We start from the raw sequence: 57,671 nt of genomic DNA on the forward strand, positions 1-57,671 counted from the left end.
CATATTGTTGTGGACTAGGCTCTCGAAGCATGATGATAAACTTGGTTATTATCTGTACTTCTATTAGATCAAAGCCCTAGACGAATGTCTAGGGCTTTGTCAGCAGTCTGAGGCTTCCTAAGGAAGCCTTTTTTAAATGCGTTAAATCGTTTTCCTGATATTAACCTGTGCCAAAACTTTATCGGTACACTATTCAACTTCTGCAGCATTTTCTGCGGCGGCATTGGCTGAAATTTGTTTTCTATCAAAATTATCATTCAGTAAAATCAAATCAGCAATTGCGGCTCTTAACTTCACCGAGGCAGGCGCTTTTTTGGTCGTTCTTTGGCTCAGAGATTCTCGTAATAATACGACTTCTAATAATTTCTCGAGTGATTCACTATCTTTGATGTCTAAAGGCGGGAGTTTTTTATCTGCGGCTTGACTGTATTTATCATATTCGGCGATAAGTGATTCAATCGCTTCATCAACTCTTGCGGTCTTTTCCATATTAGCACCCTGCTCCGTTATATATTTTGCATCCTATAACTGAACCTATAACACAGTCGTCTGAGATACAAGTTTTCTTCAAGCTTGCTAATAAGTAAGTATTGAAATTAAGACAGATTTTTCAGCGATAACTAATGATATTAGATGATCAAAAGCAATAAAAAAGCGCCTTAATTATAATATATAGTAATTAGGCGCTTTATTCTTTTCTCACTGCTGGTGCTGGTGCTGGTGCTAGTAACCGACTTCAGCAAATTAAAGGAAATCTACACTTTAGATAAAGTACGCTCTTTAGCGCTCCAATCTAAATGGTACTTTTCACCGGCAGGCTTATCGGTACGTTCAAATGTATGTGCGCCGAAAAAATCACGCTGACCTTGAAGTAAGTTGGCCGGTAACGTTTCACTACGGTAACTATCGTAATACGCCACAGCAGAGCTAATACACGGTGCTGGAATGCCTTGCATTACTGACGCTGCTACCGTCTTGCGCCAATTCATATGCTTAGCTGATAAACTGTCACTGAAGGTTTGCGCCATCAGTAAGTTAGGAAGCGCTGCATCATCTTGATAAGCTTTGGTAATTGACTGTAAGAAAGTCGCACGTATGATACAACCTGCACGCCAAATCTTAGCAATTTCAGCAAAATCTAACGACCAATTTTGCTCTTTTGCAGCCATAGCCATTAATTGGAAACCTTGTGCGTAGCAACACACTTTGGCGCAATACAATGCATCTTCAAGGTTGGCAATAAACTCCGCTTTTTCAGCATCGTTAAGTGCAACTTTAGCTGGACCTGCAAGCTTTGAGCTTAAGTTAACTCGTAAATCTTTTTGTGTGCTCACAGCACGTGCATAGACAGCTTCTGCAATCGTTGGCGCTGGGCAACCAATTTGTAAACTGCTCACAGCAGTCCACAATCCAGTGCCTTTCTGGCCTGCTTTATCTAATATCATTTCAACCAGAGGTTGACCCGTTAACGGATCATCTTGTTGTAAAACCTCTGCACTGATTTCCATCAAGTAGCTGTTTAGGCTACCTTGATTCCAACCATGGAAAATATCACCAATTTCATGAGCAGTTAAACCTAAACCATCATGAAGTAACTGATAAGCTTCGCAAATCAATTGCATATCGGCATATTCAATACCGTTATGTACCATTTTTACATAATGACCAGAACCAGCTGGACCAATATATGTGGTACATGGCTCGCCTTCAGTGACTGGGTTGCCAGGCTCGAAGCGTTCAATGGGTAAACCTGTTTCAGGGTCGACTTTAGCCGCCATGGCTTTCCATACAGGCGCAACATATTGCCATGCATCTTTGTCGCCACTCGGCATGAGCGATGGGCCAAAGCGCGCACCAACTTCACCACCAGAAACAGCTGAACTAAAGAACACAAACTTGCCTTTAAAGCGCGCTTCACGTTCAACGGTATCAGTCCATAAACTGTTACCTGTATCAACAATAATATCGTCAGATTCGATACCAGCATCAATTAAAGCATTACACACACCATCAACTGGCCCACCAGCAGGAACAGATAGAACGATGACGCGGGGTTTAGCCAGAGAGTCGAGCATTTCGGTAAGATTATTACAACCAAGCATTCGGGGGGCTTTGTCGGCTTTTCTTTCCGCTTGTTCTTGATTAATAGCAGCATTTACTTTTTCACTGTCAAGATCAAAAGCGGCCACCAGGTAGCCATTATCAGCTATGTTTAACGCGAGATTTTTGCCCATTACACCGAGGCCGATAACACCGATGTCAGAACGAAATGGTAGGGTATTCATTATTATTTTCCAAAGGTCACAGAGATTAATCGCGCGTAGCGAATCCATTTGAAGGGGGATTATACGGATTTATGTAACAAAATTACAGTCGCAATATGTGTACACACTATTGCTGAAATAGGAAAACAAGCATTAAACAAGTTATATCTAATAAACACAGTAAGTTATTAAACAGTAAGTTAGTAAAGAAGGCTCATTAGTTCTAATAAGAAAATATAACAAAGGCATTATGGGTATTTTGTAAAACTTTAATCTGATATTCCCTAATACTATTCGTGAGTTAACATTTCAACCGTATAAGTCATACAAAAGCGTGATTGAAGTACAAATTTTATCATTTCGCACTCCTAAAGTACCTCTAAATTGGTACATTAACTGCAACGTTAATCCATAATAAGCGTGAATAATGATCCCTACAACGACACAAGAAAGGCTGCTTAACCTCGACTATATGACCTTGTTAGTGTTCTTAAGGTTGTACGAATTTCAAAGCGGAAAACTAACTGCTGAATCATTTAACGTTCCTCAATCAAAAATAAGTCGCTGTTTATCACGACTCAGAGATGCCTTCGATGACCCACTGTTTGTAAAAAAAGTCTCGGGTCTTGAGATAACGGATAAATCTCAGCGCTTATACCCTATTCTAAAAAGAATCGAAATTAACCATATCGATCTTGCCCAAGAAATTGATAAAAGTATCGATAGTCTTGATAACGACATCACCATTCACGCACCATCTGGTTTCACCAATGGAATTTTAAGAAAACTCTATAATTGCCAATGTAATAATGCATGCGGTCAAACATGTGTGAAATCTGCTGTACTTCAAGATAATGGTCCAAATGATGAAGAAATGCTGCTGAATAATCAGTGTGATGTTGTCATTACTTGTAACCCATCTATTCATGTCGGCATCCAAAGCACAAAGATCTGTGAAGTCACAGACACCTTTGTTGTTGCCAGACAAGACCATCCGATTTGGGACGAAATTTATAAGCCCATTCTCGATAGAGTGCTAAATTATCCCGTGATCCTTACAGAGGTTTTACACTTTAATAGTGAACTTGCAGCGACGCCGTTAAAACAATTTGCTGATGGTAGAACACGCGATTTAAAAGTGGCAGCCAAAACCAATAATCTCAATGAGATTTCTGACTTTTTGACTGGCACCGATGCCATTACGTTAGTGGTATCTCAAGGCGCTGTTGATTACCTAACGCATGATGACTCAATTCGAGCACAAATAGTGCCAAGAGCCGAACGCGCTGAACTGATGCGTAATAAGCCAAATATGACCTTGTATATGCAAACTCGCAAAACTGAGCGAAAGCTAACGGACTGCGTTAAAAGCAAACTCGCTGAACTCATTACAACAGGTGCAAATGGTTGTATTAAAGCCTGTCAGTACGAACGCTAATAACTAACCAAGCCAAAACAAAACAATACCAGCCATATTAAGTTGGTTGGTATCTCTTCTTTCAGTTCATTAAACTCACTTCCTACAGCACAAATACTCTATTAAATAATTCACTTATTTGACTCCATTCTCAATTGCCCGCAAGATAATTTAAGTTATTGCTCTGATTTTTCATAAGTAACACTTTGAATTGTGTAATGACATTCGGCTACAACTACAACTATTAAGTACAGCTACAGCCAAAATAAAAAACGACTCATACTCAATTGTTAAGAATGGAATCAAGATGCACAGACAAAATATCATCATTACTGGCGCAAGCTCGGGCTTAGGGCAAGGGATGGCACTTGAATACGCTAAGCAAGGTTCAAACTTAGGCTTGTGTGCGAGACGCACCGATCGTTTAGAAGAACTTAAAACTCAAATAAACCAAGCTTACCCTAATGTGACGGTGTTGATATTGGCGTTAGATGTTAATGACCACCAGCAGGTTTTCGAGGTCTTTGAGCAGTTCAATACGAAAATGGGCAGTGTTGATAGAGTGATCGTTAATGCGGGTATGGGTAAAGGTGGCTCAATTGGTACAGGATTATTTGAAGCCAATAAACAAACTGCACAAACTAACTTTGTCGCGGCATTAGCCCAATGTGAAGCGGCGATGCAGATTTTCAGACAACAGAACTATGGTCATCTGGTCACGGTTTCATCTATCAGTGCCTTACGCGGGTTTAGACGCGCAATGACCGTCTACGCAGCCACCAAAGCAGGATTGTCATCGTTAACGGAAGGGATTCGATTAGATGTAATGAATACCCCTATAAACGTCACTTGCGTTCACCCAGGCTATATTAAAACAGAAATAAACGATCACGCGGATGGCGCACCATTTATGGTGGATGCTGAAACAGGTTGTCGGGCTATGGCAAATGCTATCAATAAAGAGCGAGCTAACTGCTATGTGCCAAGTTATCCATGGGCGTTTATCCAGCTAATACTGCGAGTTTTACCTGATAAACTTTTGCGAAAAATGAGTTAAATAAGCAACAACTCGCTGCTTTAACAAACTAAAACCAACCTATATCGTTCAATAAATAATTTGATACCGGTTCATCTAAAATAATAAAAAACACATAAAAAAAGAGAAGCTAATAGCTTCTCCTTTTAGTAATTGATTTCAAAAACTCACTTAAGCTCGGTAATATTGATTGAACCTTTACCGTAAGTTGGGTGACCTTTTTGCTGCTCTTCAGGCAATTGATTAATACAATAATTGATATAAAAGATATTCAGCACCACAGTGAAAAATTTGTTCATTTTGAAATCAATACCGAAATTCACGTGGGCATAATCTTGCAACGCTGCCCGCGCTCTGAATGACCAAAATACGTATAAGAAAAAAGCTGCGGTTAATAACAAGGTCCCTATCGCCCCGATAAAGCCGAATTCGCTATGGGATAACACCCCACCAAAACCAAAACATACAGCAATAGAAAGTACAAACGAATCATCTGCGGTACGAATTGAGGTGATCTCATCCATTTTAGGATATTTAGCAAACAGCCAAATGATCGGATATATCCCACCAGTAAATACCGTTAACCAAAAGAGTCGGCTAGTTTTTGTATTAATCTTTTCAGGTAATTCTTTAATGTTGTTCATAAACGTAGATCAAGCCTTTGTCTTTTTACTGATTAAAAATAACGGGTCAACTATTTTGGTTAACAGTATCGATTATAAGATAAAAATCGCAGAAGTTTGATTAAATAACACTATAAATCAGCACTTAACTCCCATTTTAGACCAAATACACACCATATCCAGCTCATTAACCACAATCTTTAACAGTAAACCCTAATAAACAAAAAACGAGCCTTCTGGCTCGTTTTAGGTAATTAAATATTTAACTAGGTTGCTGATAAAGATTTGCTAAACCGTAAGCTCCTTAGTGAGCGAGTCAGCGTATCCCATTTTCGTTAACGCACTGCGGACAATATCCAATGTCATTGGATCTTCAATTGTCGCAGGTACAGTGTACTCATTGTTATCAGCAATCTTACGCATGGTGGCACGTAATATTTTACCTGAGCGGGTTTTAGGTAATTTTTGTACCGCGCTGACCAATCTAAATGAAGCTACGGGGCCAATTTCATGGCGTACTAATGCCAGCAGCTCTTTATATAGTTGTTCATCCGATAAGTTAACCCCATTTTTGAGCACCACTAACCCAAGTGGCACTTGGCCTTTAAGCTTATCCTGTACCCCAATCACAGCTGCTTCAGCAACCGCATCATGCTGACATAACACCTCTTCAAAGCGCCCAGTGGATAATCGATGACCCGCGACATTAATGATGTCATCAATACGACTCATAATATAAAGGTAACCATCCTCATCGATATAGCCCGCATCACCCGTTAAGTAATATCCGTCATACATAGATAAATAGCTGTCCACATAACGAGCGTCATTATTCCAAAGCGTGGTGAGATTACCCGGTGGTAATGGCAGTTTAATCACCACATTACCACTTTCATTGGCAGGCACTTGATCGCCCATGGCATCGAGTACTTCGACCTGATAACCAGGAACAGGTCTTGCGGGCGATCCCGCTTTAACTTCAATCGGATCAACGCCCATTAAGTTAGCAGCGACTGGCCAGCCAGTTTCTGTTTGCCACCAATGATCGATAACAGGCTTGTTAAGTTTATCTTGCGCCCAATAAAGGGTATCTGGATCGCAACGCTCTCCCGCCAAAAAGACTTGTCCTAAACAAGATAAATTAACGCCTTTAAGGAGTTCGCCATTGGGATCTTCACGTTTAATGGCTCTGATAGCCGTCGGGGCAGTAAAAAAGCTTTTCACATTATAGTTTTCAATAATACGCCAAAATGCACCCGCATCTGGCGTGCCTACAGGCTTACCTTCATACATTAATGTGGTAGCGCCAGCCATTAATGGCCCATAAACAATGTAAGAATGACCAACGACCCAGCCCACATCCGATGCTGCCCAAAATACATCCCCAGCTTCGATATTATAAATATGCTTCATTGACCACGTCATGGCGACAGCGTGACCACCATTGTCTCGCACCACGCCTTTTGGTTGCCCTGTGGTGCCTGAGGTATACAGCACGTACAAAGGATGAGTTGACTCCACAGGCACACAATCAACAAAGGGTGCATCTGCAATTGAAGCCTGCCAGTCAGCATCTCTCACTGGTTGCATCTCAGCAGTGTATTGAGGACGATTTAAAATAACGCAGTGATTCACTTTGTGGCTTGCCTGTTCTAGCGCTTCATCTAACAAAGGTTTGTATTTCACGACCCCCGAAGGCTCGATACCACATGACGCTGACAAAACTAATTTAGGTTTAGCATCGTTAATTCGTGTGGCTAACTCATTGGCCGCAAAGCCACCAAATACCACAGAATGAATAGCACCAATACGAGCACACGCTAACATGGCATAAGCAGTTTCTGGCACCATAGGCATATAAATCACCACCCTATCGCCCTTTTCAATGCCAATAGATTGCATGTAACCCGCTAAACGACTGACCTGAGAAAGTAACTCTTGATAGCTAATACTGTATTGATTTTGAGTGACTGGACTCACATATTCGATGGCGATTCGATCGCCATGTCCCGCCTCAACATGCCTGTCTACAGCATTGAAACAGGTGTTCATTTTACCGCCTGCAAACCACTGATAAAACGGCGCATTCGATTCATCCAACACTTGTTCAAACGGTGTATACCATGTCACAGCTTGTGCGGCTTGCTGCCAAAACCCTTGCTTATCTTGCAAAGATTGCTGATGCATTTGCTTTCCTAATCCAGCCATCTTCAACTCCCCTGTATCATGCTTGTAAGTTAATCTTTAATCACAACGATTATTTTTATTTCATTATGGCGTGGTTAAAAAATAAACCCCATTAGACCAAGGGATATAGCTTTTAGCTCACCCAAAACCAGCTACTTTGACATAAACTCAACAGCTAACGCATTGAAATTAAAACACTCGTATAAATTTTCATAACCAACAATCAGTGATAGCTGATATACTATGACAGCTTAATCACAGGCACTTTTGTAGAATTATCACCTCAATTGGCAAGCTCGATTTACAATAATCTCAGTCAAAAAACCAATTCCAAACTGGCATCAAACTTTACCTTTACGTAAACTTCATATATCTTGCATCAAAAGACGTACTTTTGGTGAAACGATGAGCGCAAACTTGAACCCACAATCCACATATTCAATCAGTGATTTATCAAAAGAATTTGATATCACCACACGAAGTATTCGTTTCTACGAAGACCAAGGGCTTATTAAGCCTAAACGCCGTGGGCAAACCCGTATTTACAGTCTAAAAGACCGTGTACGTTTAAAGCTAATTTTGCGCGGTAAACGCTTAGGGTTTTCATTAGCTGAAACCCGTCGTTTGTTTGAACTGTACGATGCTGATAAAAGCAGTACATCACAACTTCATACCATGCTTGATTTAGTTGAAGAAAAGAAAGCATCACTGCAACAGCAAATGGACGATATTAAAGTGGTACTAATGGAGCTCAATTCTGCAGAGCAGCAATGTCGCGCGGCACTTGAGCAAGAAAAGTAATCACTGAACGTGTTAGACCCATTGGAAAGTACAAAGTAGAAAATAAAACTACAACAATAAAAAAGCAGTAAGTTCAAATAGCTAAACTCATCGACGCTTTTGGCCTTACGCAGTAAAAATAAGCATTTAGTCAAAAATAAGCACTAAAGCTTAATAGTAGAAAACCGTCACATCATAAAAGGTAAGCATTGGGTCACTAAGAATCCAAGCTTACCAATGTTAGCAATAACAGTTAGACCATAAAAATTATAAGCCAAAGAAACAACATAGTTTCACGGCAGCAGTAACCTATATTCAACAGGACACAAGACAATGACATCACTCTACACAAGCCTTAATTTTGGCCTGGGCGAAGACGTGGACATGCTTCGCGACGCCATCAATGATTTTGCAACTAACGAAATTGCCCCTATCGCAGCACAAGTTGATCAAGACAATGCATTCCCTAATCACATGTGGCCAGTTCTAGGCGAAATGGGGTTACTCGGAGTCACCGTTCCTGAAGAATTTGGCGGCGCAAACATGGGCTACCTTGCCCATGTAGTAGCAATGGAAGAAATCTCCCGCGCATCTGCCTCTATTGGCCTGAGTTACGGCGCACATTCAAATTTATGTGTTAACCAAATTAACCGTAACGGCAATGATGCCCAACGTGCAAAGTACCTGCCTAAATTAGTTAGCGGTGAGCACATTGGTGCTTTGGCTATGAGTGAACCGAATGCGGGTTCTGATGTTGTTTCAATGAAGCTTAATGCCCGTAAAGAAGGCGATCGCTACATTCTTAACGGTAACAAAATGTGGATCACCAACGGTCCAGACGCTGACACCTTAGTGATTTATGCTAAAACCGATATCGATAAAGGCCCCCACGGCATTACCGCTTTCATCATTGAAAAAACCTTTAAAGGCTTCAGCACAGCGCAAAAGCTAGACAAACTCGGCATGCGTGGTTCAAACACCTGTGAGTTAGTTTTTGAAGACTGTGAAGTCCCAGAAGAAAACATTCTTGGCGGTCTAAACAATGGCGTCAAAGTCCTAATGAGCGGCCTAGATTATGAACGTGTTGTGCTATCAGGTGGCCCATTAGGCATCATGAATGCCTGTATGGATATTGTGGTGCCATACATTCACGAGCGTGAGCAGTTTGGTAAATCAATCGGTGAATTCCAGTTAATTCAGGGCAAAATCGCTGATATGTACACTGGCATGAATGCCGCAAAATCTTATGTCTATAACGTGGCTAAATCATGTGATCGCGGTGAAACGACCCGTAAAGATGCTGCAGGCGCAATCCTATACAGTGCTGAATTGGCAACAAAAATGGCATTAGATGCGATTCAGTTACTGGGCGGAAATGGTTATATCAATGAATATGCTACAGGCCGCTTACTGCGTGATGCCAAGCTATATGAAATCGGCGCAGGCACCTCAGAGATCCGTCGTATGCTGATTGGTCGTGAGCTTTTCAACGAAACAAAATAGTTGGCCCCAAAAGCTAACGTTAGAAGAACATAACTTAAACCAAATTATGGGCTAACAGCCTGTACCAAGGTAAATAGAAAGTGTTTTGCGTAACATGGTTGGGAGTTCCCCCATTGTCTCAGCCATGTTATCGCTCCCCTTTATCAAATAAGGATATGCATTGTGACGCAATTGAGCAGCCGTATTAACTCCCGTAGCGATGATTTTAAAGCCAAGCATAATGACATGGCCGCCATCGTTGACGACTTAAAAATCAAACTCGCAAAGATTGAACAAGGTGGCGGCCCTGCTGCCCTTGAGCGTCATTTATCGAGAGGTAAATTGCTTCCCCGTCAACGTGTTGAAAAACTACTCGACCCAGGCTCGCCATTTTTAGAAATTTCCCAATTCGCAGCCTACGAAGTTTATGACGAAGCCGTTCCTGCAGCAGGTGTGATTGCTGGCATTGGCCGAGTGAGCGGCGTTGAGTGCATGATTATCGCAAATGACGCCACAGTAAAAGGTGGCACTTACTACCCCATTACCGTTAAAAAGCATTTACGTGCGCAAGATATCGCTAGCCGTTGTCACCTGCCTTGTATTTACCTTGTCGATTCAGGCGGGGCTAACTTGCCTCGCCAAGATGAAGTGTTCCCAGATCGTGACCATTTCGGACGTATCTTTTACAACCAAGCACAAATGTCAGCCAAAGGCATTCCGCAAGTGGCAGTAGTGATGGGCTTATGTACCGCGGGCGGCGCTTATGTGCCAGCCATGGCCGATGAATCAATTATTGTAAAAGAGCAAGGCACCATCTTTTTAGCGGGGCCGCCACTGGTTAAAGCAGCAACAGGCGAAGAAGTCTCAGCAGAAGAACTGGGCGGCGCTGAAGTGCACACCAAAATTTCAGGTGTGGCAGATCACTTAGCCCAAAATGATGACCATGCACTAGAACTTGCTCGCAAATCGATTGCCCGCCTAAATCATCATAAACAAATTGAAGCTCAGTTAAGTCCAGTTAAACCGCCAAAGTTTGATATTAATGAGCTTTACGGCATTGTCGGTACCGATCTTAAAAAACCATTTGATGTAAAAGAAGTCATTGCCCGCGTGGTCGATGACTCTGACTTTGACGAGTTCAAAGCGAATTACGGTAATACCTTAGTGTGTGGTTTTGCCCGTATTCATGGCTACCCTGTCGGTATTGTGGCCAATAACGGCATTTTGTTTTCAGAGTCAGCCCAAAAAGGCGCGCACTTTATTGAATTATGTTGCCAGCGCAAAATCCCATTATTGTTCCTGCAAAACATCACTGGCTTCATGGTGGGTAAAAAATACGAACATGAAGGCATCGCCAAGCACGGCGCTAAAATGGTTACCGCTGTTTCTTGTGCCAGCGTACCGAAATTCACCGTCATTATTGGCGGCAGTTATGGCGCTGGTAACTATGGTATGTGTGGCCGCGCATTCGAGCCAACCATGATGTGGATGTGGCCAAATGCCCGCATCTCAGTCATGGGCGGCGAGCAAGCTGCGGGCGTGTTAGCCACAGTGCGCCGTGACGGTTTAGCCCGTAAAGGCCAAGAATGGTCTGATGAAGACGAGCAAGCGTTTAGAAAACCTATTGTTGAGCAGTACGATAAAGAGGGTCATCCGTACCATGCCAGTGCACGTTTATGGGATGACGGCATTATCGATCCAGCGCAAACCCGAGATGTTGTCGGTTTAGCGTTATCCGCGGCGTTAAATGCGCCTATTGAAGATACCAAGTTTGGTGTGTTCCGCATGTAATTGCGGTTATTCATTCAATATCAATAGGAGCATCAAACATGGTAATAGCCAACCAATATCAGTACATTCAATGCCAGCTTAACCAAGGCGTTGGAGAATTAATTCTAAACCGCGCAGAAAAGCACAATGCGTTTGATGAAGTGATGATCAATGAAATGATCACCGCCATTGAAGCATTTGCAAATGACGATGAGTGCCAGCAATTAATCTTGCGCGCAAACGGTAAAAACTTCAGCGCTGGCGCCGACCTTAATTGGATGCGCAAACAAGCAAAAATGGACTTTGAGCAAAACCTAAGCGATGCCAACGAGCTGGCTAAATTAATGCACGTACTGGATAAGTTTCCTAAGCCCACCATTGCTTTAGTCAATGGGGCGGCTTTTGGCGGCGCATTAGGATTAATTTGTTGCTGCGATATCGCCATCGCAAATAGCCACGCAAGTTTTTGCTTAAGTGAAGTCAAACTCGGCCTTATCCCTGCTGTCATCAGCCCTTATGTGGTTCGCGCCATGGGCAACCGCCAAGTTCGCCGCTACATGTTAACGGCAGAGCGCTTTAGCGCAGAAGTCGCTGTAACCCATCAAGTGATCCATGAGATTAATGATGATTTAGATGCCGCAGCGCAGCCATTCATTGATGCATTTAATGGCAATAGCCCACAGGGTATGGCTTGGGTTAAAACCTTAGTATCTCGCCTTGAAGATGGCGTCATTGACGACAAAACCCTTGCCTATACCAGTGAGCAAATTGCTCGCATTCGTGTGTCAGATGAAGGCCAAGAAGGCCTCAATGCATTTTTTGAAAAACGCTCGCCAGCTTGGACCAATAAGCAACAAAACGCCAAGCCTGATGCACAAGGAGCTCAATAATGTTTACCAAATTATTAATTGCTAACCGCGGTGAAATTGCTTGTCGCATCATCAATACAGCTCGCGCCATGGGCGTGCGCACGGTAGCGCTTTATTCTGATGCTGATGCCAATGCCCGTCATGTGGCCATGGCTGATGAATCATTTCATATAGGCGGCAGCGCCCCAGCAGACTCTTATTTAAAAGGCGATTTGATAATCGATATCGCCAAAAAATCTGGTGCTGAAGCCATTCACCCAGGTTACGGCTTCTTGTCAGAAAACGCTGACTTTGCCCGCAGCTGTGAACAAAACGGCATTGCTTTTGTTGGACCTGGTAGCGACGCTATCGACTCAATGGGCAGCAAGAGCGCGGCAAAAATCATTATGGGCGCAGCCAATGTGCCGTTAGTGCCGGGTTACCATGGTGATGACCAAACCGATGAAACATTGCTTACTGAAGCTGAAAACGTCGGCTACCCTATGCTAATTAAAGCCGCTTACGGCGGCGGTGGTAAAGGCATGCGTATCGTTGAAAGCCAAGCAGAAGTGCAGGATGCGATAAACTCAGCCCGCCGTGAAGCTGCCTCATCATTTGGTAACGACAAACTCTTAATGGAGCGCTACTTACGTCAGCCGCGCCATGTTGAAGTACAAGTATTTGCTGATACCTTTGGCAACACCATTTACTTATCAGACCGTGATTGTTCAATTCAGCGCCGTCACCAAAAAGTGGTTGAAGAAGCGCCAGCACCTGGGCTTTCAGATGCACTGCGTCAACAAATGGGCGAAGCCGCTGTAGCCGCAGCAAAAGCCATTGATTATGTGGGCGCAGGTACCGTTGAATTCTTACTCGATACTGACGATAGCTTCTACTTCATGGAAATGAACACTCGCTTACAAGTGGAGCATCCTGTTACCGAAATGGTCACTGGCCAAGACTTAGTTAAGTGGCAGTTAATGGTAGCTAGTGGCAGTGAATTACCGCTTAAACAAGATGAAGTCAGTGTTCACGGACACTCATTTGAAGTTCGTATTTACGCTGAAGATCCACGCAATGAATTTTTGCCAGCAGCAGGTAAATTAAACTTCCTGCGTGAGCCAGACCAAAACCGCCATGTGCGTATTGACTCAGGTATTCGTGAAAACGATGTCATCAGTAACTTTTACGACCCAATGATTTCAAAATTAATTGTCTGGGACGAGTCTCGCTCACGTGCGCTGCAACGATTAACCCATGCATTAAGCTCATACCAAATCAGTGGCCTTAAACATAATATCGAATTCTTGGCCAACATTGCTGAGCACAAAGCCTTTGCTGAAGCGGACTTTTGCACCGACTTTATCGAGCGCTACTCAAGCAGCTTGATTGGTGATGTAACCAATGATTTCGATAACGCTATTGCGTTAGCTGGTCTGTATCAAGTTCTTGCTCGTCAAGAAGCAGCAAAGGTTAACGCCACCAATAGCGATGACCCATACTCGCCTTGGGGACAAGTAAGCGGCTTTAGACTCAATAGCGCCAGCATTCATCATGTATCACTGCTGACTGAACATGCCAATACTCATGCAGGTAACAATAACAGTGCCAGTGACAGTGATGAGTCGGCACTGCAAAACCTCGTCATTACCGACTTGGGCGATGCACTGCATCTTGGTCTAAACGGTCAAGCCCTCAAGCTTGCTGGCTCAATTCAGGATGACGTATTACTGGCTGAAATTAACGGCCATAAAAGCAAAGTCCCTGTAAGCCATGAAGGTGATGATTTCACCCTATTCCTTCCATCTGGCAGTTATCACTTTAAAGCGGTATTAGATCAAGAAGCTGAAGATACATCCGATAGCGCAGATAAATTAAATGCGCCGATGAACGGCACTGTGGTGACACATTTAGTTGAAGTGGGCGATACCGTCACTGAAGGCCAAGGTTTATTGGTAATGGAAGCAATGAAAATGGAATACACCATTGAAGCGCCATTTGACGGAGTCGTCAGCGAGTTTTACTTCCAAAGCGGCGAGCTGGTTACCGATGGTGCCCAGCTCCTAAATGTAGAAGCACTCAATGTCGAAGCTGCAGACAAGGAAGACTAATGATGAATGTATCTGGTCTTCCTAAAAAGGTGAGCATCTTTGAAGTTGGCGCTCGTGACGGCCTGCAAAATGAAAAGGCTGTGACGACCCAAGACAAGCTTACTTTGATTGAGCAATTGGCTGAGGCAGGCATAACCCGTATTGAAGCAGGCAGTTTTGTGTCACCTAAATGGGTGCCACAAATGGCCGACTCAGGTGAGGTTTTTACTCAGCTAAATCAACATAACCAACGTAAAGCTGGAGTAGTCTATTCCGCACTGACACCGAATTTAAAAGGGCTGGAACTCGCGCTTGACGCTGGCGCCGATGAAGTTGCCATCTTTGGCGCAGCATCAGAAACCTTTAGTCAGCGCAATATTAACTGCTCAATTGCAGAGTCCATTGCCCGCTTTGAGCCAGTCATGGCGCTAGCTAAAGCAAAAAACATCCCTGTTCGCGGCTATGTCTCTTGCGTGCTTGGCTGTCCTTACGAAGGTGACATTGATATTAACGAAGTCGCCCGCGTGTCTGAAATACTTTACAAAATGGGCTGTTACGAGATTTCTCTTGGCGACACCATAGGTGTTGGCACGCCCATTAAAGCCCGTAAGATGGTTGAAGCTGTCGCTAAATTAGTGCCTGTTGAAAAACTCGCACTACACTTTCATGACACCTACGGCCAAGCACTCGCCAATATTCAGGCCTGTTTAGATACTGGCGTGAGTGTCATTGACTCATCGGTTGCAGGACTGGGTGGCTGCCCTTACGCCAAAGGCGCATCAGGCAACCTTGCCACCGAAGATGTTGTTTACATGCTGCACGGCATGGGCATAGAAACTGGTGTTGATTTAACGAAACTTGCTAAAGCTGGCAATCAAATAAGCCAAGCCTTAGGCCGAGACAACGGTTCAAAAGTGGCTAAAGCCATTAGCGCGGATTAGTTTTTAGTTACAGCAGAGCTATTAGCTCAAGTTAACGAGCTAATAGACAAACACAGAATAAGTACACACTTTGCACCTTAGCAAACTGAAAAGGACAAGATGATGGCAGGACTCAACAAAGTCGTTCAAAGCTACGAAGAAGCCTTACAAGGTTTAACAAATGACATGACCATCATGGTCGGTGGTTTTGGCCTATGCGGTATTCCAGAAGGCTTAATTAACCACATGGTAAAAATGGGCGTATCTGGTTTAACTGCCATTTCAAATAATGCGGGTGTGGACGATTTCGGTTTAGGCTTACTGCTTAAACAACGTCAAATCGCCACCATGATCGCCTCATACGTCGGTGAAAATGCCACTTTTGAGCAGCAAATGCTCTCAGGTGAACTTAATGTCATCTTAACGCCACAAGGCACATTAGCTGAGAAAATCCGAGCTGGCGGCGCGGGTATCCCTGCCTTTTTCACAGCTACAGGTTATGGCACCCCAATTGCTGACGGTAAAGAAACCCGTGAAATCAAAGGCCGTCATTACGTGCTTGAAGACTCACTTACCTCAGACTTTGCCCTTGTTCGCGCTTGGAAAGCTGACACCATGGGTAACTTAATCTTCCGTAAAACTGCAGCTAACTTCAATCCTATGATGGCGACTGCTGGCAAGATTACCGTTGTAGAAGCAGAAGAAATTGTCCAGCCAGGTGAATTAGATCCAAACCACATTCATACCCCAGGTATATACGTTGACCGCGTGATCCAAGCCAGCTTTGAAAAACGCATCGAGCAACGTACAGTCAAACCAACTGACGCGGTAGCAAAATAAGGAGCAAGACATGGCATTATCAAGAGAACAACTTGCTCAACGTGTAGCACAAGAAATGCAAGACGGCTTTTACGTTAACCTTGGCATCGGTATCCCAACGCTAGTGGCCAACTACATTCCACAAGGCATGAGCGTCATGCTGCAATCTGAAAATGGCTTATTAGGTATGGGCGAGTTCCCAACTGAAGAAACCATTGATGCAGACCTTATCAATGCAGGTAAGCAAACCGTCACCGCTGTTGATGGCGCATCATTTTTCTCATCAGCAGAAAGCTTTGCCATGATCCGCGGCGGCCACGTCGACTTAACCGTACTAGGTGCTTTTGAAGTGGATGTTAATGGTTCAATTGCATCATGGATGATCCCAGGCAAGTTAATTAAAGGCATGGGCGGTGCAATGGACTTAGTGGCTGGCGCTGACAATATTATCGTCACCATGATGCACGCTGATAAAAAAGGTAACTCAAAGCTACTGCCTTTATGTGAGCTGCCATTAACAGGTTATGGCTGTATTAAACGCGTAATGACTGATCTTGCCTTTATGGAGATCAAAGACGGCGCATTCCACTTGTTAGAGCGCGCACCAGGGGTGTCGGTTGAAGAGATCCAATCTAAGACTGCAGGTAAGTTGGTCGTGCCAGAGCATGTACCAGAAATGGTGTTTTAACTTTTAGCCAAAAGTTAAATGGTTGGTCTTTTAAAATCAAAAGCGAGCTTTATTGGAGGCTCGCTTTTTTGTTGGTTTAATTTGAGTTTTTTGGGATTGTATTTAGCAACCAAGATAACAGCAAGATCAAGGTCGTGGCGCTTCGCCCACACCAGACCAAAAGGGAGTGAACGGCAACTCCCTCTTGGAACACCCACCCGCTCCAACGAAGTGTTTTTCCTCTGACTACTAAGCCAATTCACTACCGCCTCAGAATCGCCATCCCTGGCTCAACTGAGGCTATGTCGGCGTCCTGCCTCCATCACGTGAATTGACTTAACGTCATCGGACACTTCGAATGGAGGTTGTTGAGTAGGCAGGTTTGTTTGATGACTAATTCATAATGTTCATCAAAAACACCTACGTACTACTTTGAATTCATAGCTTTTAAAGCTTCAATGATAATATTATTCTTATCTACTTCAGGTTCACTTTTAGAAAAAACCTGCATAATTAGTTTTATTTTAGTATCACGTTTAAACTCAAGCTTTTGATCATCAGTCATGTCTTTACAATCAAGTGAGTTAGTAATTTGTTCAGCAAGAATACCTGCTTTTAACATTGTCATTTTTTCGGTATTCAGAGAGATAATATGTTTTATTAAGAAAAAGAACACACTAGATAGCCCCCCAATAATCAATGTTGTAGCTGTTATTAATGGTAATCTACTCAACAAGATATCCCATGCACTTACATGAACTAAGTACGGTAAAGTTTTAGTAAAATCTTGACCATTTGCATATATATAAATAGCCATAAAAACTAGGCCTAAAAACGTAAGACCTGCAAACCAATAATATGGTGTTAATTGTTTAGCGGTTTCTTTAGAATGACCTATTGTGTCAAACGTTGTTAGGTTCTTTTCTCTCTGCGCATCAGCTAATTCTTCCTTTATCGCATTTAAAGTGGCCCCCTCTACAATGATATTATTTTTAATATCATTCAATCGAGTTTCTTCGTTCTTTAAAAAGCTAGACTTTGATTTAATTTCAGATTGAAGGCTATCTATCTCAAGTGATTTTTGGTTTACATCAGCAACTGTATTATCAAAATCTTTAGATATAGTTTTTAATTCATTTTGAACTTTTTTTAATGAATTTTGACTAGTCTTTAAGCTTCCCTCTACATTAGCCTTTTCTTGCTCCAAAACATCAATATCACCCTTTAATGCTTTAAAATTATCTTTCTCAATTCTAATTAATCTATTTATTTCATCAGTTTTTCTTGAGGCTTTCTGAATCAAAACTTGAGGTAAATCGCTTGCCTTTTTTAATAACTTTTGTATATTTTTTAATTTCTTCTGGTCTGAATGAAGATAAGTGGCCCTTGCTAATTTTACTGATTCCAATTTACTTCTTTTAGGTAGAATGACACCAATGACTATTTGATGTACTTGATATACTGTTACTTCTTTAGAAATTAATCCCAAACCCTCATATTGAGTAGTTCTTTGTGTTGTTATTTTTTTATCAGTTCCCAAATAAGATATAAGCCTAATAGCACTATCATTCTCTTCATAAGGTGTATTTATACAAGATAACTCTGCTAGGATTATGGGTTCAGAAAATAAAAGAACATTCTCGCCACGCAATGCTGCTTCATCATAGTTAGCAACTAATAACGCACCACGTACGAACTCTTTTTCTTTATCATCAAAGTTTTTAGGGTCAAAATCACTAAAATATCTAATCAATGAGGTGTTTTCATCTGACTTAAAGTTTGAGTAAAATGAATCTAAACCTTCAAGATATTCTTCAAAAGGTGCTGTAATACTGATTTCATCAATTCCACTAAAAACTTCATTCAAGTCAATTTGTGCTAAGTTTTCTCTTTGATTACTCATCTTGCATTCTCTATTCTGACACTATGCCTTTGATACATATAGTGTATCAGTTTTAATATGGAATTAAGTGGAATAAGTGAATAAGTCGTGTCAGATCAAACTTTCTCTATCTACCAACAAATGAACATGCGGGTTCGATGATCTCCGTTGGAAGTGTCTGAATGCGTTAAGCTAATTTGCGTGATGGAGGCAGGACGCCGACATAGCCTCAGTTAAGCCATGGATGGCGAGTCTGAGGCGGTAGCAAATTCGCTTATTTAGCATGAAGAACAACACTTCGCCGGAGCGGCAAGGGATGTCGAGAAGAGAAATGCTGTTGTTTCCCTTTCGTCTGGTGTGGGCGAAGCACCACGACTTTATATCTTAGTGACCGACAGGTCATAAGCAAGACCCCATGTCATCGTGACATTCATATATCCATATACAGCAGATACGAATCAAATAAGGTGGGTCAGATCAAACTTTCTCAGTCCAACACCAAATGAACCTGCCGGCTCGATGTTATCCGTTGGAAGTGTCTGAATGCGTTAAGCTAATTTGCGTGATGGAGGCAGGACGCCGACATAGCCTCAGTTGAGCCATGGATGGCGATTCTGAGGCGGTAACAAATTCGCTTATTTAGCATGAAGAACAACACTTCTCCGGAGCGGCAAGGGATGTCGAGAAGGGAAATGCTGTTGTTTCCCTTTCGTCTGGTGTGGGCGAAGCACCACGACTTTATATCTTAGTGACCGACAGGTCATAAGCAAGACCCCATGTCATAGTGACATTCATATACAGCAGATACGAATCTGAGGCGGTAGTAAATCCGCTTATTTAGCATGAAGCTTATCTACTACAAAAAGTCACTTCGTCAGAGCGGTAAAATTCTTATAAAAATCAGAAAAAAGGGAAATGCTGTTGTTTCCCTTTCGTCATTTTTAATAAAGATTAAGAGCGAAGCACCACGACTTTAAATCTTAGTGACCGACAGGTCATAAGCAAGCATCCATGTCATCGTGACCGATAATAGATCATTGGTACATACATAGCACCAGCTAACAAATAACCAACTCTAATTCAGAAATAAAACACCAATCAAAAATGTTACCCAAAGTGATAAACGAATAGCGACAACTTTTTTAGGCTTTTTAACACCTTCACCAAACTCATTATTACCAAACCCTTCAAAGTCTTTTTTAAATCCCATTGACCACATTATAAACGCACAGAAGTAAATACCTGCTGCATAACTAATATCAAACATATAACTAAAGGCTGATCCCACAATCGCGCATGACAACATCGACATAAAAACAGGTAATACAATATTTTTCATTCAAACTCGCTCTGTAAACTCGAATTTCCCAACCACTGAACAAGCTAAGTGCTCATTCAATATGCCTTTAAACCTAGAGGCTGACGGTAAAAGAAGATTCATTGAAATTTGGGTACTAATCACAATAAGAAAGTCCAATAATAAAAATAGTGACCACTTAGCACAAGCTCAAATATGCCAATGAGTGATGATGGTAACAAGTTTGATTTAATTACCTATTCTGTTAATTTTTAATAAAAAAATGAAATAAATACTGAGTATATGCTGCCTATTTTCAACTGGTAAATTGCAAAGCTGTAAACCTTCTCTATCAGACACTAAATAAGCCTATTGGTATTGTTGCCTCCATTGGAGGTGCATGAATTAGTTAAGTTATTATGCGTGATAAAAGCAGCTCATTCTCCAGTAACCATGCGCTACATCGCGTTTTGATATCACTATCCTAATAAATACAAGACACCTGATTATTATCAAATAACAAAAGTTAGTTTCTTCACAATAAAACCTGTCTTAACGATTATACCAAAGTGCCATATCGACATTGTGTTAATTACACTAAGCTAAAGTAAACGCCTCAAATAAAACAAGTTATATGACTACCGAAAAAAAAGTAGTAGATGGAGTTTACGAAACTAAAAAAATGTACCTCACCATTGGTACTAACTCAGTAAATAAACGCTTTAAGCCATCACGTAAATACATTAGCCGCTATAACATCGAAAAAGAGTCATTAATCCGCCTTAAAGGCATTAATGGTGTGCCGAATTTAATTAGTTTTGATGACCAACAAAAGATACTTGTGATGTCTAAGCTGCCAGGACAAAGCCCTAGCCATTTAAATAAGCAAAATTTACATGATTTAACCGTCATTATTAATAAAATGCTTGATTCTGGTGTTGCTCGTCATGCATTACCTATTCGAGATCTCATCGTTGATAGCAGTAATAAACTGGGGGTCGTTGATTTTGAACGCTCTACTCTAAAGGGCTCCATATTTCGCTTTGATTGGTATGTTGCTAAAAAAGTGACTCACTACCATTTATATCGCTTAATCGCGCAATTTCAGCCTAATTTGTTGACTCGTAAACAAGCCTTAAAACTGAATTTTGTCACTACACTAAGGCAAGCATTTAAGCGCTAGCAAAATAGATGCAACAATAATCTCAAATCTAAGCGAAAACCCATTGATAATATTGCCCCTTTAGCGACAACAAGTTAGGCTCAATCCCTACCTTACTACCTTGGCTGATTGAATGACTTTTGATGTCGTATTGCTATTACTTGCCGGCTTTTTTGGCGGAGTGTTAAATTCACTCGCTGGTGGTGGCAGCTTTATTACTTTCCCTGCGCTTATTTTTGTTGGTGTACCACCGATTATGGCCAATGCCACCAACACCTTTTCATCATTTGCGGGTTACCTTAGTGGCGCTTTTGCCTTTAGACGCGAACTAAGCTCACATAAGAAAGAGTTAGTGGTTATCGTGTTAACTAGCTTACTAGGCGGTGGGTTGGGCGCATGGCTATTGCTTTTAGCCCCTGAAGCAGTATTTCAGCAAGCCATCCCTTGGCTGTTACTCTTTGCTACTGTGCTGTTTATTTTTGGTTCAAGAATAAATCAATTCGTCAGTCGACTCTCAGGTAAACATAAATACGCCTCCCAATTTGGCGCTGTTCTTTTATTCTTAGTTCTTTTATCAATTTGTATCTATGGCGGCTTTTTTAATGCGGGGCTCGGGATTATCGCATTAAGCTACTTAGCCTTGGCTGGTCACTCAGATATTAATGCGATGAATGGCCTTAAACTGATGATTTCATCTTCAGTGTCATTCATTGCTATCATCTTGTTTATTTATAATGATGCCATTGCTTGGTTTGAAGGTGGCGTTGTGCTGATTGGTACGTTAATTGGCGGCTATATGTCTGCTCACATATCAAAACGGATTTCTCAGCGACATATAAGAATATTTGTCATCGTAATGAGTTGCGCTATAACGCTATACTTTTTTGTGGCGACATAATTGAATTTAAGGGAGGGTTTCCCTCAAATTCAAGTTCAGTTTGTCGAGTTTTATCTTTTTGTTGCTTGCTGAAATTAAACGTCAGATAACAATGACTAAAAATGATATCTCACGCCGCCAATAGCTTCTAGTTCGACATTGACATCATCAATCAAGTACAAGGTAGGCTGTGCTTCAATAAAAAACGTAAAGCGCTCTACTTTAGTATGAGCGCCAAATACTGCTCTTGCGCCCAACTTAACATTATCTTTGTTGCTATCAGCAATTTTACCGCCCACGCCCCAATAAAAATGAGGGTGATCGTTAAAATTAAACATTTTATCCAGCGTAAATGAAAAATCATCGAAGCCAACGCCAAACTTGTAATTATCCATTTTAACGTTAATGCCGGAATCACTTCCGACCATGAGGCCAACTTCTGGTGCTGCTGATACTGACGGAGTGATAATTGAGGTGATAAATAGCATTAATGATGTATATAAACGAGCAGACTTCATGGTTAACCCTGATACTTTAAAAAGCCACATCCTAAGGAGTTTGTATATCAGAGTAAATTTTTCAGGTGTTTTACATTCTTTTTAAAACAAATATCTTTAATTAACATCAATACTGATAGCGAGTTTATAACCATTTCATATCAATTTTAATGGTCAAATAAACCTTTGCATTTGAAGTTCAAATACAAGGTAAAGCTGTGATACAACTTAACTGGTAGTTACGGAACCTATTCGATTTCGTCGGTCAGGCCTGAACAAGTTCCGCTTATCTTATTTCAAGATAATTTCTCGCATTCTATATTCACCGGTTAGGGTTCTTACTTCTGGGTACTTGGCTGAAATTTCATTCGACATTTTCTCATCTGACTCACTCCATTTCTCCATGAACTTTTGATATTTAGCCTTGTTAGGTTCCAAATCCTCTGCATTCTCAAAGCTCACCACCAGCAGCATGTTAAAATCACCACTGGTAGGTAAATCACTACCATAAATTTTCCAATCTTTAATAAATCCAAGCTCTTTTTGAATTTTGACAGCTTTTACCCAACTACTTTGTAAGCCTGCTAAATAGATATCGCCCATGTTAGGGTCAACCTTGACGGTCGTCATCATCATTAATTCAGTGCCTATATCATAATCTTCGTATACCTCTAATCTATCCTTTGAAAAAACAGAACTACTCACTAATACACATAATGCCATTATTAAGGTCTTGTTCATTTCGTTCACTCCTAATAGTTAACTAAATTAACCTGCTCATTTTTTAACCAAATAAGCTTAAAGAGTATAGTCGAAAGGGTTATAAACACATGACAAAATATAAACGTGTGGCTTATCAGTTTATTAGAAATAATTAGCAGCATTTATCTTTTCTAAAAGTAAAACTAAAGTGATACAAACATCTGATGAATAAGGATATAAAATATGGACAATGCAAAATTACATTTATCCTTTAACAAAGGATATACAGTCATAACACAATTAAAAACGCCGCTAAAAAGCGGCGTTTTTATGGTTACTTAACTATCACTTTAGACTTACTTAAAAAGCAATCAATATTAAAGCTCTTTGGCAGTATTAGTCGTAAATAACCCTTGGATTTTAGGTGTTATTGTAATCAGCTGAGCGGTTAATACACTCATGCTATAACCGAGCGTGGCACCTATCAGTAATGGCGGTAGTATTGCGACTAAATCAGCGCCTAATGCAAAGGTAATGCAGCAACCGATAAAGGCACCAGGAATAAAGGCTAGCTTTTGATAACTGGCTTGTAAGCACATCGCTGCGGTAGCAATACCAGTAATCGCATATCCAACCATAGGCGAAACAAAGAAGCCACTACCTGAAATAATCAACCAGCCCCAAAATACGCCTGATAAATTGGTGCTCATAGCCATAAACATGCCTTTGACGCCTGTTTCTGTCTGTGCGAAGAAAGTACTACAACTTAGAAAACCGACCCAAGTGACTAATTGAAATACATCTGCAACCCCTGCCCATAATGCGGCTAGTAATCCAGCTGAAATAGCGATTTGCCAACGATGTTCCATAGTTAACCTCTTGATTATAGTTCCCATTAAAAAACTTAGCGTTCTTTAATTTGTACAATACCAAGTAATTTACGCTATTTTGCTGATAAACAAAAGCGATCTAGCACCAACTTTGATGAATAAATCGGCAATTAACTATTCCAGCACCTCTTTGTATTCAATATTACTAATTCAAGATACTTTTTAATTATATGCTCAATATTGTTTTTTAAATTAATTAAAAACTTAAATGAGAATAATTAGTTAGATAAAGAATTGAATTTGTCGCCAAACAAGTGATAGGCATCAAATTTTAGCCATTCAGTTGTTCATTTTTTGTAGATATTTGTATTTTCATGCTTTGAGCAACAGTTTGGAATGATTAGCTAATTTAGGCTGATATCAATCTACTGAATTAGCACAAAGCCAATGACTGTTGTTTTCTATATGAATACACCCGTTGGTAAAATTGAAGTCTAAAGGCAACTCATGAAAAAATATTTATCTACCTCAAGGTTGAACCTAGCCGCTAGCAGTCTTGACTGGGTAATGGGCATGACCATTAAGCAGTCTTTAAGCTTAAAAGATGCTGTGGCGTTAAATGATGTAACTAAATTGGCTATCCCAGATAAACCCATTGAGACCCTGTATATCCATATTCCTTTTTGTCACACCCTTTGTCGTTTTTGCTCATTTCATAAAATTAAATTCAATGAAGGGGTCGCTAAGGCATATTTCAAAGCCTTAAGACAAGAGATCCGTACCGTCATCGCCCAAGGATATCGTTTTAATCGAGTTTATATTGGCGGCGGCACCACGACGATTTTAGAAGACGAATTGATTGAAACAATCGAGATGATCAAATCAATCACGACAGTTCGTGAAGTGTCCTGCGAGAGTGACCCAATCTATTTTAAAGAAGGTAACCCGCATTTACTTAAAGGCTTAGTCGATCGTATGTCGATTGGTGTGCAAAGCTTTGACGATAAAATCTTAAAAGCCAGTGGCCGATTTGAAAAGTTTGGTAGCGGACTACAACAAGCTGAATATGTTAGCCGCGCTATTGAAGTTATCCCAACCGTCAATCTAGATATGATGTACGGTTTTAAAATGCAAACGCCTGAAACCGTTGCTAATGATTTAGCCCAAACCATACGACTCAGCCCAGATCAAATTACCACTTATCCGCTTACTGTTGGTATTGGTCAAAACCGTAAAAAAGCCGGTTGTTTAGCGGGTAATCCTGAAGATTTATGGCCACAGTTTTTAGCTGTGAAAGAAGCCATGGGTGAACGTTACATTATGGAGTTTCCGTGGACATTCAGCCGTAACTTCGGCCAACCGGTTGCAAATAAATATGTGTTAGATGGTGAAGATTGCTTTGGTGTGGGTTCTGGTGCTTTTGGACGCTTTGGTGAGCAGTTTAGGATTTCAAGCTTTGATATTCCTGATTATATTAGTCGAATCAATGCTGGGCTCTCTGGCACTTGCTATACTAAACCGTTAGAAAATAAAGCTTTATTGCAGCATCATTTAATGATGATGATGGGTCATGGCTTGTTAGATAATCAACAATTTAAAGCCCACACGGGTAAATCTCTTTGGCAAGCCTTCCCGCTAGAGATGAGTTATTTAATTTCAGCAGGCGCACTGACTAAACAAGGCAATAATTACCAAACGACAACCGAAGGCCAATTTATTGCACTTAAGATGTTTTCTGGTTTCTTGGCTGGTATGGATTACTTGCGCGAACAAGCAAGAGAATTACCACTCACCATGTCAGTGGCTGAAACTGAAGACGATAGCCAAGCTTCTTCGATTATCACTTCATAACAGGCATTTGCTGACATACTAGCTCATGCCTAAAGTCATGTCTCATGCCTTATCAACTCGCAATCACTATTATTGCGAGTTGATACTCTATATAGCAATCTTATACCCAAACAACTTGAAGATACGTGTTTCAGAGCTTCACCGTGTTTTCAATACTAGGCGCGTTAATGCGGTAATGTAGGTACCTTATAAATTAGCGCAACAACGTAGTGGGAACACGGTGAAACTCCCTGAGGGCAAGTTTTACACGCGTTTATGCTGCGTTATTGATTTTGAAAAGGGAATAACCATTACCCGCAATCAATGTCTTGCCTAAACGCGTGTAAATTCTTGCTGAAATCGAGCATCTTCAAGTTGTTTGGGTATAAAGCCTTATCATTACTCAGATAATAAAAATTCAATCGCTTGGTCCAACTTAGGTGAATCAGGATCTGAAATCCGTGTAAGCCATACTAATTGCCCTGCACGGTTAATAAATACTGTTGTTGGTGTACCTGTTACGCCGTAAAGCTGTGCAACACTGTCACCTTCTACCAGAGTATTCATGCCAATACCTCGCGCTTTTAATACTTGTGCAGGCTTAGCACCTTTATCCTCATTAAAGCTTATGGCAATCATTTCAAGGTCGCTATCAAGATTAGCTAATCGTAATCGCTCAAGGCCAGGTTGCAGTTTTTTACAATAAGGGCACCACGTCGCCCAAAAATGAATCACAATCGGTTTGCCTGCATGTTCAGCCAGTGACCACTCATTACCTTGTGCATCATTAAGAACAAAAGATTTCGCCTGTGGAAATTGATGCTCAGGCGTCGATTGTGAGTCGTCGGCAATAACCCCAGCAGAGAACAAAATAACTAAGGTAAATACACTGAAAATCATTATCACCCTCAACAGCTCCCGATGCAGTGAGTTAACATTTGAGAATCCATGGTGCGTCGATGAGTTAACAGAGCATTTTAAAGCGCTCGCTGATGTTTGACTGAGTTCACTGTCTTTAATCCATTTCATAAGTATTCAATCCTAATAAAGTTGCAAACGGGAAGCGTTATTGCACTCTCAAATATCAAGACCGCTTGGCGTTAGATTTCTATTCAAATCCATTTAATTTAAGCACTCATATTTTGTAGCACTTTTTATTGACCTCTAGATCCATAAGTGGTTTTACAAACTGGTCTAATCGGGTTAGATTTACATAAAAAAAATAATGGTTTATATATGCAGACGTTAACTAAGTGGTTGAATGAAGGATATTTTCATAAACACTCATTTGCTAAAAACTTTGAAAATAATGTCTTTGTAAAACAAGCTGGAGATAAGACTAAACCCACTTTACTGCTGATCCATGGTTTTCCCACCAGCAGCTATGACTGGCAGCCAATTTGGGATGAGTTAACGCATCATTTTCATTTAGTGACCCTAGACATGATGGGCTTTGGTTACTCAGATAAACCTACCGACTTCCCTTACTCTTTTGATGCTCAAGCTAATCTCATTGAAGATGTCCTCACATCAATCGAGATTCAACAAGTCCATATTTTATCCCATGACTACGGTAACACTGTCACTCAAGAATTATTAGCAAGACAAGTTGATGCAAAACAAAACAACAGCTCGCGTCCGTTTGAAGTGTTGAGCAGTTTATTACTGAACGGTGGCATTTTCCCTGAGGTGATCCACCCAATTCTGATCCAAAAGTTATTACTCAGCCCAATAGGGTTTATCGTGGCGAAAGCGATGAGTTATCGCGCCTTCAAACGTAACTTCGACGATATCTGTCATATTCGTATTGATGAACTAGAGCTGCGTAAATACTGGCAATTGATCCAACACAATCAAGGGAATCGTATCTTTCATAAACTGATTCAATATATGAAAGAAAGAGTAAAACACCGTGACCGCTGGGTGGGCGCTTTAATTAATAACCAACAACCGATGCGATTTATTAATGGCTTAGAAGACCCTATTTCAGGCAGAGACATGTTAAAACGCTACCAAGAACTGATTAACCAAGCTGATGCCGTTAGCCTTGAAAGAGTGGGACATTACCCTCAAGTTGAAGCGCCAGAACTTGTGCTCGAACATGCTTTCTCTTTTTGGAAATCTCATAAAATCATCAACGGCTTAGCTTCAGAATAAATAAAGCTGAGTTTTTACTCGAAATTGGTTAAGGTAGTTTTATTGCTTAATAATTAAGCTAAAAATCACTAAAAAATCTTTTGTAATCAAGGTTAGACGTTCAATCACTAGTACTATAAATAAATCAATAACTAGTACTAGAAGTCAATAACTAGCAATTTAGTAGAAAGAACAGTAATGGATTCTGTTAACCCTGCTTAAGTGGTATCGGCAGTTTGACAGAGAGTAAACAACAAAGGACCGTATTATGCCGATTTATCAAGCTCCCCTTCGTGACTATCAGTTCATCTTATCTGAGTTACTCAATATTTATCAGCAAACAGATCTTAAAGGTTTTGATGAAATAGACCCCGAACTGACTGATGCAATTTTACAAGGCGTTGCAGACTTCACCACTGATATCATGTTGCCATTAAATGCCTCTGGCGATCTTGAAGGCTGTCAGCTAGAAAAAGGTAAAGTGATCACCCCAAAAGGATTTAAAGCTGCTTACCAGCAATATATTGATGACGGCTGGGCAACGCTAACCTGTGATCCTGAATACGGCGGCCAAGGTTTACCTGAAGTCATTGGTACCTTTGCCACCGAAATGAAAACAGCCACAAACATGGCCTTTGCCATGTACCCAGGGTTAACCCATGGCGCTTATTCGGCAATTCATGTTCATGGCAGCGATAAGCTTAAGCAAAAATACTTAGAAAAATTAGTCAGTGGCGAATGGACAGGTACCATGAATCTCACTGAATCTCATGCAGGTACTGATTTAGCCCTGCTGCGCACTAAAGCAAAACCATTAGGTGATGATAAATTTGCCATAAGCGGCGAGAAGATATTTATCTCATCTGGCGATCACGATTTAGCAGAAAATATCATTCATCTGGTGCTTGCAAAACTGCCAGACGCACCTGATGGCGTGAAAGGTATTTCATTATTTGCAGTGCCTAAATTCATGGTCAATGATGATGGCTCCCTTGGTGAAGCCAACACCTTAAGTGCCACTGCGCTTGAACATAAAATGGGCATTCACGGTAACTCAACTTGTGTAATGTTATTTGATGGCGCGGTGGGCGAATTAGTCGGTGCGCCGCATCAAGGCTTAAAAGCTATGTTCACTATGATGAACCAAGCTAGACTCGGTGTCGGAATACAAGGATTGGGTGTATCAGATATTGCCTATCAAAATGCACTGGTATACGCCAAAGAGCGTATTCAAGGCCGAGCACTATCAGGCGTCAAACAAGCTGACCAAGCAGCAGATCCGATTTTAGTCCATGGCGATGTACGCCGTATGTTGTTGTCGCAAAAATCATTCAATGAAGGTACCCGCGCATTAATGGGTCAACAGGCATTATGGCTAGATCAAGCTGAGCGTCATACCGATCCAGTTAAAGCAAAGCAGGCCTCTGCCCTCGCCGCACTATTTACCCCTATCGTTAAAGGTTTCGTCACCGACCAAGGCTTTAAAGCCTGTGTTGATGCGCAGCAAATCTATGGCGGTCATGGCTACATCAATGAATGGGGCATGGAGCAATTTGTACGTGATATTCGTATTGCAATGATTTATGAAGGCACTAACGGCGTTCAAGCATTAGATTTAGTGGGTCGTAAATTGTTATCTGATAAAGGGGCAACATTAAGCCTATGGTCTGACATGGTGAAGCAGTTTATTGGTGAGCACAGCACTAATGATGCTATGAAGCCATATATTGCAGGACTCATGGATGCTGCCGGAGATTTAGAAAAAGCCACTGGTTTTATCGCGAAATCCGCTGCCACTAACCCAGATATGATTGGCGCAGCTTCAATGCCTTATATGCAGTTATTTGGTATTAGCGCACTTGCTTGGATGTGGGCACGCATTGCTGCCACTTCACTTAAAGCCATAGAGGCTGGCACTGATGAACAGGCTTTTTATCAAGCTAAGTTAAACACAGCTAGCTTTTACATGAACTATTGGGGTTGTAAAACCCGTAGCTTACGAAAGCAAGTAGAAATGAGTAGCGCTGAAATTGCAGCCTTTGACGAAGCAGAGTTTTAAATTGCTGGTATTTTTAATGCCGCGATATCTTTAATGCCGCGATATCTTTAAACTCTTGGCATTATGTAAATGACATCTGGGTAATTTGCAAACAAAAACAGCGCCATTAGACGCTGTTTTTTTATATTCTAAACCAAGTTTAAACTCGTATTTAAACTAGGTTTTAAACTAGGTTTTAAACTAGGCTTTAAACTAGGTTTTAACTTTGGTTTTAACTTTGGTTTTAACTTTGGTTTTAACTTTGGTTTTAACTTTGGTTTTAACTTTGGTTTTAAACTGTGCGTCAAACTAGTTAATCCCAAAGAAACTCACGGAAATGCTTACGGCAAACTGACTCGTAGCTTTCATTACCACCAATAGCCACCTGCTCACCTTCGCGCATAGGCTTGCCATTACCATCAAGACGCACCACCATATTAGCTTTACGGCCACAATGGCAAATGGTTTTTAGCTCAACCAATTTATCAGCCCAAGCAAGTAAGTACTGACTGCCACTAAATAGCTCACCTTGGAAATCGGTTTTAAGGCCGTAACACAATACAGGAATATCGAGGTTGTCGACCACATGAGTCAATTGCTTCACTTGCTCTTTACTCAAAAACTGCGACTCATCGATTAAAATACAATGTAGCTTTTGGGTTTCAAGTTCGGTTTCAATCATTTTCGATAAGTTATCTTCAGCGCCAAACACTTGCGCCTCGGTTTCAATCCCTATTCTTGAAGCAACCTTCCCCACACCGTATCGATCATCGATTGATGCAGTCATTACCAGCGTATTCATGCCGCGTTCACGGTAGTTATAAGATGACTGAAGCAGTGATGTTGATTTGCCGGCATTCATTGCCGAATAATAGAAATAGAGTTGTGCCAAAACAGAAGATCCTTATTGTTATAATCGCGCTTAGTTTATCATTGAATCGTTTTATAGATAAGCCATCAAGGGATGAAATACCGTGAAGCAGCTAGCACTCTTTCTTAACCTCTGACAGCAATAAGCAATAGGCTGTTATAACGCAATAAGCTTTTTATAAAGCGCTAGCTTGACTCCCTCGCTGTGAAGTTGATAACAAACATATCATCGCTAGCGCAATACCATCTTGCTATTGCGCTCTGCTTTTATTAACAAAACTTACATTTTGAAATAAATTAGATCACAGTTTTTAAGTCTTCCTTGCTCACAATTCCTACAGGCATCACGAAACAGTAAAATCTTCATATACGATTAAGAAACAATTGATAAATTGCACAAACAATTATAATTAAGGAAGTAGAAAGTCGATGCATAAATCTATTGTCGCTGTAGCTATTGCTACTACCCTTGCATTAAGCGGATGCAGTCACACCCAAACTGAAGCGGAACAACAAGGTGCCCAAGTGCAACTACAAAATCCATTGCTGCAAGCCAGTTCACTGCAATATCAAGCGCCTGACTTTAGTCAGTTAAAAGATGAACATTACTTACCAGCATTAGAGCTTGGCATGGAGCAGCACTATCAACAAATTCTTGATATTGCAGCGAACCCAGCAGAGCCGACTTTTGAAAATACCATCGTCGCAATGGAAAAAAGTGGTGCCTTGCTTACCCGTACTTCAAGCATTTTTTATAACTTAACGGGTTCGAATAGCAATCCAGAACTTCGCAAAGTACAAGGTATTATGGCGCCGAAAATGGCAGCCCATTCAGATAACATCAATCTGAACCCTGAGTTATTTAGCCGCATTCAAGCAATTTACGATACGCGTACAACAAGCGCTTTAACCGATGAAGAAGTACGCTTGGTGGAAGTTTATCACCAGCGTTTTGTACTTGCTGGCGCTCAGTTAACAGAAGCTGAAAAACAACAAATTCGTGAGCTCAATGAAGAGCAATCAACAATCACTAACGAATTTGCGCAAAGATTACTTAGGTTAAGTAAAGAGATTGCCGTTAAAGTGGATGATGAAGCGCAACTTGCCGGCTTATCACAATCAGCTATTGCGGCGGCTAAAGCTGATGCAAAAGCTGCAGGTCTTGAAGGTCAGTTCCTACTCAATATCACTAACACCACTCGTCAACCGGTATTATCTCAACTTGATAATCGTGAATTACGCCAGCAAGTTTGGGAAGCCTCAGCTAATCGTGGCTTAACGGGTGATAACGAAACAGCATCATTGGTTGCGCGTTTAGCTCAGCTTCGCGCTAAAAAAGCCAAACTCTTAGGCTTTGATACTTGGTCTGATTACCGTTTAGCGCCGCAAATGGCAAAAACACCTGAAGCGGTATACGACATGTTTGGCTCTATGGTGCCTGCGGTCGTTAAAAATACCCAACAAGAAGCGGCTGATATTCAAGCCATGATTGATAAAACTGGCGGCGACTTTACCTTAGCACCTTGGGACTGGGCTTATTATGCTGAGCTAGTACGTAAAGAAAAATTTGACTTAGATTCTGCTTCGATTAAGCCATATTTTGAATTCAACCGAGTCCTAGAAGATGGGGTTTTCTTTACCTTACAAGAACTTTACGGCGTTACGCTCAAGCCACGTCCAGACTTACCTGTCTATCATCCCGATGTAAAAGCTTACGAAATGTTTGATGAAGATGGCTCAAGCATGGCCATCTTTTACGCCGATTACTTTGCTCGTGAAGGCAAGCGTGGGGGGGCGTGGATGAGCTCTTTTGTCGGTCAATCAGAGCTACTCAATCAAAAGCCTGTCATCGTTAATGTGATGAACATTAAAAAAGCACCAGAAGGCGAGCCAACGTTTGTTAGCTACGATGAAGCCACGACCATGTTCCATGAAATGGGCCACGGAACCCACGGTATGTTCTCGAAAGTAAAATACCCATCACTTGCTGGCACCGCGGTGTCACGTGATTTTGTGGAGTTTCCATCAACCTTTGAAGAAGATTGGGCTGCGCACCCTAAAGTGTTAGCAAACTATGCCAAGCACTACGATACAGGTAAACCAATCCCTGAAGACTTGCTGCAAAAACTGTTAGCATCGCGAAGCTTTAATCAAGGGTTCGATACTTTAGAGTATATGTCGGCAGCGCTGCTTGATTTAGAATGGCACGCCTTAGATGCTGATGCACCACTGCAAGATGTGGCAAAATTTGAAGCCAATGCACTTAAGAAACACGGCGTTGATTTACCTGCTGTACCACCACGTTACCGCTCAACTTACTTTGCTCATGCCTTCCCAGGTGGTTACTCAGCAAGTTACTACGCTTACATGTGGAGTGAAATCTTAGCAGCTGATGCCTTTGCTTACGTGCAAACTCAAGGTGGTTTAAACCGTGAGATAGGAATGAAGTTTAGAAAGACCATTCGTGAAGTCGGAAATAGCGTACCGCCAATGGAAGCTTACCAAAACTTCAGAGGCCAAGCACCAACCACTGATGCACTACTTGAGCGTCGTGGCTTAAACTAATCGCACAAAGCGACTAATAGCTTCAAGCTAATATTTGTTTCAAGCTGCTATTTGTTTCAAAATAGCTATTAGTTTCAAAAAAGAGCAAATACAAAAATGCCACTCAATTGAGTGGCATTTTTTATGAATGTTCCTTGAGGATAAAGCCTATAAACAGGAACTTATTAATTCAAGTGACTAATTCAAGTAACTACTTCAAGAAGCTAATTCAAGTAACTAATTCAAGTAACTACTTAGTAGCAACTTTAAGTCCTAATATCGCCAATACGAATAACACTGAGCAAGTGATGAAGCCCATGGCAACAGAACCGGTAAAACCTAGCACTGTGTAACCGACTAAACTTAACACCGCCACAATAATCGCATAAGGAAGCTGAGTCATAACATGGTCTAAGTGATGACAGCTCGCCCCTGTTGAAGACAAGATAGTGGTATCTGAAATCGGTGAACAATGATCACCAAATACAGCGCCAGATAACACAGCTGCCAGCATAGGTAACATCATCGTACTGTCACTGCCCATCGCCATATCTGCAGCGATTGGTAACATAATACCGAATGTCCCCCAGCTAGTGCCGGTAGAAAATGCGGTTAAACCAGCAAGCAAGAATAATACTGCAGGCAATAAAGCAAACGGAATATTACCTGTTGCAAGGCTTGCCATGTACTTACCGGTTTCAAGCTCACCAATGACTGATGCGATAGTCCATGCAAATAACAAGATATAGATAGCCGGTAACATCGACTTAGCGCCAAGTTTAAGGCCTGTAAACATCATGCTAGTACTGATTTTTTGTTGAATAGTCAGTAATACTGTTACCACTAACCCAACAAGCGAGCCGTAAAATAATGATTCGCTCACTTCGGTGTTTTCAAATGCACCTAGTATGCTGAACTTAAGGCCTTCGCTAGCAAGTGCGTCAGCACCTGTTGAAACCATAAAATAAATCGTTGCGGCAACTAGGACAAAAATCGGTAAGAACAAGCCCATGATTTTACCAGTATCAGCTTCTGGTAAATCGGCTGTTGCTCCAGGTGGTAAACCTTTGCTCTCGTCAAACAGCTCGCCTTTTTGTGCATTGCGTTCATGTTGACGCATCGGGCCAATATCTAAACCAAAGATAGCCACACAAAGTAACAATAGTAAGGCAAAAATGGCGTAGAAATTCATCGGTACCATTTGTAAGAAAACACTTAAATGACCAGTATCAGCAAAACCATGAGCCGTTAAAATACCGCCAATTAATGCAATGATATATGCACCCCAGCTAGAAACTGGCGAGATGACACAAATTGGTGCTGCTGTTGAATCTAATAAATAAGCGAGTTTAGCGCGTGAAATATGATAACGGTCAGTAATAGGGCGAGCGATTGAACCGACAACAATACTGTTAAAGTAGTCATCAATAAACACAACACAACCTAAGAATATCGTCATAAGCTTTGCATCGCGTTTATTACGAATGCGTTGATGCGCCCAATCAGCGAATGCACGAGCAGAACCACTGACAGTGATTAATGCGGTGATCATGCCTAATACGACTAAGAAGCCGATGATCTGTAAATTCCACGCATTAAGTGCGCCATCGTCCCATACTAAGCTGGTGACTGTACTGAAAAGGTGGCTTGCTGCAGCGCCGAACGAAAAGTCACTTAAAAGCACAACACCGGCAAGAATACCTAGGCCCAGTGAAAGCAGAACTCTACGGGTAACTACAGCTAAAATAATTGCCACTACTGGAGGCAAAAGCGAAAGTGCCGAATCGGCATAACTTGTTATCATCATTTTTTATATTTTCTTCGTTGAGTACGAATGGAGGATAACTGATAAGGCAAGACGACGCAGAAAGCGAAGACAAGGTTCTTTTCAGTAGCACTCCACAGTAATATCGATATCAACATCGATATCCATTGTTTTATCCTCACGGATAAAAATTACTATGACAGTGCAGCCCCTTTCGGGAAACTGCCCCAGCAAATGGTTTTGATAGAACCTATTCGCTTCGGCACCAAATCCTTTCAAATTAAGTTATTGGTATCACCCAACTTAACGTTACTGATATTTGATGCGCCTCTACTTATGATTCAGCATTGAGAGAGCCTTAAACAGTGCCCTCTGCTGTCACACGCCACTATACAAACATAAGCGCGAGGTTAATTACCAGATAAAAGTAGCTTATCTTGTGAGAAATAACATCACAATCAAAAAACACCACAGTAGCTTATCAGTGGTGTAACGAATTGTTAGCAAGCGAGGGTTTAACCATCAATTGCTGGCATATAAACTCAATTAGACTCACTTAGGCGTACCTTAGTTAAAAACGCTTTTATTTCAACTCACCGACATGACGCTTTAATCGTTGATATACCGCCGTGTGTTCAACGACATCTCGTTACTAGCAAGTCGATTGCCTACAGCGAGTTCATCGACTCAGTCACTCCTCTTTAAACACAATTCGGTATAAGAGCTTGTTACTACAATTAGGAGCTAGCTAGTTACTAAAATCTGCAACTAAAGTCAGTGCGCGGCATGTAAGTCGTAATCATTAGGACCTGTTGATCTTTCAAGGTTTTTTTGCAGCGAATTGTTGGCCATTTATACAAGGCAGAGACTTTGTGGTGTAGTTATTCTACATAAAAAGTCGATAACGCAGTAAAAATCGCCAACAAACGCTGCCCAAAGGGTTCGACTAAAAGCGTTTTACTCTTTGTTGGATGCATCTTTGTGAATAAAGTGGCGCTTAGATGACTAGGCATCAATCCATCCGCCTCAATTAAAACGCTTTTATTTCGAACAAAACTTAACCTACAAAGATCAACAAGCCCTATATAAAGTTAATAATTAAATCAGTTTTTATTCGATAAAAATAAAACAAAAGTGATAAATATAATTGAATCTTATAATCAAACATTCAAAAAATCAGCTCTATATTGAATAGGCATGCACTATAAGAGATATATTTCCTCCACATAATCGATAACTTTTGCAGGTTTCAGATTCAAGAAAGCACAACTAAAGCGACAAAAAACAAATAACCCCAATAACCCAAATAACCCAAATAACAAAGAGCTAAGGCAATAAAAAAGGTTTTTGCCTATAAGACAAAAACCTTTTAAAAATAACCTGACATCTAATCCAAACATTAAGCTTTAACAATGAACTTAAAAGTTTAATCCACTGTTTAAAGTGAATGGCTCAACTCTGTTTATAGTAAGTTAGTTAACTCTGGAATAGCATCAAACAAATCAGCTTCAAGACCATAATCAGCCACTTGGAAAATTGGCGCTTCAGGATCTTTGTTAATTGCGACAATCACTTTAGAGTCTTTCATTCCCGCTAAATGCTGAATCGCCCCAGAAATACCGACAGCGATATATAAGTCTGGAGCAACAATCTTACCGGTTTGACCCACTTGTAAATCATTCGGTACAAAACCTGCGTCAACAGCGGCGCGCGATGCACCTACAGCAGCGGTCATTTTGTCAGCAAGCGCTTCTAAAATGGCAAAGTTCTCACCACTGCCCATCCCGCGACCACCAGAAACAATCACACCAGCGCTACCTAATTCAGGACGTTCTGATTCAGTCAGTGTTTGCGATACAAACTCTGTTTTAGCTTCAGCCACAAAGTCTACTGCAACAGCTTCTGCACTACCTTCGTTACCAGCAGCATCAAATGCACTCGTACGAACAGTTAATACTTTTTTGTCATCTAAACTTTGCACTGTCGCTAACGCAGAACCTGCGTAGATAGGACGCACAAAGGTATCTGCACTTACCACTTCAATAACTTCTGAAATTTGAGCCACATCTAAAAGGGCTGCAACACGAGGAAGCGTATCTTTACCAACACTTGAAGCTGCGGCCACAATGTACTCGTAGTCGCCAGCAAGGTTTAACACAAGCGCTGATAAGTTTTCAGCCATTTGCGCTTGGTATGCAGTGGCATCAGCCACTAATACTTTGCTCACACCTGTTAACGCTTGAGCCGCTGAAACAGCTGCTGCACAATCACTACCAGCAACCAATACATGAACATCACCACCGATAGCAACTGCGGCGCTGACCACTTTTGCAGTGTCTAGCTTCAAACTTGCATTGTCGTGTTCTGCTAATACTAAAATGGCCATAATTAGATCACCTTCGCTTCATTTTTTAACTTTTCAACTAGCTCAGCTACTGAACTCACCATGATGCCAGCTTGACGCTCAGCAGGAGGTGTCACCTTAACGATATTTTGATGTGCTTTTAAGCTCACGCCTAAATCGTCAATTGAAAGCGTTTCAAGCGGCTTACGCTTTGCCTTCATAATATTAGGTAATGAAGCATAGCGAGGTTCATTTAAACGTAAATCTGCAGTAACAACAGCAGGTAGTGGCATCTTAAGCGTTTGTAAACCACCATCCACTTCACGAGTCACTTCAGCACCCTCTGCACTTAACTTAAGCTCTGAAGCAAAAGTAGCTTGAGGCATTTGAGTTAATGCAGCTAGCATTTGACCGGTTTGGTTGTTATCACCGTCGATTGATTGTTTACCAAAAATCACTAAATCTGCTTGTTCTTTCTCTTGCACAGCTTTTAGAATTTTAGCGATTGATAAAGGCACTAACTCTTCATCTGTTTGCACGTGAATTGCGCGGTCTGCACCAAGCGCCATTGAAGTACGTAACTGTTCTTGCACAGCTTTCGCCCCAATACTTACCACCACGACTTCTGTCGCACTTCCTGCTTCTTTTAATCGAACTGCTTCTTCAACAGCAATTTCACAAAATGGGTTTAACGCCATTTTTAAATTAGCAGTATCAACATTTGTGTTATCAGCCTTTACTCTGACTTTCACATTGGCATCGACTACGCGCTTTACAGGCACCAATACTTTCATGGGATTTCCTTCTACACCTTCAATGTATGTGGATGGCACATTGGCTATCACCAATGCAATATGGCACAACTTTACGTTCTGTTAACGTTAACGTCAACCAAAGTCAAACACTTGTTTATATATTTTTTGGATTAAGTTGATGCTTATAGATGAGTTGTTTTTGTAATAATTTATTTACCAACCGCTTTATTTAGGCTTTTTTTATTTAATTTACACTTTTAATGTTATTTTTATTTGATCCAAACAAATTTAGTTTCTATTATTAATCACGATTCAAGTAACCGTGTTTTTCTACTATTATTTGGTTTTACATTTTAAATGGTCAAATCAATCTACACTCTCGTTTGATAACAATTAAACAATCAAGAGTTTTGATAAGTATTATTTAATAACCACAGAATTACTTGAGATACTTATTATTTAAAATCATTAGGATGCACATTGATATGAGTGACTTTTTAGAAATTTTAACACATGGTCGTCGTTTTAAAGCTGCTGTAAAAGAGTTATCACTAGAAGACTTACGTGAACTTTCAGTTAAGCTAGAAAAGATTATCACTGAAAGAGAAGAAGACGAAAAAGCTGAATTAGAAGCTAATGCAGAGCGTAACCAACGTATTGCAGAAATATTAGCCCAAATTGAAAACAGTGGTTTATCAATTGAAGACTTAGGTGAAATTACCGCTAAGCCAGCACCTAAGAAACGTGCTCCACGTCCAGCTAAATATCAAATTGAAGTTGACGGTGAGTTAATTCAGTGGACTGGTCAAGGCCGTATGCCAACAGTATTTAAAAATCAGATTGATGCAGGCAAAACAATGGAAGACTTTTTAATTCCTGGCATGGAATAACAGTTAACCATTTCGCTATTAAAGAGCTTACTTAGGTAGGCTCTTTTGTTATCTGCATAACTAACATCAAATGTTTCCACAAACTTATTAGCCATGTAAACTATAAACAATATAGACTCCTCATTAATGCACTCAATTGAATTAGGCCGTATTATGAACATTTCTCGTCAATTTGCGTTATTAACGTTTCTTCCTGTCGTATTTTTATCTGCCTGTTCTAGCAATTACACCTTCAACAGTAATTTAGATGGTGAAGCGATTGATGAATACTTTCAGCCTGCAGGTGTTGTGCTATTTAAAGACGGTGAGCGTCCTCAAGGCGCATTTGAAATCGTTGGACTGGTTGAAGGCGAGTCTTGTCAAGAAACTGAACATGGCGTCCCAGCTAACATCGCAGATGCCCGCACTGAAGCCCGTAAGCAAGCCGTTGAATTAGGCGCTAATGGCTTGATTGTAAAGAAGTGCTTATTAACAGAACAGAAAACAAATACCTGTTTTACTCAAGCTTTTTGTGTGGGTCAGGCGATTAAAACTGAAACCGCTCAATAACCGAAAATATATTACTTAAAAAAATGAATAAATATTCTGAGCCGACTTTTAGTGCTCAAATTGAGGCGGTTGCAATATGTCGTACACCGTACAAACAAAAGTTTGGAATACCAAGACAACCTGGTCTGGTAAATGTTCGTGGTTGGGTTGAATTAGCAGCACATGTTAATAATGTCGATGCGGTAAGAGGCATTGAGCAATATTCTCACTTATGGCTACTTTTTTGTTTTCATGAAAATTTAGCCCAAGGTTGGAAAAATACCGTTAGACCTCCACGACTCGGTGGAAATGAAAAATTAGGTGTGTTTGCCACTCGCTCTACATTTAGACCTAATGGTATCGGTCAGTCTGTGGTTAAATTACACAATGTGGTGCAACGAAATGGCAAAGTCTGCTTGGAAATATCCGGTATGGATTTATTAGATGGCACTCCCATCATAGATATTAAACCTTATATTCCTTTTTCTGATGCGATAAATCACGCCATTGGTGGTATTGCTCAATCTGCACCTCAATTAATTGAAGTTAAATTTAGTCAAAAAGCAGAATCTCAAATTGCTGAACATTCAAGCGCAAATAAAATGAGTGATTTAAAGCAAGTGATTAATGATGTTTTAGCTCAAGATCCTCGCCCTGCTTATAAAAAAGCAAAAGCGGATAGTAAAATTTATCAAGTGGCTTTATACGATATTGATATTTTTTGGCATATCGTCAATGACAAGATTGAAGTGATTGAATTAAAGCCAACCTCAGTGGGTTAACTATTCTTATACCCACTTACTAAAAACTGCGCGAATAAATATAGTCAGCCTATTGTTAGGTTTCACAACTAAAAGTCCATATCTATGATTAACGATAAACCAGATTATCAAACTCAACATAAAAAGCGTTTATCTTGGATGCCTTGGCTTTATTTCTCATTGAAAGAGAAACATTTAGTTTGGGCAAAGCCTTGGCAGGATGAAATCCAGCAAAGTTTAATGCAAGTTGAAACCATACACATTGGCGAGCAATCCTTTATCGCTCCAGAAGCGAACTTATTTGCAGAGCGTGGCCGAGATATTCACATCGGCAATCAATGTATGATTGCCGCAGATGTTTTCCTCCATGGCCCTATAAAAATGGGCAATGAAGTTGCTATTAACCATGGTTGCTCGTTTGATGGCGGCAAAGTGGGGATTACCATTGGCAATCGTACTCGCATTGCAAATAACGTCACCATTTATGCTTTTAATCATGGGATGTCAGTGGATTCGCCTATTTATCAACAAGCAGTAACCGCAAAAGGTATCACCATTGGGGAAGATGTATGGGTTGGCGCTCAAGCAGGTATTGTCGATGGGGTGAATATTGGCAACCAAGCCGTCGTGGGTATGGGCAGCATTGTCACTAAAGATGTACCAGATTTTGCTATTGTCGCGGGTAACCCTGCAAAGATAATTGGCGACAGACGAGATAAATAAGTTTAATCAACCCGTTTAGTATCCTAATTTTATAAGCTAATTCTATGCGCTAAATTCTATGAGTAAACTTTACGAAGTGTAAGCAATGCGACTAGGGCCTAGTAATGCTTGGCAGTCAGTCTATGTAGCCGTTTATTTAATTAAATACACCGTAAAAACCATTGATAATACGCTAACTCATCAACTCCCTTCTATAGCACTTTCAATAAAGCATTCTTCACAGCAATTATCGGGTGACAACATCGTGGCAAGTGCTAAAATGTCGCTCATTAATAGCTACTAAGTGGACATTGGGAATGCGAGTTAGCAAGTACCTGCTTTCAACACAAAAAGAAACCCCTGCTAATGCAGAGGTTGCCAGTCATCAATTAATGCTACGTGCGGGCTTTATCCGTCGTAATGCATCAGGTCTATATTCATGGTTACCGAGCGGTTTACGTGTTTTACGTAAAGTTGAAGCGATAATTCGTGAAGAAATGGACAAAGCAGGTGCAATTGAAATTTTAATGCCGCTAGTTCAACCCGCAGATCTTTGGGTTGAAACGGGTCGTTGGGAAAAGTTTGGTCCTGAATTACTACGTTTCCAAGACCGTCATAATCGTGATTTCGTACTTGGACCAACTCACGAAGAAGTGATTACTGATTTAGTGCGTAAAGAAGTAAGCTCTTATAAGCAACTTCCACTTAGTCTTTACCAAGTACAAACAAAATTTCGTGACGAAGTTCGTCCACGTTTCGGTGTGATGCGTGCCCGTGAATTCTTGATGAAAGATGCTTACTCTTTCCATTTAAATCAAGAATGTATGGACACGACTTACGCTGCAATGCATGAAGCATATAACAATATCTTCACTCGAATGGGTTTAGCTTTCCGCTCAGTGATTGCTGACACCGGATCAATTGGTGGCGACACATCTCACGAATTCCACGTGTTAGCTAACAGTGGTGAAGATTTAATTGCTTACTCAACTGATAGCGATTATGCCGCTAACATCGAAAAAGCAGAATCTCCAGAACCGACTGCAGCTTTAGCGTCACCAACGTTAGAAATGACTTTGGTTGACACTCCTAATGCCAAAACTATTGCTGAGCTAGTTGAGCAATTTGACATTGAGATCACCAAAACGGTGAAAACGCTGATTGTTAAAGGGGCAACAGAAGACGCACCTTTAGTGGCGTTAGTTGTTCGTGGCGATCATGAGTTAAATGAATTAAAAGCTGAAAAGCATGAACTTGTATTGTCTCCTTTTGAGTTTGCAAACGAAGAAGATATCAAAGCTGTCATTGGCGCGGGCCCTGGTTCAATTGGCCCAGTGGGTCTTGAAATGCCAATTATCATCGACAAAGATGTTGCTGTTATCAGTGATTTCACTGCTGGGGCTAACCAAGAAGGTAAGCATTTCTTCGGCATTAACTGGGAACGTGATTTACCAATGGCGCAAACCATGGATATCCGTAACGTAGTAGAAGGTGAAGCAACACCCGATGGCAAAGGTACATATGCTTTCGCTCGTGGTATTGAAGTAGGTCATATTTTCCAATTAGGCACTAACTACTCTGAAGCCATGGGTGCTACCGTCCTTGATGAAAACGGTAAATCTAAAGTGATGATGATGGGTTGTTACGGCGCAGGCGTTAGCCGAATCGTTGCTGCAGCGATTGAGCAAAATCATGATGAGCGTGGCATGATGCTTCCTGAGTCTCTTGCACCGTTCACTGTGGGTATTTTACCGATGAACATGCATAAATCTCACCGTGTAAAAGAAATGGCTGAGCAGTTGTATAAAGACTTAGCGGCAGAAGGCATTGAAATCTTACTCGACGATCGTAAAGAACGTCCAGGTGTGATGTTCAACGATATGGAATTAGTTGGCTTGCCACACGTTGTAGTGATTGGCGACAGAAATATTGATGCGGGCGTATTCGAGTATAAAAATCGTCGTACGGGTGAAAAGCAAGATATCCCATTCGATCAAATTATTGATTTCATCAAATCTTCAATTAAAGGCTAATCACGCCTGCGAAGTTCTTAAGTGCTTTAAAAAGCCTCGACGTTAAAACGCACCTTAAGGTGCGTTTTTTATGCCTAAACAATTGTGATACCAAACCAAGCTTTGACCGTTAAAGATGAAATAACTGTTCAATTACTCGTCGAACCAGATATTATTAACCATACTGATATCATGGCGTTAGTCATTGGAAGGAGATCTTAGTTGGCAGAATCAATTGCACTTGTTTTAGGCGGTGGTGGCGCGAGAGCCGCTTATCAAATAGGGGTATTAAAAGCCTTAGTCCAACTGTACCCGCGTAATCATCACATTCCATTTGAAATTATTAGTGGCACATCTGCTGGGGCAATTAATGCGACATCTTTGGCCACTCATGCTTCATGTTTTCATCTTGGGGTGAAGAAATTAGATTGGGTTTGGCGACACTTTGAAACGAAAAAAGTGTACCACTCTTCGTTTGGTAAGGTATTTAAGCACCTTTGTAAAATGGCGCTTAAAGGACTGCAAAGCGATAAAATGAATACTGATGCTGGCAGCCTACTCGATAACTCTCCTTTACGCAGTCTACTTAACCAGCTCATTGATTTTCAGCGAATAGAACGCAACATTGGCAGCGGTGCACTAAAAGCCATTAGTTTAGATGCTTCTAGTTACAACGACTCTCACTCTTACAGCTTCTACCAAGCCAACAGCAGCATCAATGATTGGCAAAGAGCCAGAAGGCAAGGCAATCGCTGTACCTTAACGACAGATCATTTAATGGCGACCTCTGCTATTCCGTTAGTATTTCCGTCAATTAAATTGAATCAGGCTTATTTTGGTGACGGTTCGGTGCATCAACTTTCACCACTATCAAGCCCGATACATTTAGGCGCAGATAAAATCATGGTGATTAATCTCGATAGTCCTCATCAGCACGACGATGACATCGACGCACACCCTAAAACAGCCACCATAGCGGGTCATTTACTTGATACCATTTTCTCAGATACATTAAATAGTGACTTAGAACGTTTAGAGCGAATAAACACTACATTAGCGTTAATTCCAGAAGCAGATGCTAAGCTAATAAATTTACGAAAAATTGATACCTTAGTCATTAAACCAAGTGAAGATTTAAGTGAAATTGCAGCACGTTACTTTAAGGAATTACCTCTTGCCATCAGAATATTGCTAAAATTCTTTGGCATAGATTGTGAGACAGACTCCAGTATTGTTTCATATTTATTATTTGAAAAGGCCTATACGAGTGCTTTAATTGAATTAGGTTACCAAGACGCTATGACAGAAATCGATACCATTAAGGAATTTTTTAATCTCGACCAAGTAAGCAATAGCCAGTAGAAATAGCCAGTAACCATATTGAAATTACTATTATCAATTGAGTTAAATTTAAACACTAAAATATTCATCGTTATTAAACAAAAATCAATTTTGCTGTGTGCCATGAAATAATAACCTGAACACGAAAAAAATGCTCATGAGCTCAATTAGGTTAATTACACCGATAGCCTTCACTTAATGACCGTTTACTTTGAATCACAATTAACATTCAAGCCAGAGCTAACCCTGCTCTAACCCAAGACAGCTGCACACCGTCAATTGAACTGAAATTTATCAAGATACTTTCCTTAGCCAAGTTATAATGGCATGAAGACCACCCTAACCCTTTTCCTCCGAAAAAATAAAATCGCTACTGAACGTTTAGGTCAATCCGACTCTCCATTTAATAATGGAGGCGTATTTCACTGGGAAAAAACAGGCAATATTATCTATTTAGATCGCGGCCAAATTTATCATGTTGTCGAAGACGAAATGAACTTAGTGAATGTGGGATGTACTTATTGAAGGTGGAGAGTCAACGAATACGCGGAAATGATGAAGAAAAATATATTGTGAAAAAATTGCTGATTTACCCAGTAAATCATCCATTAGATCAGATAGTTCGCCATACTCTTCCCACGCTAAAGATTGAACAAAAAAATTCACCGTGATAGGTGATTTTTTTTGCTTTCGTTATAAATTCAAATTAGGTAAAAATGGATGTGTATTCAAAGTGAATACCACTCATCTGTGAGTTGAACTGTCACTCGTTTAGTGATCATTTATCAGTTTAAGAAACACGTTGGAAAGAGAAATGTCTCAATACTACAAATTTGATATCGACGACGCCCTATGGGAAAACGAAGTTGAAGAAAAGCCAAAAGCGAAAAAGCTAAAGCAACGCAGAGTAGATGTTAAGCGTCGTTATGCTGATGAATATGCGGAATTGGATTTTGAAGTAAACCAGTACAATTAAGTGTTTATACTTATTCGATTAAAAAGCAAGTTGCCCCGCAACTTGCTTTTTTATTCCCTATGACTTCAGGCCAATACTATCAAACTTAAAAGCGAGAAGTCCCGCCAATAAAGAAACCATCTTCAAAAGATCTATCTGATCTACCGTCATACTTAAAATTCAAGTTACGGTAACCAATGAAGATAGCCATATTAGGATTAAAGTCATACTGCACTTTGGCACCTAACTCTGTATAACCATCAACATCTGAAAATGACAATACCGATGGCGCATAATAAGCATCACCGTGAATAGAGATATTATTGCTTAATGCAAATGAGTAATGTCCTCCAACTGAAATAACACTACCATCTGGGCTGTTATCAAACCATACCGATGTCCACTTAGGGCCAATTTCGATAGTATGAGGACCAGTTTGATGCATCATATGCATCGCGAACTCTGCTAGATGGCCTTTTTTATCGGAGTAAATATAGCCACCCTCAAGGTTTGCGTGAGAATTAATATTTGACTTTAGATTTGCCGACACAACATGTTCACTTAATCCAAGAGTGATTTCACTCGCTGTAACGCTTAAAGGTAATGCACTTGCTGTCATAGCCGCTGCTAAAATGATTTTTTTCATACTACAAACCTCAGTCTTAAAATCTTAATAGGCGAGATTATACTGAGCTAATTTATTTAGTCTTTAAAAATCAGTTGTATCGCTGAGGCTTCGAGCAATACCCACACAAACCCTACACACCAGAGTAACAAAAGTGTTTTTTTATCAATAAATGATACCTATTCAAGGGAGACATAGATGATGACAGAAAAACAACCTTGAAAGATTAACAAGCCCTAGCGAACAAGCTAGCAAACTCCAGCCGTCAAATTCCCCCTTAAAATTAAGTTGCGCACAATTTAATTGACTAAATTAAATTGTACTATATAGTGATATTAAACCTATAAGGAGTATTTTATGAGTCAGTCTTTTTACGAGCAAAGTGCGATTGATATTCAAGGCAACACTGTTTCTATGTCAGATTATAAAGACAAAGTGGTGTTAGTTGTAAACACGGCCAGTGAGTGTGGTTTTACCCATCAATACAAGCCACTTGAACACCTATATCAACTCTATAAAGACCAAGGCTTTGTGGTATTAGGGTTTCCTTGTAATCAATTTGGTGGACAAGAAAAAGGTGATGAAGCGACCATTAGCAAATTCTGTGAGTTGAACTTCGGTGTGACTTTCCCCTTATTCAGTAAGGTAGAAGTTAACGGAGCAAATACCGCTCCAATATATAAATTCCTAAAATCATCGGCCAAAGGGTTACTTGGCAGCGAAGGCATCAAATGGAATTTCACTAAATTTTTGATTAACAAAGACGGTAAAGTATTGAAGCGTTACTCTCCGACGACCAAGCCTGAAAATATGATGACGGAAATCGAGTCACTACTGAAATAAATGCTGGTGAGAGTGTTAGATCGCAAGCTTATAAGCCAACAAATAAATATATTGTTTTTGCAAATATCTGATTTTAAACGCACAAAAAGTTATTTGATAAAAAAGTAAAAAAAACTGTATTTTTTTTGAACTATTGTCGCAGGTGAGAGTCTTATTTATTAAGACAGTGTGATTTCACTTTCATCATCTCCCTGGGACTTCTAGCGCGGTCCCCTTGATCTCAAAGTGGATCGATAGGCAATCATTTGATTGCCTTTTTTTATGGATGAATTTAAATCTATTCTGCCCGCTAAATAAATAACGTTAGCTATAACAGCGCAATGAGCTGTTCCTTCGCTTATCAATGATGTTTTTAAATGAAGAACGAAAATAATTTGATCTTTTTACATAAATTTTGAACCTTTTAAAAAACCATGACTCACAGTAATGTAGTAAGTTGATAATGCCCGCTTTCTCAAGCTAATAAGCCCTTCATCAAGGTTTGTTTAACTTAAATAAGCATTTCAACATGGTCTCATCAACCAGTGCTAACCGAATTAGTTTTAAGACTTTTTCATTGTTTTCATGTAAATATTCATCATCATCCCCCATATTAGGGAAAGTATTTATAAGCTAGCGCATTATCGATACATGTCCCACAAGAGATTCGTCTGGCAACCCATTGGGTTGCCATTTTTTTTACTTACAAATTGTCATTGAAATAACCGCAACAACGACTCATTCGTTAACTGAACAGCTCAAATAGACTAGGGTTGAAAGACTAGGGTTAAGAGTATAAAGACGCAGTAAGAGTCGATAATTTGAGATTAATGTGATTTTTTATCAAACTGTTTGAACCTTTTTTAAAACTGGCACTCATAGTAATTGTAGCGAGTTGATAATGTTTAAATAGCACTCTTTAGATGTACTAATTTTGACAGGTATCTAGATTAATTAGCCCCTCATCACGGCATCGTTAATTATCGCGAACCTAATTAGTTTTAGGCTTTTTCATGTAAATGTTCATCATCATCCCCTAATTTGGGAACGAGTTAATACGCTAGCGCATTATTAACCCATGTCCCGCAAGAAATACTTCTGGCAACCCATTGGGTTGCCATTTTTTTATCAAAAATTCGGCCATTCACCTCATTGTCTAACAATAGCTGAGACTACTTTTGTTTCTCTATAAGTTCATTGCTTATCATCGTTGGTTATCGCCATTGGTTATCGTCGGTGGTCATCGTGGTTTATGATAATAAGAATTGAATCGAGCAGATGTCTTTTGCAGCAAAAGTTGAAAAATCTAACCTTGAATGAACAGAAATAGAATAAATAAACCGAGACAATCAGCTCTAAACAAACAGAAAGTCATTATTGTTCTTTCCCGCTATTCGGTAAAAACATCTGTTTGTTAGTTAGCCCCAATCGATCTAAAAATTATAAAAATGATCTTTTTTTCAAATTCATTGAACCTTTATTAGAAAAGGCACTCATAGTAACTGTAGCGAGTTGATAATGTAGATTTACACACAATGAATAAACCCTTCATCACGGTGTATTCGAGGTAAAGCAACATTTCAGCATGGCCTCATCAGCCGAAGCTAACCGAATTAGTTTTAGACTTTTTCATCATTTGTTCATCATCCCCTTTATTTGGGAACGTGTTAATACGCTAGCGCAATATTAGCCCATGTCCCGCAAGAGATACTTCTGGCAACCCTCTGGGTTGCCTTTTTTTTGCTTATAATTTGTTATTTACTTAGGGTCATTAATGTCATTGCATTTGGGATAGCGAAAGCAATTAACTTGAGACGTAACAATGAACATTAAAACAAGAGAAGTAAAAAGTAATTGCAGTAGCGAATAAGGACAGAAACTATTAAATGCAGTAAACAAAACGCTAAATAAGAGAAATAATTCCAGATAAATATAGTTACTATAAATCAATAGTTTAGTTTTTATTCCTGATAAAAAATGGAAACACTTGCGTAAAAAATGATGCTAAAGATGATTTTTTTATCGAACGAGTTGAACCTTTATCAAGATGGGCACTCATAGTAAGTGTAGCGAGTTGGTAATGAAGATTTACCCTAAACGAATAAGCCCTTCATCACGGAATATTCAAGGTAAACCAACATTCCAGCATGGTCTCATCAACCAAAGCTAACAGAATTAGTTTTAGACTTTTTCATCATTTGTTCATCATCATCCCCCTTATTTGGGAACGAGTTAATACGCTAGCGCACTATTAGCCCATGTCCCGCAAGAAATACTTCTGGCAACCCATTGGGTTGCCATTTTTTTTTGCTTATCATTTTTTATTTACTTAGGGTCATTAAAGTCATTACTTTTGGGATAGCGAAAGTAGTTAACTTTAGACGTAACAATGAACATTAAAACAAGAGAAGTAAAAGTAATTGCAGTAGCAAATAAGGCAGAAACTATTAAGTGCAGTAAACAAAACACTAAATAAGAGAAATAATTACATATAAATATAGTTACAACAAATCAATATCTTAGTTTTTACTCCAGACAAAAAATGGAATCGCTTGCGTAAAAAATGATGCTAAAGATGATTTTTTTATCGAACGAGTTGAACCTTTATCAAGATGGGCACTCATAGTAAGTGTAGCAAGTTGGTAATGAAGATTTACCCTAAACGAATACGCCCTTCATCACGGAATATTCAAGGTAAGCCAACATTTCAGCATGGTCTCATCAACCAAAGCTAACCGAATTAGTTTTAGACTTTTTCATCATTTGTTCATCATCATCCCCCTTATTTGGGAACGAGTTAATACGCTAGCGCACTATTAGCCCATGTCCCGCAAGAAATACTTCTGGCAACCCATTGGGTTGCCATTTTTTTTGACACGACTTCACTGACTCAACTTTGCGACTGAAGATCAGCTGCTGAATCCTTATCGACTGCAAATCAGTTATTAGCCTCAAACATCAAATCGAGCTGAACTTGCAATGAAGGATGATAGCCAGCCCTTGCTTGCTGATATATTTCTGTCGCCTCAGTCAAATAGCCCGCAATAAGCAATTCGCTATAAAGTGGTTTCACAAATTTGGCACGGCCAATTTCCCTAAGAAAGCCTGACACTTTGGGTAAAACGACGTCATATTGATTTCTGATAGCAACTCTAAACCAATCACATGCTAACTCGGCATTTTGACTCTGCGTAAATGCAAAAGCCATATCGAGATCTTTAAGCTGTACTTGGTTTAACTGAAACGGTAATTGAGTGATAAAGAACTGCCAATGATGAACACGCCAACCAGTTACAGTTAATTTTGTGGCATTGACTCCCTCACTAAACTGCCGCAAAGCCAGGTTAACTTTATCTAAACTGGTTGAAGTAGGTGGAACAAACCATTCTGGTAATCCTTCACCATATACCCAAGTCATTAATTCTGACTCACTTAGTACTGAGCTGTGTTCAACAAGGAGAGTCTGTTTAGCATATTCAACAAATTTTTCTGTGGTGATCGCTTCAAATTTAAAATGTTGAACATAGTTAAACAGAAACTCATCAAATGCTTTACGCCCTAAACGACTTTCTAGCTCATGAACAAACATAGATGCTTTATCGTAAGTAAACCGATTAAATGAGTCGTTGGCGTCTTGGTCTTGCACATTAGCTGGAAGAGTTTGCGACTCAATCGGCATTGACTGCATTTCTTCTTGCAGGCGCCCATACTCAATCACCCACTCAAGATCCGCTTGTTCTTTGCCGTATATTTTTTCGACTAAACGATTAGTAAAGTAAGTGGTAAAGCCTTCATTAAGCCATAAGTCGCGCCATGTGGCATTGCTCACTAAATTACCCGTCCAAGAATGCGCTAACTCATGTGCAACAGTTGAAACTAAACTCTTATCACCTGCAATAAGTGTTGGCGTAATAAAAGCTAATCTAGGGTTTTCCATACCGCCAAAGGGAAAGCTTGGTGGTAACACTATCATGTCGTACCGTCCCCATGGGTAAGGACCCAATAAGGATTCAGCCGCCACAATCATTGACTCGGTATCTTCAAATTCTTTGAGCGCTTTTTCAAGCATTGCAGGTTCAGTATAAATAGCGCATCGGTCACTCACCTCACTGTAAGCAAGATCGCCCACAGCAAGCGCTAACAGATGGGTAGGAATGGGCTTTTCCATTTCAAACGTAAATAAGCCATCAGTTGGCATTTCGGCTGAATTAGCCGCGCTCATCACTGCTCTTAAGCCGTTATGAACTTGAATTGCTGCACTGAAGGTTATTCTGGCTTTAGGGCTGTCTTGCAGCGGGATCCAGCTGCGGGCATTTACTGGCTGAGATTGACTAAACAAATATGGAGATTGCTTACCTAAGGTCTGAGCTGGAGTAAGCCATTGTAACCCTTGAGCATCCTTTGAGGTGCGATAATTGACTGTAACTTCAGTCAGTTCTGTACCTACTTCAATGGTAATCTTTTCGCCTTGAAGTCCATTGACATGCTGCTGACTGAATTCAAGTGGCTGACCATCTGTATCAGTGATACTGGTAATAATTAAGTCGCGGCCATCTAAGGTTAATTGAGTCGAATTCGTTAACCGTTTAAACAACAAATTTACTGAACCTTGTAACTGCTGCTTGTCAAAATCGACATCTAAGCTAAGTGCCATGTGGTGCACTTTCATCTCGTCAGTATTTGCTAAAGAATGGTAATCGGTATTGAAATCAAATTGTTCAGCCACAACAGTTCCTTATAGGTATTATTCTGTTGCTATTCTAGCTTAATATTTTGGCTTCATCGAGTGTGGTGTTAGTGGATTTCAGGCACAAAAAAGCCTCACGAATGAGGCTTTAATAGTCAGATAAACCTAAGCGATGTTCACCTTAGTGATTAAAGCTTGATACCTGCTTTTTCTAGGTCTTTAGCAACTACACTACGTGGTAGTGGTACATAACCGTCTTTTTCTACGATTTGTTGACCTTGCTTAGATAACACGTAACGGATGAACTCGCGATCCATTGGTGATAAATCTTTGTTAGGGTGCTTGTTGATGTAAACGTATAGGTAACGTGATAATGGGTAAGTACCATTTGCAGCATTAGCAGCCGTTGCATCAATGTATTTATCGCCTTTCTTAGAAAGTGCTACCGCTTTAACACCAGCAGTCTTATAACCGATACCTGAATAACCGATAGCGTTAAGACCTTGAGAAACTGATTGCACTACAGATGCAGAACCTGGTTGCTCATTTACATTTGCTTTGAAATCACCTTTACAAAGTGCTTTCTTTTTGAAGTAACCGTAAGTACCCGATACAGAGTTTCGTCCGTATAACTGGATGTCTTTTTTAGACCAGTTACCATCAAGACCAACATCCCCCCAACGGTTTACATCATTTCCGCCACACTTTTTAGTAGAAGAGAAAATTGAGTCGATTTGGTCAATGCTTAAACCTTCGATAGGGTTATCTTTGTGTACAAATACTGCTAATGCATCGATAGCAACACGGATAGCCGTTGGTTGGTAACCGTAATGTTTTTCAAAAGCTTCAACTTCGTTTGGCTTCATTTGACGGCTCATTGGGCCGAATTGTGAAGTACCTTCAGTCAAGGCTGGTGGTGCAGTAGAAGAACCTGCAGCTTGAATTTGGATATTAACGTTAGGGTAAATGTGTTTAAAATCTTCAGCCCATAACGTCATCATGTTTGCTAACGTATCTGAACCAACTGATGACAAGTTACCTGAAACACCACTTGTTTTTTCGTATACAGGTAATGTTTTATCAATTGCTGCCATTGATGATGCTGAAAAAACACCAGCTGCTGCAAAGGCGATAGTGCCAACTAGCTGTTTAAGTTTCATTGTAATGCTCCGGTATTAATTATTAGCGTTGTTATTTAAGACACGCTCAGTATCAATTGATTCGATGACAAGTATATGACCGGTACATGACAGTTGTATGACAATCAACATTTAAAACATTTAAGTCACAATCTTTCCAGAGCGTTTTACAACAAAAGAAATAACAATTAAATCAGTAAATTATTTGTATAAAATCGCCCTAAAACTTAAAAACTTCATTTTATTGAAAGAGCTATTATGACAAATAATGTTCAATTCGATTAAAACACCCACCCTGGCGCTATAACCTCACTATATTATAGTTAGGTGCTGCTACTTTAAATAACGGTATTGCGTATGAAGCTTCCATTCGTAACAAGATCCAAAGTCGTAATTTACACCCACTAGAGCTTGCTGTTCTTCAAGGTTATTTTTACTGAAAACTGTAGACCGCTTATACAAGGTAGAAAATGTTTATTGTCGTCATTTTAACTTAGGTTTTAACCAAGCTAGCCATAATTAAGAAATAAGAAATAAGAAAACAAGCACAGACAAAGCTTGTTTCAAATACTAACTTCACATAGGAGATAAGGTTGAGTAACACATAATAGATCTAAATTATGGCTATTAAACTAAGTAGGATCTAATACTGCAACCTGTCCCAAGACGAGACACAAAGAACAAAAAAGCCAACTCGATAAAATAGAGTTGGCTTAATCAGTGAGTGCTTTTTACTCAAACGCATTAGCTACTAACACAAACTTTTTGTGAGTCAGTTTTTATCGACCACTAAGTGAGTTGGAATAATAAAACTAAAACAACTTCCTTTTTCAGGTTCACTGGTAATATTCAGTTCACTGTAGTGGTGATTAAGTGCATGTTTAACAATCGCTAAGCCCAAACCACTGCCACCGGTTTTACTTGAACGCGCATTATCAACTCGGTAAAAACGTTCGGTTAGGCGGTTAAGATGCTGCGCTTCAATCCCAAGCCCTGTATCTGTCACACTAAATTTTGCCCCAGTAGGGACTGTTTCCCAACGCACTGAAATTTTACCACCTGGTTCGGTATAACGAATCGCATTCGAAATAAGATTAGTACAAGCACTTCGTAACTGTACCTCGTTTCCATGGCAATCTAAATCATCTTCAGAATAGAAAGAAAGCTCATATTGATCTAGCGCCAGGGCCGAGGCTTCATCTTTTAATATATCGAGCATTGCACGCATATTAATCGTTTGCTCTAAATCGATGTCTGCACCATCTTCAATGCGTGACAGCGCCAATAATTGCTCGACCATAGATTGCATTCTACGGGTTTGCTGCTGCATTAGGTTTAATGGCTTATGGTTCATGCTATCTGGCTCTTCCATGCTTTGCATGATTTCAAGATAGCCTTGCAATACTGTTAGCGGTGTTTTCAATTCATGAGATACGTTGGCCACAAACTCTTTGCGCATGCCTTCTAATTGGTTAATTCGGGTGATATCCCTAGCGATTAACAGTAATTGCTTATCCCCATAACTCATTAAGCGTATTTCTAGTAAACGCTGCTCAGACACTGGAGATGCAAGCTCTAAAGGTTCTTTAAAATCACCTTTTTTTAAATACTCAGAAAAATCAGGATGACGAATGAGGTTATCCACTCGCTGGCCACTATCTTGTGGCCACACAAAGCCTAAGATCAATTGTGCGAGTTTATTACACCAAAGAATATTATGTTCAGAGTCCAATACCACTGCGGCATCGGGAAGTGCTTCGGCCCCTTGTCTAAAGCGGCTAAGTAATGAGGCTAGTTGACCAACTCGGCGACGGTTTTTACCTTGAAGACGGTATATACCATTAAAAATACCTTCCCAGCTTCCAGAACCCTGAGGGGGAGTTAACTTTCGGTCTTTCCACAACCAATAATTAAGGCGGCTAATCTGTCGGTAATGCCAAACTAAAAGCACTGCGCTGCCAATAATAATAGTCAGTGCAACTTGATCAATAATGAAACCGATTAATGCGAAAACGAATAGTATTCCAACGAGGCGTAAGAGCAATCGGGATCCTGAATAAGATCGAAACATAAGCAGCCTAATAATTAATGTAAATAATCCCTTAGCGGGTTTTTACCTAATTGTTGGTAGGAGAATAATGGCTCACAAGATAGCTTAAAATGATGTCACTGACTATAGCCAATTGTTAAAATAACTGCCGAATAATTGTGTATTTGAAACACCACTTCCTGTGTGTTTCATTTTCAGTAATCATATTCAGCAGTGATTTTATATGCGGCGATAAGAGTAATTACATTCTGGTCGAAAAACGATATCCTGCACCGCGTACGGTCTGGATTAACTTATCATGTCCGGAGTCTTCAACCGCTTTACGCAAACGACGAATATGCACATCAACCGTTCTATCTTCTACATACACATTAGTCCCCCAAACGTTATCTAATAGCTGTTCACGGCTATAAACACGCTCAGGATGTGTCATGAAGAAATGCAGTAATCTGAATTCCGTTGGGCCCATATCAAGCACTGACTCACCAACAGAGACACGATGACTGACAGGGTCAAGTAGCAAACCTTGCACATCAATGGTTTCTTCTAAACGAGTCGGTGCACTACGACGCAATACCGCCTTAATACGTGCCACCAGCTCCTTAGGAGAGAATGGTTTAGTGATGTAATCATCAGCACCCACTTCTAACCCTTTCACCTTATCTTCTTCCTCACCGCGAGCAGTAAGCATGATAATAGGAATTTGGCGAGTAAACTCATCTTGCTTTAAACGCTTAGCTAATTGTATACCACTGCCACCTGGGAACATCCAATCCAATAGGATTAGGTCAGGATAAGGTTCTTGTAGTAAATCTATCGCTGAATCAAAATCTTCAGCTGCAGATGTGGTAAAGCCATGTTGTTCCATAACAAAGGTCAGCATCTCACGGATGGCTGATTCATCTTCTACAATTAAAATCTTAGCTGTCATAATATTTTCTGTGATTAATTTGCCGCATGAGTATTATTGGTCAGTTTTATTACAGAAATATGATCTTAGAGCTGTTATGGCATATAAAATCATATTTTTGTCATAAATCTATCACGTTTTAGCTTAGGTCCTATCACGTTTTAGCTTAGGGTATTGTTTAAAAACACACAAAGGAGACTAACGCCTCCTTTGTGATACAACTTTATTCTGATTAAATCGTTATGAATAACGACTCAATTTAGAATTTGTGTTCGATACCTACTGCGAAGTAGCTTTCATCAATTGAGATGTCTAAATCATTGCCTTCATCATCTTCAACTGTACCCATTGAAGTACGATCTGTATAGAAAGCAAATAGTTTAGTTGGCTTACCTAGTGAGTAATCTGCACCAATTGACCATGAATCACCTTTGTCTTCCATGTCTTGGTATTGTGCTTTTAAGGTCACTTGTTGAATCTTGTAAGCTGCACTTAGTAAGTAACCATCAATGCTATCACCGCTATCGATTTCTTCTTCTTGTTGGTACATACCACCTAGTACAACACCACCAATTTTGCCTTGAACAGTACCACGAACGATGTCGTAACCAGCGACTTCTGAATCATATGCAACTGATGCGTAAACTGGCGTTTTCTTGAGGCCTGAATCACCGTACATAGCTGCAATGCTGAAACCATCATCTTCTTGCTTGTCATCGCCTTCAGCAGCGTAAGTCACACCAAACTGGAAATCACTAAATTTAGGCGATAAGTATGTTGCTGTTTGCGCTAAACGGTTTTCACCTTTGAATAACTTACCTAAATCACCAGAGTAATCATTGAACTGGTCAACTTTACCTTGTGACTGCTTAAGCATAGTGTCGTTACGACCGACGGCGAAAGAACCAAAGTTGCCTTTTAAACCAACAAATTGGTTACGAGCAGTGAAGTTATTAGAGCTATCTTTACCCGTATCTACCTGATATTCAATAGTATAAAACGCTTCTAGAGAGTCGCTTAATTCAAATCCGCCTTTAACACCAAAACGAGACGCATTACTTTGAACTTCTGTAACTGAACCATCACCTGAATCATTAGATTGAACAGAAACATTTAACTTACCGTATACTTCAAGAGGTTCTGCAGCGTGAGCAGTTGAAAGCGTAGCAGCGGTAATAGCTGAAGCAACTAGAGTTTTATAAAAAGCGTTCATCATTATCATCCTTTAGACATAATTTATTGGTGTTTTACACCTAGTTTTTGCTGCTATTCGGTTGGAACTAACAGGTAACTGTTAACCAATAGCTTGGGAACGAGGCGAATTCTGCACGTGTTTTGTTGCAGAAATATTTCAATCAGGTAATTATATTTAGATAACGCTAAATTAAACGCACACAAAAACAAATAAACCACTGTTTCAAAAAGGAATACTACTCAAAAAAACAAATGTGACAGTTTGATGAATTCTACTTTGGCGACAATCTTTCATCATTACTCAGATGGTTTACCCCAGAGCTGTGATACCGTAAACTGCATTTTTAATTTTTGATGAGTGCCTTATAATGTGGTTTAAAAATCTCACCCTTTATCGTTTCAATAAGCCTTTCACTACCGATACCGAGGCTCTCGAGACAGCTTTAGAAGACTTCACCTTTTCACCTTGCTCAAGCCAAGACATCAGTAAATTTGGTTTTTCCAATGCTTTAGGTAAAAAAGGTCAGGCTTTAGTGCACAGCGCTGAAAACCGTCACCTTATTTGTGTCACTAAAGAAGAAAAGATTCTCCCAGGCCAAGTGATTAAAGAAGCCATGGACGAA

General features: G+C 40.3%; 47 protein-coding genes and 1 riboswitch (1 of these 48 running past the window's edge). Of the genes, 27 read left to right on the top strand and 20 right to left on the bottom strand.

What is annotated here, in order from left to right:
- Positions 1-189 precede the first annotated feature (189 nt).
- Entirely contained in the window at positions 190-489 is a 300-nt protein-coding gene (locus tag L2735_RS06410) for a hypothetical protein (protein ID WP_248983918.1), read from the bottom strand.
- A gap of 266 nt (positions 490-755) precedes the next feature.
- Positions 756-2,285 (bottom strand): NADP-dependent phosphogluconate dehydrogenase, encoded by a 1,530-nt coding sequence (gndA, locus tag L2735_RS06415; RefSeq protein ID WP_248983919.1) that lies wholly within the window; start codon positions 2,283-2,285, stop codon positions 756-758.
- A 406-nt stretch (positions 2,286-2,691) separates the two neighbouring features.
- Between gndA and L2735_RS06420 the strand changes: the two genes are divergently transcribed.
- Positions 2,692-3,702 (top strand): LysR family transcriptional regulator, encoded by a 1,011-nt coding sequence (locus tag L2735_RS06420; RefSeq protein WP_248983920.1) that lies wholly within the window; start codon positions 2,692-2,694, stop codon positions 3,700-3,702.
- A gap of 286 nt (positions 3,703-3,988) precedes the next feature.
- Positions 3,989-4,738, top strand: coding sequence for an SDR family oxidoreductase (locus L2735_RS06425; protein ID WP_248983921.1), 750 nt, complete (start codon positions 3,989-3,991; stop codon positions 4,736-4,738).
- Positions 4,739-4,884: 146 nt separating this feature from the next.
- Here L2735_RS06425 and L2735_RS06430 read toward each other — a convergent pair whose 3' ends face one another.
- Positions 4,885-5,361: a hypothetical protein gene (locus L2735_RS06430; RefSeq protein ID WP_248983922.1), complete on the bottom strand. Its 477-nt coding sequence runs from the start codon at positions 5,359-5,361 to the stop codon at positions 4,885-4,887.
- 267 nt (positions 5,362-5,628) lie between these two features.
- A complete protein-coding gene (locus tag L2735_RS06435; RefSeq protein ID WP_248983923.1) occupies positions 5,629-7,548 on the bottom strand; it encodes a propionyl-CoA synthetase in 1,920 nt (639 codons plus the stop codon).
- 384 nt (positions 7,549-7,932) lie between these two features.
- On the opposite strand from L2735_RS06435, the gene L2735_RS06440 reads away from it, so the two are divergent.
- The 8 genes from L2735_RS06440 to L2735_RS06475 all read left to right on the top strand — a co-directional run bounded on the left by L2735_RS06440 (position 7,933) and on the right by L2735_RS06475 (position 16,924).
- Positions 7,933-8,328: a MerR family transcriptional regulator gene (locus L2735_RS06440; RefSeq protein ID WP_153915605.1), complete on the top strand. Its 396-nt coding sequence runs from the start codon at positions 7,933-7,935 to the stop codon at positions 8,326-8,328.
- Between the two features lie 312 nt (positions 8,329-8,640).
- A complete protein-coding gene (locus L2735_RS06445; protein ID WP_248983924.1) occupies positions 8,641-9,810 on the top strand; it encodes an isovaleryl-CoA dehydrogenase in 1,170 nt (389 codons plus the stop codon).
- A 162-nt stretch (positions 9,811-9,972) separates the two neighbouring features.
- Positions 9,973-11,580, top strand: a complete 1,608-nt coding sequence (locus L2735_RS06450) for a carboxyl transferase domain-containing protein (protein WP_248983925.1) — start codon at positions 9,973-9,975, stop codon at positions 11,578-11,580.
- Between the two features lie 38 nt (positions 11,581-11,618).
- Positions 11,619-12,449, top strand: coding sequence for an enoyl-CoA hydratase-related protein (locus L2735_RS06455; protein WP_248983926.1), 831 nt, complete (start codon positions 11,619-11,621; stop codon positions 12,447-12,449).
- Complete coding sequence (locus tag L2735_RS06460; protein ID WP_248983927.1) at positions 12,449-14,518, top strand: acetyl/propionyl/methylcrotonyl-CoA carboxylase subunit alpha; 2,070 nt, start codon at positions 12,449-12,451, stop codon at positions 14,516-14,518. The genes L2735_RS06455 and L2735_RS06460 overlap by 1 nt, the downstream gene beginning before the upstream one ends.
- Positions 14,518-15,438 (top strand): hydroxymethylglutaryl-CoA lyase, encoded by a 921-nt coding sequence (locus L2735_RS06465; RefSeq protein WP_428848297.1) that lies wholly within the window; start codon positions 14,518-14,520, stop codon positions 15,436-15,438. The genes L2735_RS06460 and L2735_RS06465 overlap by 1 nt, the downstream gene beginning before the upstream one ends.
- A 102-nt stretch (positions 15,439-15,540) precedes the next feature.
- Positions 15,541-16,257, top strand: a complete 717-nt coding sequence (locus L2735_RS06470; RefSeq protein ID WP_248983928.1) for a CoA transferase subunit A — start codon at positions 15,541-15,543, stop codon at positions 16,255-16,257.
- A 10-nt stretch (positions 16,258-16,267) separates the two neighbouring features.
- Positions 16,268-16,924, top strand: a complete 657-nt coding sequence (locus tag L2735_RS06475) for a 3-oxoacid CoA-transferase subunit B (protein WP_248983929.1) — start codon at positions 16,268-16,270, stop codon at positions 16,922-16,924.
- A 406-nt stretch (positions 16,925-17,330) separates the two neighbouring features.
- Here L2735_RS06475 and L2735_RS06480 read toward each other — a convergent pair whose 3' ends face one another.
- On the bottom strand, positions 17,331-18,806 hold the full coding sequence (locus L2735_RS06480; RefSeq protein ID WP_248983930.1) for a coiled-coil domain-containing protein: 1,476 nt from the start codon (positions 18,804-18,806) through the stop codon (positions 17,331-17,333).
- Between the two features lie 1,054 nt (positions 18,807-19,860).
- A complete protein-coding gene (locus L2735_RS06485; RefSeq protein WP_248983931.1) occupies positions 19,861-20,124 on the bottom strand; it encodes a hypothetical protein in 264 nt (87 codons plus the stop codon).
- Positions 20,125-20,716: 592 nt separating this feature from the next.
- On the opposite strand from L2735_RS06485, the gene L2735_RS06490 reads away from it, so the two are divergent.
- Both L2735_RS06490 and L2735_RS06495 read left to right on the top strand, forming a co-directional pair.
- Positions 20,717-21,265, top strand: a complete 549-nt coding sequence (locus tag L2735_RS06490; protein WP_248983932.1) for a hypothetical protein — start codon at positions 20,717-20,719, stop codon at positions 21,263-21,265.
- A gap of 112 nt (positions 21,266-21,377) precedes the next feature.
- The gene (locus tag L2735_RS06495; protein ID WP_248983933.1) at positions 21,378-22,142 is read left to right on the top strand and encodes a sulfite exporter TauE/SafE family protein; all 765 of its coding nucleotides are present in this window, start codon (positions 21,378-21,380) and stop codon (positions 22,140-22,142) included.
- 95 nt (positions 22,143-22,237) lie between these two features.
- Here L2735_RS06495 and L2735_RS06500 read toward each other — a convergent pair whose 3' ends face one another.
- The 3 genes from L2735_RS06500 to L2735_RS06510 all read right to left on the bottom strand — a co-directional run bounded on the left by L2735_RS06500 (position 22,238) and on the right by L2735_RS06510 (position 24,189).
- Complete coding sequence (locus L2735_RS06500; protein ID WP_248983934.1) at positions 22,238-22,639, bottom strand: hypothetical protein; 402 nt, start codon at positions 22,637-22,639, stop codon at positions 22,238-22,240.
- A 270-nt stretch (positions 22,640-22,909) separates the two neighbouring features.
- A complete protein-coding gene (locus tag L2735_RS06505) occupies positions 22,910-23,359 on the bottom strand; it encodes a hypothetical protein (RefSeq protein ID WP_248983935.1) in 450 nt (149 codons plus the stop codon).
- A 338-nt stretch (positions 23,360-23,697) separates the two neighbouring features.
- Entirely contained in the window at positions 23,698-24,189 is a 492-nt protein-coding gene (locus L2735_RS06510; RefSeq protein WP_248983936.1) for a DUF1097 domain-containing protein, read from the bottom strand.
- Between the two features lie 468 nt (positions 24,190-24,657).
- Here L2735_RS06510 and L2735_RS06515 point away from each other — a divergent pair, with 468 nt between their 5' ends.
- Complete coding sequence (locus tag L2735_RS06515; RefSeq protein WP_248983937.1) at positions 24,658-26,001, top strand: coproporphyrinogen III oxidase family protein; 1,344 nt, start codon at positions 24,658-24,660, stop codon at positions 25,999-26,001.
- 378 nt (positions 26,002-26,379) lie between these two features.
- On the opposite strand, the gene L2735_RS06520 is transcribed toward L2735_RS06515, so the two are convergent.
- On the bottom strand, positions 26,380-26,880 hold the full coding sequence (locus tag L2735_RS06520) for a TlpA family protein disulfide reductase (RefSeq protein WP_248983938.1): 501 nt from the start codon (positions 26,878-26,880) through the stop codon (positions 26,380-26,382).
- Positions 26,881-27,216: 336 nt separating this feature from the next.
- Between L2735_RS06520 and L2735_RS06525 the strand changes: the two genes are divergently transcribed.
- Positions 27,217-28,137 (top strand): alpha/beta fold hydrolase, encoded by a 921-nt coding sequence (locus tag L2735_RS06525; protein WP_248983939.1) that lies wholly within the window; start codon positions 27,217-27,219, stop codon positions 28,135-28,137.
- Positions 28,138-28,384: 247 nt separating this feature from the next.
- On the top strand, positions 28,385-30,175 hold the full coding sequence (locus tag L2735_RS06530; protein WP_248983940.1) for an acyl-CoA dehydrogenase C-terminal domain-containing protein: 1,791 nt from the start codon (positions 28,385-28,387) through the stop codon (positions 30,173-30,175).
- A gap of 292 nt (positions 30,176-30,467) precedes the next feature.
- Here the strand turns inward: L2735_RS06530 and L2735_RS06535 are convergent, their stop codons facing one another.
- A complete protein-coding gene (locus tag L2735_RS06535; protein WP_248983941.1) occupies positions 30,468-31,046 on the bottom strand; it encodes a thymidine kinase in 579 nt (192 codons plus the stop codon).
- A 407-nt stretch (positions 31,047-31,453) separates the two neighbouring features.
- Between L2735_RS06535 and L2735_RS06540 the strand changes: the two genes are divergently transcribed.
- Positions 31,454-33,589 (top strand): M3 family metallopeptidase, encoded by a 2,136-nt coding sequence (locus L2735_RS06540; protein WP_248983942.1) that lies wholly within the window; start codon positions 31,454-31,456, stop codon positions 33,587-33,589.
- Between the two features lie 229 nt (positions 33,590-33,818).
- Here L2735_RS06540 and L2735_RS06545 read toward each other — a convergent pair whose 3' ends face one another.
- The 3 genes from L2735_RS06545 to L2735_RS06555 all read right to left on the bottom strand — a co-directional run bounded on the left by L2735_RS06545 (position 33,819) and on the right by L2735_RS06555 (position 38,471).
- Positions 33,819-35,375: a Na+/H+ antiporter NhaC family protein gene (locus tag L2735_RS06545; RefSeq protein ID WP_248983943.1), complete on the bottom strand. Its 1,557-nt coding sequence runs from the start codon at positions 35,373-35,375 to the stop codon at positions 33,819-33,821.
- A 77-nt stretch (positions 35,376-35,452) separates the two neighbouring features.
- Positions 35,453-35,674, bottom strand: a riboswitch (Lysine riboswitch).
- A 1,121-nt stretch (positions 35,675-36,795) separates the two neighbouring features.
- Entirely contained in the window at positions 36,796-37,719 is a 924-nt protein-coding gene (locus L2735_RS06550) for an electron transfer flavoprotein subunit alpha/FixB family protein (RefSeq protein ID WP_248983944.1), read from the bottom strand.
- Between the two features lie 2 nt (positions 37,720-37,721).
- Complete coding sequence (locus L2735_RS06555; protein ID WP_248983945.1) at positions 37,722-38,471, bottom strand: electron transfer flavoprotein subunit beta/FixA family protein; 750 nt, start codon at positions 38,469-38,471, stop codon at positions 37,722-37,724.
- A 446-nt stretch (positions 38,472-38,917) separates the two neighbouring features.
- Between L2735_RS06555 and L2735_RS06560 the strand changes: the two genes are divergently transcribed.
- The 9 genes from L2735_RS06560 (at position 38,918) to L2735_RS06600 (ending at position 45,642) form a co-directional block, all read left to right on the top strand.
- The gene (locus L2735_RS06560) at positions 38,918-39,322 is read left to right on the top strand and encodes an H-NS histone family protein (protein ID WP_248983946.1); all 405 of its coding nucleotides are present in this window, start codon (positions 38,918-38,920) and stop codon (positions 39,320-39,322) included.
- A 153-nt stretch (positions 39,323-39,475) separates the two neighbouring features.
- Positions 39,476-39,871, top strand: a complete 396-nt coding sequence (rcsF, locus tag L2735_RS06565) for an Rcs stress response system protein RcsF (protein ID WP_248983947.1) — start codon at positions 39,476-39,478, stop codon at positions 39,869-39,871.
- A 23-nt stretch (positions 39,872-39,894) separates the two neighbouring features.
- Positions 39,895-40,632 (top strand): tRNA (N6-threonylcarbamoyladenosine(37)-N6)-methyltransferase TrmO, encoded by a 738-nt coding sequence (gene tsaA, locus L2735_RS06570; protein ID WP_248983948.1) that lies wholly within the window; start codon positions 39,895-39,897, stop codon positions 40,630-40,632.
- An 84-nt stretch (positions 40,633-40,716) separates the two neighbouring features.
- Entirely contained in the window at positions 40,717-41,334 is a 618-nt protein-coding gene (locus L2735_RS06575; RefSeq protein WP_248983949.1) for an acyltransferase, read from the top strand.
- Between the two features lie 85 nt (positions 41,335-41,419).
- On the top strand, positions 41,420-41,617 hold the full coding sequence (locus L2735_RS06580; protein ID WP_248983950.1) for a hypothetical protein: 198 nt from the start codon (positions 41,420-41,422) through the stop codon (positions 41,615-41,617).
- Between the two features lie 13 nt (positions 41,618-41,630).
- Positions 41,631-43,346: a proline--tRNA ligase gene (locus tag L2735_RS06585; RefSeq protein ID WP_248983951.1), complete on the top strand. Its 1,716-nt coding sequence runs from the start codon at positions 41,631-41,633 to the stop codon at positions 43,344-43,346.
- Positions 43,347-43,547: 201 nt separating this feature from the next.
- On the top strand, positions 43,548-44,687 hold the full coding sequence (locus L2735_RS06590) for a patatin-like phospholipase family protein (RefSeq protein WP_248983952.1): 1,140 nt from the start codon (positions 43,548-43,550) through the stop codon (positions 44,685-44,687).
- 306 nt (positions 44,688-44,993) lie between these two features.
- The gene (locus tag L2735_RS06595; RefSeq protein WP_248983953.1) at positions 44,994-45,191 is read left to right on the top strand and encodes a copper resistance protein NlpE; all 198 of its coding nucleotides are present in this window, start codon (positions 44,994-44,996) and stop codon (positions 45,189-45,191) included.
- A gap of 289 nt (positions 45,192-45,480) precedes the next feature.
- On the top strand, positions 45,481-45,642 hold the full coding sequence (locus L2735_RS06600; RefSeq protein ID WP_248983954.1) for a small highly charged protein: 162 nt from the start codon (positions 45,481-45,483) through the stop codon (positions 45,640-45,642).
- 85 nt (positions 45,643-45,727) lie between these two features.
- On the opposite strand, the gene L2735_RS06605 is transcribed toward L2735_RS06600, so the two are convergent.
- Complete coding sequence (locus L2735_RS06605) at positions 45,728-46,267, bottom strand: YfaZ family outer membrane protein (protein WP_248983955.1); 540 nt, start codon at positions 46,265-46,267, stop codon at positions 45,728-45,730.
- Positions 46,268-46,603: 336 nt separating this feature from the next.
- Between L2735_RS06605 and L2735_RS06610 the strand changes: the two genes are divergently transcribed.
- A complete protein-coding gene (locus L2735_RS06610) occupies positions 46,604-47,089 on the top strand; it encodes a glutathione peroxidase (protein WP_248983956.1) in 486 nt (161 codons plus the stop codon).
- A 2,917-nt stretch (positions 47,090-50,006) separates the two neighbouring features.
- Here L2735_RS06610 and L2735_RS06615 read toward each other — a convergent pair.
- The 5 genes from L2735_RS06615 to L2735_RS06635 all read right to left on the bottom strand — a co-directional run bounded on the left by L2735_RS06615 (position 50,007) and on the right by L2735_RS06635 (position 57,070).
- Positions 50,007-51,737, bottom strand: a complete 1,731-nt coding sequence (locus L2735_RS06615) for a M1 family metallopeptidase (protein WP_248984057.1) — start codon at positions 51,735-51,737, stop codon at positions 50,007-50,009.
- A gap of 206 nt (positions 51,738-51,943) precedes the next feature.
- Entirely contained in the window at positions 51,944-52,915 is a 972-nt protein-coding gene (locus L2735_RS06620; RefSeq protein WP_248983957.1) for a PstS family phosphate ABC transporter substrate-binding protein, read from the bottom strand.
- A 751-nt stretch (positions 52,916-53,666) separates the two neighbouring features.
- A complete protein-coding gene (phoR, locus tag L2735_RS06625; RefSeq protein WP_248983958.1) occupies positions 53,667-54,965 on the bottom strand; it encodes a phosphate regulon sensor histidine kinase PhoR in 1,299 nt (432 codons plus the stop codon).
- A 220-nt stretch (positions 54,966-55,185) separates the two neighbouring features.
- Entirely contained in the window at positions 55,186-55,875 is a 690-nt protein-coding gene (gene phoB, locus L2735_RS06630) for a phosphate regulon transcriptional regulator PhoB (RefSeq protein ID WP_102529072.1), read from the bottom strand.
- 238 nt (positions 55,876-56,113) lie between these two features.
- Positions 56,114-57,070, bottom strand: coding sequence for a porin (locus L2735_RS06635; RefSeq protein WP_248983959.1), 957 nt, complete (start codon positions 57,068-57,070; stop codon positions 56,114-56,116).
- Between the two features lie 346 nt (positions 57,071-57,416).
- Between L2735_RS06635 and rdgC the strand changes: the two genes are divergently transcribed.
- Positions 57,417-57,671: the start of a recombination-associated protein RdgC gene (gene rdgC, locus L2735_RS06640; RefSeq protein ID WP_153914606.1), read on the top strand. The gene runs 657 nt beyond the window's last position; 255 of the gene's 912 nt are visible here — the first part of the coding sequence; its start codon is at positions 57,417-57,419; its stop codon lies off the right edge, out of view.

This window comes from Shewanella olleyana (assembly GCF_023283825.1).
GTDB classification, from domain to species: domain Bacteria; phylum Pseudomonadota; class Gammaproteobacteria; order Enterobacterales; family Shewanellaceae; genus Shewanella; species Shewanella olleyana.

What these genes read in the sequence shown, in the direction of transcription:
- rcsF (WP_248983947.1), top strand. Translation starts at nt 39,476, where the DNA reads ATGAACATTTCTCGTCAATTTGCGTTATTAACGTTTCTTCCTGTCGTA.
- L2735_RS06425 (WP_248983921.1), top strand. Translation starts at nt 3,989, where the DNA reads ATGCACAGACAAAATATCATCATTACTGGCGCAAGCTCGGGCTTAGGG.
- L2735_RS06560 (WP_248983946.1), top strand. Translation starts at nt 38,918, where the DNA reads ATGAGTGACTTTTTAGAAATTTTAACACATGGTCGTCGTTTTAAAGCT.
- L2735_RS06420 (WP_248983920.1), top strand. Translation starts at nt 2,692, where the DNA reads ATGATCCCTACAACGACACAAGAAAGGCTGCTTAACCTCGACTATATG.
- phoR (WP_248983958.1), bottom strand. Translation starts at nt 54,965, where the DNA reads ATGTTTCGATCTTATTCAGGATCCCGATTGCTCTTACGCCTCGTTGGA.
- L2735_RS06540 (WP_248983942.1), top strand. Translation starts at nt 31,454, where the DNA reads ATGCATAAATCTATTGTCGCTGTAGCTATTGCTACTACCCTTGCATTA.
- L2735_RS06615 (WP_248984057.1), bottom strand. Translation starts at nt 51,737, where the DNA reads ATGAAAGTGCACCACATGGCACTTAGCTTAGATGTCGATTTTGACAAG.
- L2735_RS06495 (WP_248983933.1), top strand. Translation starts at nt 21,378, where the DNA reads ATGACTTTTGATGTCGTATTGCTATTACTTGCCGGCTTTTTTGGCGGA.
- L2735_RS06510 (WP_248983936.1), bottom strand. Translation starts at nt 24,189, where the DNA reads ATGGAACATCGTTGGCAAATCGCTATTTCAGCTGGATTACTAGCCGCA.
- L2735_RS06490 (WP_248983932.1), top strand. Translation starts at nt 20,717, where the DNA reads ATGACTACCGAAAAAAAAGTAGTAGATGGAGTTTACGAAACTAAAAAA.
- L2735_RS06485 (WP_248983931.1), bottom strand. Translation starts at nt 20,124, where the DNA reads ATGAAAAATATTGTATTACCTGTTTTTATGTCGATGTTGTCATGCGCG.
- L2735_RS06500 (WP_248983934.1), bottom strand. Translation starts at nt 22,639, where the DNA reads ATGAAGTCTGCTCGTTTATATACATCATTAATGCTATTTATCACCTCA.
- L2735_RS06515 (WP_248983937.1), top strand. Translation starts at nt 24,658, where the DNA reads ATGAAAAAATATTTATCTACCTCAAGGTTGAACCTAGCCGCTAGCAGT.
- L2735_RS06440 (WP_153915605.1), top strand. Translation starts at nt 7,933, where the DNA reads ATGAGCGCAAACTTGAACCCACAATCCACATATTCAATCAGTGATTTA.
- L2735_RS06545 (WP_248983943.1), bottom strand. Translation starts at nt 35,375, where the DNA reads ATGATGATAACAAGTTATGCCGATTCGGCACTTTCGCTTTTGCCTCCA.
- gndA (WP_248983919.1), bottom strand. Translation starts at nt 2,285, where the DNA reads ATGAATACCCTACCATTTCGTTCTGACATCGGTGTTATCGGCCTCGGT.
- L2735_RS06460 (WP_248983927.1), top strand. Translation starts at nt 12,449, where the DNA reads ATGTTTACCAAATTATTAATTGCTAACCGCGGTGAAATTGCTTGTCGC.
- L2735_RS06580 (WP_248983950.1), top strand. Translation starts at nt 41,420, where the DNA reads ATGCGACTAGGGCCTAGTAATGCTTGGCAGTCAGTCTATGTAGCCGTT.
- phoB (WP_102529072.1), bottom strand. Translation starts at nt 55,875, where the DNA reads ATGACAGCTAAGATTTTAATTGTAGAAGATGAATCAGCCATCCGTGAG.
- L2735_RS06465 (WP_428848297.1), top strand. Translation starts at nt 14,518, where the DNA reads ATGATGAATGTATCTGGTCTTCCTAAAAAGGTGAGCATCTTTGAAGTT.
- L2735_RS06455 (WP_248983926.1), top strand. Translation starts at nt 11,619, where the DNA reads ATGGTAATAGCCAACCAATATCAGTACATTCAATGCCAGCTTAACCAA.
- L2735_RS06445 (WP_248983924.1), top strand. Translation starts at nt 8,641, where the DNA reads ATGACATCACTCTACACAAGCCTTAATTTTGGCCTGGGCGAAGACGTG.
- L2735_RS06635 (WP_248983959.1), bottom strand. Translation starts at nt 57,070, where the DNA reads ATGATGAACGCTTTTTATAAAACTCTAGTTGCTTCAGCTATTACCGCT.
- L2735_RS06480 (WP_248983930.1), bottom strand. Translation starts at nt 18,806, where the DNA reads ATGAGTAATCAAAGAGAAAACTTAGCACAAATTGACTTGAATGAAGTT.
- L2735_RS06470 (WP_248983928.1), top strand. Translation starts at nt 15,541, where the DNA reads ATGGCAGGACTCAACAAAGTCGTTCAAAGCTACGAAGAAGCCTTACAA.
- L2735_RS06605 (WP_248983955.1), bottom strand. Translation starts at nt 46,267, where the DNA reads ATGAAAAAAATCATTTTAGCAGCGGCTATGACAGCAAGTGCATTACCT.
- L2735_RS06435 (WP_248983923.1), bottom strand. Translation starts at nt 7,548, where the DNA reads ATGGCTGGATTAGGAAAGCAAATGCATCAGCAATCTTTGCAAGATAAG.
- L2735_RS06505 (WP_248983935.1), bottom strand. Translation starts at nt 23,359, where the DNA reads ATGAACAAGACCTTAATAATGGCATTATGTGTATTAGTGAGTAGTTCT.
- L2735_RS06555 (WP_248983945.1), bottom strand. Translation starts at nt 38,471, where the DNA reads ATGAAAGTATTGGTGCCTGTAAAGCGCGTAGTCGATGCCAATGTGAAA.
- L2735_RS06600 (WP_248983954.1), top strand. Translation starts at nt 45,481, where the DNA reads ATGTCTCAATACTACAAATTTGATATCGACGACGCCCTATGGGAAAAC.
- L2735_RS06610 (WP_248983956.1), top strand. Translation starts at nt 46,604, where the DNA reads ATGAGTCAGTCTTTTTACGAGCAAAGTGCGATTGATATTCAAGGCAAC.
- tsaA (WP_248983948.1), top strand. Translation starts at nt 39,895, where the DNA reads ATGAATAAATATTCTGAGCCGACTTTTAGTGCTCAAATTGAGGCGGTT.
- L2735_RS06595 (WP_248983953.1), top strand. Translation starts at nt 44,994, where the DNA reads ATGAAGACCACCCTAACCCTTTTCCTCCGAAAAAATAAAATCGCTACT.
- L2735_RS06585 (WP_248983951.1), top strand. Translation starts at nt 41,631, where the DNA reads ATGCGAGTTAGCAAGTACCTGCTTTCAACACAAAAAGAAACCCCTGCT.
- L2735_RS06525 (WP_248983939.1), top strand. Translation starts at nt 27,217, where the DNA reads ATGCAGACGTTAACTAAGTGGTTGAATGAAGGATATTTTCATAAACAC.
- L2735_RS06475 (WP_248983929.1), top strand. Translation starts at nt 16,268, where the DNA reads ATGGCATTATCAAGAGAACAACTTGCTCAACGTGTAGCACAAGAAATG.
- L2735_RS06520 (WP_248983938.1), bottom strand. Translation starts at nt 26,880, where the DNA reads ATGATTTTCAGTGTATTTACCTTAGTTATTTTGTTCTCTGCTGGGGTT.
- L2735_RS06575 (WP_248983949.1), top strand. Translation starts at nt 40,717, where the DNA reads ATGATTAACGATAAACCAGATTATCAAACTCAACATAAAAAGCGTTTA.
- L2735_RS06410 (WP_248983918.1), bottom strand. Translation starts at nt 489, where the DNA reads ATGGAAAAGACCGCAAGAGTTGATGAAGCGATTGAATCACTTATCGCC.
- L2735_RS06430 (WP_248983922.1), bottom strand. Translation starts at nt 5,361, where the DNA reads ATGAACAACATTAAAGAATTACCTGAAAAGATTAATACAAAAACTAGC.
- L2735_RS06620 (WP_248983957.1), bottom strand. Translation starts at nt 52,915, where the DNA reads ATGAAACTTAAACAGCTAGTTGGCACTATCGCCTTTGCAGCAGCTGGT.
- L2735_RS06530 (WP_248983940.1), top strand. Translation starts at nt 28,385, where the DNA reads ATGCCGATTTATCAAGCTCCCCTTCGTGACTATCAGTTCATCTTATCT.
- L2735_RS06550 (WP_248983944.1), bottom strand. Translation starts at nt 37,719, where the DNA reads ATGGCCATTTTAGTATTAGCAGAACACGACAATGCAAGTTTGAAGCTA.